The sequence below is a fragment of the Vibrio sp. V10_P2A27P122 genome, assembly GCF_963874335.1.
Classification (GTDB): Bacteria; Pseudomonadota; Gammaproteobacteria; order Enterobacterales; family Vibrionaceae; genus Vibrio; species Vibrio anguillarum.
Window position 1 is genome coordinate 1 of sequence record NZ_CAWNHY010000022.1, and the last position, 46,348, is coordinate 46,348.

Below are 46,348 nucleotides of genomic sequence, written 5' to 3' on the forward strand. Positions count from 1 at the left end.
ACTTTATGCTTATTATTTAGATATACTACTGCTCCTCTGCGGTAGCATACAAACATAACAAATCGCAGATCGATATGCGTCACGCATATAATCCTAGGTGATAAACGGCTTTTTAAGGTGACACAACCCACTTCGTCAATAGAACGGTGGGTGTTGCTAAAACTCATTCATGATTGATGCCATCAGAAGCACAACACGAGTTTGAGCAAGTTGTTTTTGAGTTTATTAACCATTTGGATTAAAGACATGTCATTACCACACGTTATCCTCACTGTTTTGAGCACTCGCGATGCCACAGGGTACGACATCACAAAAGAGTTCTCTTCGAGCATTGGCTATTTTTGGAAAGCCAGCCACCAACAAGTTTACCGCGAACTGAATAAAATGGGTCAACAAGGCCTAGTCACTTGTGTATTAGAACCGCAAGATGGCAAGCCAGATCGTAAAGTTTACTCCATCACCGATGCAGGTCGCAGCGCTTTAGGTGAATGGTTTGACCAACCTACAGCTCACCCAACCGTACGTGATGAATTTAGCGCTAAATTGATCGCTTGCGCGGTACAACCAGCAACACCTTACCGAATTCAACTGGGTGAATTGGTTGAAGAATCGAAAAAACTGGTTGCTCACTACAAAGAGATTGAGTCTGCGTACTATGCAACACCAGCTACCCTCGATAAGCTACAGCGCCTTGAGCGTCTAACACTACGCCGCAACCTACTGGTTCGCCAAGCGTGGGTTGATTGGGCTGAAGAAGTGCTTGCTGAACTCGATGCAATGGCTTAATGCCAACCATAAAAAAGGGTGATGCTCTGTGAGCATCACCCTTTTTGTTTTCCGCGACCAAATCAAATACCATCACCGGCAATGAAACTTTGAGAGCGGCCATTAAATTGTTGGTCCATATCTAACGAAGGCTTATCGGTTTGCGGACGACCGACAATTTTGGCTGGCACTCCAGCGACGGTAGTGTGCGGAGGCACCGCTTGCAATACCACCGAACAAGAACCAATTTTCGCCCCTTCGCCCACTTCAATATTACCGAGAATTTTGGCACCCGCGCCAATCATCACGCCTTCACGAATTTTCGGGTGGCGATCGCCGCACTCTTTACCCGTTCCACCTAGCGTTACATCTTGTAAAATAGAGACATCATTCTCCACCACTGCGGTTTCACCGATCACAATGCCCGTAGCATGGTCAAGCATGATACCGCGGCCAATACGTGCAGCAGGATGGATGTCCACTTGGCAAGCTACCGAAATTTGGTTTTGAAAATAGGTAGCCAACGCCACTCGACCTTGCTTCCATAACCAGTTCGCGACGCGATAGCCTTGTAAGGCATGGTAGCCCTTGAGATAAAGTAGAGGCATTGAAAACATAGATACTGCGGGGTCGCGATTGACAGTCGCGCAGATGTCACACGCCGCCGCTTCCATAATGCTGGGGTCTGCGGCAAATGCCTCTTCGACCACTTCACGCACCGCCATCGCTGGCATTGAGGCCGTATTCAGCTTATTGGCAAGAATGTAGCTCAAGGCCGAGCTTAAACTATCATGCTTAATAATAGTGGCATGATAAAAACTTGCCAGCATCGGTTCTTGTTCTGACTGCTCGCGCGCCTCTTTGACTATGGCTTGCCACACTTTGAGTTTTTCGCAATGTTTCATCGTTGGTTGATCACCCTTCCTCATCCAATCTCTAGAGCGTCAATGTAGATTGCTAATAGGCTTTGTGCCTAATCATGAGCAATGAATTAGCGTTCTGCTTTTTTATCACGAGCCAGCAAATCTTGTGCTGCAACACGCGCATCTTTTCCTTGATACAGCACTTGATAGATTTGATCAACTATTGGCATTTCAACCTCCATGCGCGCCGCTAATAACCACACCTCTTTGGTGTTGCGATAACCTTCAACCACTTGGCCAATTTCTTGCTGCGCCGTATCCACGTCTTTCCCTTGTCCCAACGCCAAACCAAAGCGACGGTTACGTGATTGGTTATCGGTACAAGTGAGCACTAAGTCACCCAATCCGGCCATACCCATAAAAGTTTCTGGCTGAGCACCTAACGCTGCACCCAAACGGCACATTTCGGCCAGACCGCGCGTAATCAATGCAGTACGCGCATTCGCACCAAAGCCAATCCCATCGGACATGCCAGCGCCAATCGCAATCACGTTTTTCACCGCACCACCTAGCTGCATGCCAATAAAATCACTATTGGCGTAAACGCGGAAAGTTTTGCTGCAGTGAATTTTGCCTTGCAGATCTTCGACAAACTGCGCGTCAGGCGAGGCAACAGAAATTGCGGTAGGCATTCCCATCGCCAGCTCTTTAGCAAAAGTCGGCCCAGATAACACCGCCAATGAATAGCGCTCGCCAATGGTGTCATAGGCCACATCCATCAGTAACCGGCCCGTTTCAGGTTCAAGCCCTTTGGTTGCCCAACAAATACGGGAATCATCACGCAAGTGAGGCTTTAAACTCTTCATAACAAGGCCAAATACGTGGCTCGGAACTACAACCAACAAATCGCGGCTCGCTTGTACCGCTTTTTTCAAATCGGTTTCCACAATCAGCGAATCGGGAAAATCAATACCGGGTAAAAATTCTTGGTTAGCACGATCAGCGTCAAGACGAGCCATATGCTTAGCATCGTGTCCCCAAAGGACAACATTAGCACCGTTACGTGCTAAAGAAATCGCCAGAGATGTGCCGTAAGAACCCGCACCAACTACTGTCATGGTGATCGCTTTACCGTAAATACTGTTAGGATCTGTCATTGTTTCGTCCATTGCTATTCGTGTTGTCATGTTATACCTAAATTCCTTCCGATACAGCTTTCAATACGGAGTAGCAAGGAACGGAGGTATTGGCATTCGAAATAAACAAAAAATGCACAACGCACCATCATTATCTGGGATGCTTTGTGCATTTTTTATCATCAAAGTCTGACGTGGAACGCCAACGTTAATGATCTCACGTCATTAACGATTAAGCTTCTGCTTGCTCGCCTTGAGTCGCTTGTTGTTGTAGGTAGTTCATAAACAATGCATCAAAGTTCACTGGTGCAAGGTTAAGTTGTGGGAATGTCCCTTTAACAACTAAGCTAGAAATTGTTTCACGTGCATATGGGAACAGAATGTTTGGGCAGAATGCACCTAAACAATGAGCAAGTTGACCCGCTTCCATTTTTTCAGCAGTAAAAATACCACCTTGTTGCACTTCGCATAAGAACGCGATTTCTTCCGCGTTTTTCACTGTCACCGTTAGGCGTAATACGACTTCATACACACCCTCACCCAGATCACGACTTTGAGTGTCAAGATCCAACTTCACATCTGGATTCCACTCTTTTTGGAACATAACAGGTGAGTTTGGCGCTTCAAAAGAGACATCTTTTAGAAAGATACGTTGAATTGCGAAATTTTGTTGTGCTGTTTGTTGTGCGGCTTCAGCCATGATTAAATCCTTAAATACTTACAAATTCAGTGTTGCTTTTAGACTAACCGAGCTGATTTCGAATGACTAGATGAGCTCACGATTACGTGGAAAACATCACAACTCTTAGCATCAAATGCTGGCTTTTCAGCCAGCACACTCAGTTCAAGATAACCGCGATCAGTGAATTATTTATTGCCACGAACCAATGGCAAGTTCGCTTCATTCCAAGCTACAAGACCATTTTTCAGTAAATTCACATTCTCAAACCCAGCTTTAGCAAGCAGGTTGGCACTCTCTTGCGCGGTTTGACCCGTTTTACATACCACAATGATTGGGTCAGACTTGTGCTTTTCAAGGCTAGCCAAGTTACCGGATTTAATATCTGACGGTAAAATGTGAACCGCATCGGTAATATGGCCTTTTTTAAATTCATCTTTCGTGCGGATATCGACAACAACACCGTTTTCTCGATTCATTAAAAGCGTCGTTTGTGAAGCGGTGATCTCTTTATAGGCTGCCGTGGTTGATTTCACGATGCTCATGATTAAGGCGACGAGAATACCTACCCATGCCAAAGATAGAATCATATTGTGTTGGAAAAATTCGATGTACTCTTGCATATTCTGTGCTCTTGCAATGTGGGCTTAAAATCAGACAAGGAGTATAACGAGGTTGTCAGCCAGACGCGAGGGCTTACATTGCATAATAAGAAACTGTTGCCGTTTTTCAGCGCGCTCATCGCACTACAAGCGCGCAATCCACATCAGCTTAAAAGCTTAAGCTATCGGAAAAGGAAAAGCCGTCACGTTATCAATATGATCTTGGCCTAACGCCAGCATAATCAAGCGATCAATACCAAGCGCTACTCCTGAACATTCAGGTAAGCCAGCCTCTAACGCTGCTATCAAGTGGTAATCAATCGGCTGTTCGACCAGCCCCATCGTTTTACGCTTTTGGTTATCCGCTTCAAAACGAGCCAGTTGCTCTTGTGGGTTGTCCAGCTCATGAAAACCATTCGCAAGTTCAATCCCTTTGAAATAGACCTCAAAGCGATCCGCAACACGATGATCTTGCGGGTTAATCTTAGCTAGTGCCGCTTGTGATGCAGGAAAATCGTAAACAAAAACGGGTACCTGTTGACCAATTTCCGCCTCAACACCGACACTAAATAGCAGTTGCAGTAAGGTATCTCTATCCTCTTCTGGCTCAGCAATGTCACTTAGACCTAATCGGCTCGCAGCCGCTTTTAACTCGTTCATTGAGCCTTCTAACGGACAAACCCCAAGTACCTGTAAAAATGCTTGTTGGTAGCTCATCTTCTGCGCCGCTCCACACTGCAAAATAAGTTGCAGCAATTGAGCCATCTCATCCATTAAATCATGGTGAGTAAAACCAACCCGATACCACTCTAACATCGTAAATTCTGGGTTGTGATAGCGGCCATTTTCCTCGTTGCGAAACGCTTTATTGATCTGATAAATCGAACCACTCCCCGCCGCCAAAAGTCGTTTCATATGAAACTCTGGGCTGGTCATTAAATAAAGTTGACGGCCATCAGCATACCCTGGGCCAACAAATTGGGTTTGGAAGGTTTGCAAATGAATGTCGGTTACCGTGGCATGACTCATGGCTGGTGTATCGACTTCCAATACATCTCGTAGTTCAAAGAAATGGCGGATCTGCTTGAGTAACTGAGCACGCTGTTTGAGTTGTGGTATTGATGCGGTTGGCATCCAGTTTTTTCTATTCATGTTCTGGCACACATAAGTTTGGATGATATGAATTTTACTGACTTAAAGCGCAATTCCAAATTCTAACGTGATTATTATCACACAAAGAAAAATAAGTATGCTCGCGCTTGCACTTCCGAAGCAAAAACCTAACAGAATCAATTTTTTCCTTACACAGCTCTTCTACACTACCCGTACCACTTAAGGCTTACGAACCTTTAACTATAACAAGCGGATTTTCCGCATCACACACCGGAGGATAACTGTGCAAATTATCACCACAGATATCGCAGTCATCGGCGCAGGCGGCGCTGGTCTTCGCACTGCAATTGCAGCCGCTGAAGCAAACCCTGATTTAGAAGTTGCTCTGATTTCTAAAGTTTATCCTATGCGATCTCATACGGTTGCAGCGGAAGGAGGCTCAGCAGCAGTTATCAAGGAAGAAGATAGCCTTGACAACCACTTCAACGATACCGTTGGTGGTGGAGATTGGCTATGTGAACAGGATGTTGTTGAATATTTTGTGGCCAACTCGACCCGCGAGATGGTGCAAATGGAACAGTGGGGTTGCCCATGGAGCCGTAAAGAAAATGGCGAAGTCAACGTACGCCGTTTTGGTGGCATGAAAGTCGAGCGTACTTGGTTTGCGGCTGACAAAACAGGCTTCCACATGCTGCACACCCTCTTCCAAACTTCAATGAAGTACCCACAAATCAATCGATTTGATGAGTATTTCGTGGTGGATCTACTTGTTGAAGATGGCGAAGTTCAAGGGCTTATCGCGATTCATATGTCCGAAGGTGAGCTAGTAACCATCAAAGCAAAATCTGTGGTATTAGCCACTGGTGGCGCGGGCCGTGTGTACCACTGCAACACCAACGGCGGCATTGTAACTGGCGATGGTATGGCGATGGCTTATCGTCATGGCGTCCCTCTACGCGATATGGAGTTCGTTCAATACCACCCAACTGGCCTACCTGGCACGGGTATTTTGATGACGGAAGGCTGCCGCGGTGAAGGTGGTATCATCGTCAATAAAAATGGCTATCGTTATCTGCAAGATTACGGTATGGGCCCAGAAACTCCGGTGGGTCAGCCTAAAAACAAATACATGGAACTCGGTCCTCGCGACAAAGTTTCTCAAGCTTTCTGGCATGAACAACAGAAAGGCAACACCATCAAACATCCGCTTGGTGATGTGGTGCTGCTTGATCTTCGCCACCTCGGTGAAGAGTACTTACAAGAGCGTTTGCCGTTCATCTGTGAACTAGCGAAAGCTTACGTCAACGTTGATCCAGCAAAAGAGCCGATCCCAATTCGTCCAACCGTACACTACACCATGGGTGGTATCGAAACGGATGGACAATGTGAAACGCGCATCAAAGGTCTGTTTGCTGTCGGCGAATGTGCCTCGGTTGGCTTGCATGGTGCAAACCGTTTGGGTTCTAACTCGTTAGCTGAATTTGTGGTCTTTGGCCGCGTTGCGGGTGAAAGTGCAGTGAAACGCGCAGCGGAATTCAAAGGTTGGAACGATGAATCTATCGCCAAACAAGTCAAAGCCGTAGAAGAGCGTATTGCAGCGTTAATGAACCAAGAAGGTGATGAAAACTGGGCCACCATTCGCACTGAGATGGGTCACACCATGGAAGCGGGTTGTGGTATCTACCGCCAAGAAGATTTAATGCAAGCGGCGATTGATAAAATCACCGAGCTAAAAGCACGCTACAAGAACATTAGCATTAAAGATAAAGGCAAAGTGTTCAACACCGACCTTCTGTACGCTATCGAAGTCGGTTATGGCCTTGAAGTGGCTGAAGCTATGGTTCACTCAGCTATCTTGCGTAAAGAATCTCGCGGTGCGCATCAGCGTTTAGACGAAGGTTGTACTGAGCGTGATGATGTGAACTACCTCAAGCACTCTTTAGCTTTCTATCAACCTGATGCCGCTCCAAGTATCGACTACAGCGCGGTTAAGATCACGAAATCTCAGCCGAAAGCTCGTCTCTATGGTGAAGCGGCAGAACAGGCTGCCGCTGCGGAAAAAGCGGCAGAAGAGAAAAGCGCAGAGGAGCAAAAATAATGTCAGCAAATCGCATTCAAAAAGTAGACATTTTGCGCTACGACCCAGAAAAAGATGCTAAGCCACACCTGCAAGCGTTTGAAGTTCCTTTTGATGACACCATGTCAGTGCTCGACGCAATTGGCTACATCAAAGATAACCTCGATAAGGATCTCTCTTATCGCTGGTCTTGCCGTATGGCGATCTGCGGTTCGTGTGGTGTGATGGTTAATGGCGTACCTAAATTGGCTTGTAAAAGCTTCCTGCGCGATTACCCTAATGGCGTGAAAATTGAACCTTTAGCCAACTTTCCAATTGAAAAAGATTTGATCGTGGATATGACTTCGTTTATCGAGCGTCTTGAAGCCATTAAACCCTACATCATTGGCAACGATCGCAAACCTGAAGATGGCACCAACTTACAAACGCCAGAGCAAATGGCCAAATACAAACAATTTGCTGGTTGTATTAACTGCGGTCTTTGCTACGCGGCCTGCCCTCAGTTTGGTTTGAACCCTGAGTTTATTGGCCCCGCAGCATTAACCCTTGCTCACCGCTACAACTTAGATAGCCGTGACCATGGTAAAGCCGAGCGTATGAAGCTTATCAATGGTGATAACGGTGCTTGGGGTTGTACCTTTGTTGGTTACTGCTCTGAAGTGTGTCCAAAACACGTTGACCCAGCGGCAGCCGTCAACCAAGGCAAAGTTGAATCTTCAATGGACTTCGTGATTGCCATGCTAAAACCTGACGGTTCACCAAAGAAAGTGGAGGGATAAGGATGAGTAACCGTAAACCTTACGTTCGTGAAATGACACGCACTTGGTGGAAAGATCACCCATTCTACCGCTTCTACATGTTGCGTGAAGCAACGGTACTGCCACTGATATTCTTTACCTTATTCCTTACCTTTGGCTTGGGCTGCTTGGTTAAAGGCCCTGAAGCATGGGAAGGCTGGCTAAGCTTTATGGCAAACCCAATTGTGGTCGCAATCAATATCGTCGCGTTGGCGGGGAGTTTGCTGCATGCACAAACCTTCTTTAGCATGATGCCGCAAGTGATGCCAATCCGCTTGAAAGGTAAGCTAATCGACAAGAAAATCATCGTATTAACTCAGTGGGCTGCGGTTGCGTTTATCTCACTGATTGTTCTCATCGTGGTGTAGGAGCTTATAGTCATGAACAACAATTATAAGGTAAATCGCACGCCAAAACGTTCTGATGAACCTATCTGGTGGGGGCTGTTTGGTGCCGGTGGAACATGGTTTGCGATGATTACCCCGATCACCATTCTCGTGTTGGGTATTTTAGCACCATTAGGCATTATCGATGCTGAAGCAATGAGTTATGAACGCGTTTCGAGTTTTGCGACTAGCATCATCGGCGCACTGTTTATCATTGGTACATTAGCCTTACCGATGTGGCATGCCATGCACCGTGTTCACCACGGTATGCATGACCTAAAATTCCACACCGGTTTAGTGGGTAAAATCGCTTGTTATGCGTTTGCTGGGCTGATTTCCGCGCTCGCTGTCGTTTTTATCTTTATGATTTAAAAATAGAAAAGTGATGACATCAAAGAGCTGCCTCGGCAGCTCTTTTTTATTACGGCACTCACTCAGCTTTGGAGCAATAAAAAAGGCCGCTTACCGAGCGACCTTCTTACTTACTTTAAGGTGATTATTTGACTCGACCTACGTATTCGCCAGAGCGGGTATCCACTTTGATCACTTCACCGATAGAGATGAACAGTGGCACACGTACCACAGCACCTGTGACCAACGTAGCAGGTTTACCACCCGTACCTTGCGTATCACCTTTCAAGCCTGGATCAGTTTCAGCCACTTCAAGTTCAACAAAGTTTGGTGGCGTTACCGCAATTGGGTTGCCGTTCCAAAGCGTCAACATGCAAGTGTTGTTTTCCACTAGCCATTTTGCGCTTTCACCCACCGCTTTATTATCCGCCGCAATTTGCTCGAATGTTTCATTATTCATAAAGTGGTAGAATTCGCCATCGTTATAGAGATAATCAAGATCGATATCCATTACGTCAGCCGTTTCTACTGAATCACCTGACTTAAATGTTTTTTCCAACACTTTGCCAGAAAGAAGTTTACGGATTTTGACACGGTTGAAGGCTTGGCCTTTACCTGGTTTCACATATTCATTTTCGAGAATGACACAAGGCTCATTATCAAGCATAATTTTGAGACCGCCTTTAAATTCATTCGTGCTAACAGTAGCCATTTTTTCCTCTTACCATTCTTCGAGTTAAATTCAATGCCGCATATAATAACCCGAAAACTTGATTCTGTTGAGCAAAACTGGCTTCAACAATTAACGAATGCGATCTCAAACCCTGCCGAGCTTCTCCAGCAGTTAGAGATTGATCCTGCCCTTTGGCAAAACGGGTTTGCCGCACGCAAACTCTTCGCACTACGAGTGCCACAAAGTTTTGTCGATCGCATGGAAAAAGGAAACCCTTACGATCCCCTGTTGCGTCAAGTTTTACCACTCAATGAAGAGTTTGAATGGCATGATGGGTACTCAAATGATCCGCTTGATGAGCAAAACAATGCCATTCCGGGATTGCTGCATAAATACCGCAACCGAGTGCTAATGATAGTCAAAGGTGGTTGTGCGATTAACTGCCGTTACTGCTTTCGTCGTCATTTCCCCTACCAAGAGAATAAAGGCTCAAAGCAGGTGTGGCAGCAAAGTGTCGACTATATTGCCGCGCATCCTGAACTCAACGAGGTCATTTTATCGGGCGGTGATCCGTTAATGGCGAAAGATGAAGAACTGCGTTGGCTCATCGATGCAATCAGCAGCGTGCCTCATATTAAACGATTGCGTATTCACTCGCGCTTACCCGTGGTGATCCCCGCTCGAATCACCGATGCATTGTGTGATCTGCTGCGTGAAACCCGCTTACAAGTCATTTTGGTGACGCACATTAACCATGCCAATGAAATCAATCTAGAATTCAAACAGCAGATGAGTCGTCTGCGCGCCATCAATGTTACCTTACTCAACCAAAGTGTATTGTTAAAAGGTGTTAATGATAGCGTTGACGCGCAAGTCGCACTCAGCGAAACGTTATTTGATGCAGGAATTTTGCCTTATTACTTGCATGTGCTGGATAAAGTGCAAGGCGCAGCGCACTTTTTTGTTAGTGATCAAAAAGCAAAAGAAATAATGGCAGGTGTCATTGAGCGAGTCTCGGGCTATCTTGTTGCTAAGCTAACTCGAGAAATCGGTGGCAGAGCCAGTAAAACGCCACTCGATCTGCATCTTGAGTAATTACAGAACTTCAAAAGAGCGGTTCGGTGTCAATCAACGAACTCTTACCTTCATACTTTTGGGAAAACCATCATGCAATCTCTCGGACAATTTCTTGATCTTAGTCCATTCAGTTGGTCTGCATTATTGTGCTGTGCTATCAATGGGTTACTGATTGGCGTTGAACGCCAAACCCGTGGTAAACCGGTGGGCATTCGCACATCAATATTAATTATCTCAGGGACTTATCTCTTTCTAGCGATGGCCGTATCACTGTCCCCTAACACCTTAGACCAAGCTCGCGTGCTTGGACAAATTATTACTGGGGTTGGTTTTTTAGGCGCAGGCGTGATGATGACTCAAGATGGGAAAATCCATGGCGTCACCTCAGCCGCTGTTATTTGGGTACTGGCATCACTGGGATTGATGATCGGTCTTGGTTACTTACAGCAATCCATCATTATCACGGTATTAGCATTGTGTGTGTTGTATGGCGTGGATAAGGTAGAAAATAGCTTTCAAAGTTTGCGCCGTGGTGTTCATCAACGCTTTCGTCGTCGTACATAAGGTGAAAAAAGAGCAGCTTGATGCTGCTCTTTCGATTTCAATTCATCGGCTATTTAGCAAAGTTGATGATAGGAAAACACTTAAAGAAACCGTTATCCGCACAGTTAATTAGACCAACCTGAACACCTTCAATTTTTGTGGTTTTGTTGAACAAACCCACTTGCACTTTCGATGTATCAGAGAAGTTTGCTGCACCAACATCAACCATGGTATTACCTTCAGAGTAGTTCACTAGACTGACGTTAGCACCTTGTACATTGTTGGTCAGATTCACTACACCCACGTTAGCACCCACGGTTTGCCCTGTATTCCAGTTTAACAAACCGAGTGAAGCACCAGTCATCTCTTGATTGACTTTCGATGCCCCTAAAAGACCTAAATTTACACCCGTCGTAGAGTCAGTTTCAGATAATCCAACAACGGCGAGATCTAAGCCTTTAACCTCATTCACTTTACCGTAAAGAGCCGCAACACGAACGCCTGATACCGCATTTTCATCCGGCGCATTGAAGTTATTGATGGAAGAAAACATAACTGGAGTGCCAGCCATCGCAACAGAAGAAGATAACGCAGCCACTACGGCTAGTGCTGAAAGTACTTTTTTCATAAAGATCTCCATTGACCAATGAAACCGTTAATATTTGGTTTGTTCACGCTATTTCACTCACATCATCACCAAATTGTGATCAGTGAAGAGACGAAGTCTAGAAGAGTCGGATCACTCAAACGTCAGGATTGAGCTAATTATGCGAAAAAAAAACCGGAGGCAAGCTCCGGTTTCTTATTGAGAGAGGATGATTACATCATCCCTCCCATACCGCCCATGCCGCCCATATCAGGCATTGCCGCTTCTTTCTTCGGTAGCTCAGTCACCATAGCTTCTGTGGTGATCATGAGGCCCGCGACTGAAGCTGCGAACTGTAGCGCACTACGAGTCACTTTGGTTGGATCCAAAATACCCATGTCGATCATATCGCCATATTCACCCGTCGCAGCGTTGTAACCATAGTTACCTTCACCAGCGCGAACATTGTTAGCTACAACAGAATCCTCTTCGCCCGCGTTTTTCACGATTTGACGAATGGGTGCTTCCATCGCACGTAGTGCAACACGAATACCTACGTTTTGCTCTTCGTTGTCACCTTCAAGGCCCGCAACTTTAGCAGCCGCACGGATCAGTGCAACACCACCACCCGCAACCACGCCTTCTTCAACGGCTGCGCGAGTTGCATGCAGTGCATCTTCTACACGATCTTTCTTCTCTTTCATTTCAACTTCAGTGGTTGCACCGACTTTGATCACTGCAACGCCACCTGCCAGTTTGGCCACGCGTTCTTGTAGTTTTTCTTTGTCGTAATCTGAAGTTGCGTCTTCAATTTGTTGACGAATTTGTGCAACGCGACCTTTAATGGCTTGCTCTTCACCTGCACCATCAATGATGGTGGTGTTTTCTTTAGTGATAGAGATGCGCTTCGCTTGGCCTAGATCTTCCAAGGTCACTTTTTCAAGCTCAAGACCGATCTCTTCAGAAATCACAGTACCGCCCGTTAGGGTAGCAATGTCTTGTAGCATCGCTTTACGGCGATCACCAAAACCAGGTGCTTTCACGGCAGCAACTTTTACAATACCACGCATATTGTTCACAACTAGCGTCGCCAATGCTTCACCTTCAACATCTTCCGCCACAATCAGTAGTGGACGAGAAGCTTTTGCTACCGCTTCAAGTGCAGGAAGCAGTTCGCGAATGTTAGAAATTTTCTTATCAACCAATAGGATGAATGGGCTATCTAGATCAACACTGCCCGCTTCTTGGTTATTAATGAAGTAAGGAGATAGGTAACCACGATCAAACTGCATACCTTCCACTACATCGAGTTCATCTTGCAGTGCTTGGCCTTCTTCAACAGTGATAACGCCATCTCGGCCCACTTTTTCCATCGCTTCAGCAATGATGTTACCCACGCTTGAATCCGAGTTTGCAGAAATAGTACCCACTTGCGCAATCGCTTTAGTGTCTGAACAAGGTACTGAAAGCTCTTTCAACGCTTCAACCGCCGCCACGACAGCTTTGTCGATGCCACGCTTAAGATCCATTGGGTTCATACCCGCTGCTACAGCTTTCAAGCCTTCAGTGATGATCGCTTGCGCTAATACCGTTGCGGTTGTCGTTCCGTCACCCGCTGCATCGTTAGCTTGAGAAGCAACTTCTTTCACCATTTGTGCACCCATGTTCTGGAATTTGTCTTCCAGTTCAATTTCACGCGCAACAGTGACACCATCTTTGGTGATAATAGGTGAACCAAACGATTTATCTATCACAACGTTACGGCCTTTAGGGCCAAGGGTGACTTTTACTGCATCGGCTAGAATATTAACGCCTTCTAGCATTTTAATACGTGCATCGTTACCAAATTTAACGTCTTTAGCAGCCATCTTTAATTTCCTTTTCTAAATTCTGTTTTAATCAATCGTTTTTGAATCAGAGCAAAAATTACTCAATGCTTACTCGACAATCGCCATGATGTCGTTTTCAGACATAATGAGCACTTCTTTACCGTCGATCTTTTCCGTTTTAGTACCGTAGCTTTCTGCAAAAATAACCGTATCACCTACTTTGACATCCAGCGGTTGTACCGAACCATTTTCAAGGATTCGGCCTTTGCCTACTGCTAAGATGACGCCACGAGTCGATTTCTCTGCAGCGGAACCTGTTAGAACAATGCCACCAGCAGATTTAGATTCAACTTCTTGGCGTTCAACGATAACTCGGTCGTGTAATGGACGAATGTTCATCGGTCGTCTCTCCTGATTAGATTTTCCGTTAGGTTTATGAAAAGGCTGATTACTCAGCTCGTGAGTGATATGTGGGGGAGCAAGCAAGGGATCCCAAGGGGGGAAAGCGAAAATTTTGTGATCTATTTAACGAATTGATAGCGAATCTTGGTTCTGTGCTGACAAAAGTTACTAGCGGCTCATCCTGTATAGTCAATAATTTGCTTTATTAAGCTGCTTCTTCATAATAGATAAGGCAAACAGAGGAATGCGATGAAAACCATTGACCGAATACTTCAAACCATCAAACGCGATGGAGCGGTAACCGCTAAACGACTGGCCGACGACCTAGGTATTACCACCATGGGGGCTCGCCAGCACCTACAAAGTTTGGAAGATGATGGCATTGTGGCGTTTCATGATGTCAAAGTAAAAGTCGGACGCCCTACTCGACACTGGTCTTTGACACAACAAGGCCACGACCAATTTGCTGATCGGCATGGCGAGTTGATCATCCAAGTGATTGATGCTGTTGAGCACCTTTTTGGTAAAGAAGGACTAGCCAAAGTGGCGGCAGAGCGTGAAGCTCACACATTAGCACAGTATCAACAAGCATTAATTGATTGCCACAGTTTAGAAGAAAAACTAGCTAAGCTAGTGACGCTTCGTGAGCAAGAAGGCTATATGGCAGAGCTCATACCATCAGCGAACGGTTACACTTTAATTGAGAACCATTGCCCTATCTGTAAAGCTGCGGCACGCTGCCCTAATCTGTGCCAATCTGAACTTAATATTTTCCAAACGTTGATCGGTGAGCAATATGTAGTTGAGCGGAGCGAACACATCATTATGGGTGAGCGTCGCTGCCGTTATCAAATCACACCACGCTAAGATCGTCTCATTAGTAAGAAATGGCGATTTCGTTCCAACTCCTACCTTATTGATCGGTTATGCTTTCATTGTGTTGATAAAATAATCAACAGAGAAATAGTGTAAAGGAGAAAGATATGGAGCCCCCTCAAAAACAGGCCTTACCTTCTTTTGATGAGTTGGTTGAACTTGCCAAACATAATCCAGATGCCTTTACGCAACTGAAAAAAGATATCTGTGAAGAGATGATCCTCTCCTCTTCCAACAACATGCAAGACAGGTTATGGGCTCAGCAAAGTCACATTGACTTGGTGGTGAGCCAATGCAAAAACCCTGTCCATGCTAATGTTATGCTGATGCGTGAGCTCGGCGAACAGATGATGAAATTTAGAAATGCCTTAGATAGCGAATCGGCGCGCACTCAACCGAGCGCGACCATCATTCCATTTGTGCCGCGCCACAGCGACTGGCGTTAACCTCGCTATTTGAAGCTTTTTAAAACAACAGGAGGCATTGGCCTCCTGTTGTTTTATCAATTTGTTTTCTATCAAGTTTACTCAGGTTCAGGTCCGTAGCGGTTGCGGCTTTGCGTTCCCTTCATAAAACCACATTCGACTAAAATCCATGAGCCACAAACCAGTGCGACCAGCGATACCAATGACTCTGTCATACTGGCTTGAGTGGCAATCTCGGCACTAGCAAAAGGCATACTCATACGGCCAATCACCAAGGGGACATTAAGCAATAACCACCAAGCAGACTTATCTCTGTCATGCCAACGTTTTACCGTGATGGCCAAATCAGGCAGTAACACCACTAGCAAAAACAGCGGCAAGATCAGGTGCGTATAGGCAGGAAATATTTGGTTTGCAGCGAGTGCGAAGCCCATAATGGACGCGTAATAACAGAGATTCCACATCCAAAATACTTTGCGCCCGATGCGTCCTTGAAATGAAAATAGCAGTTCTTTAATCGACATTTTGTTACCTAAAATGGTTAATTTACAACCTTTTGGAAGCAATCTTTATCCATATCACGCACATTCACGGTCAGACTCCTGACTTGACTAGCTTGCTGTTGCAATACCGCCATTAATTGACGTGACAACTCTCTTTTTTGTTCAGGTGTCCGCCCTGACAGCAAATCAAAGCTGAGGTGAATAAAATCAACACTGTCGCCTTCTTCACCAATACACCAATGGTGGCAGCGTAGCGCCCGTGATTTCACTGAGTCAGCGTCAAATAATCCGCAGCGAAGTGCGACTTGGTGAAGATCTTCCAATAACCCTTGAACATTCACACGTTCATCCACAGAGTTCGAGTATTCCATAACAAGGTTGGGCATACGAATTCCTTTTCTTCATTCATGATCAAATTTCAACACTGGTGAGCCTTATTGGTATCACTAGCTTTTCTTTTAACAGCCACTAATAGCAATTAATCTCGTAAAATCCGAGCCATTATCGGCTATTCTGTCTATCTGATCACTGATAAGGGGTATCACGCATTGCTTAAGATCCCATAAAGTCATGACTCGAATCATGATCTGACCGATTTTATCTGTTATATTCTTTCGCAATCACGTTTATTTTTGACATTCATTCATTTTAACTTTGATAGATAATGGAGATATTCCTATGCGTCATCCTGTAGTTATGGGTAACTGGAAACTAAACGGCAGCAAAGAGATGGTTGTTGAGCTGCTAAATGGTCTGAATGCAGAGCTTGAAGGCGTAACGGGTGTTGACGTAGCCGTTGCTCCACCTGCACTTTTTATTGACCTAGCAGAGCGCACTCTGACCGATGCGGGTAGCGCGATCATTCTGGGTGCCCAAAACAGCGACGTACACAACAGTGGCGCATTCACTGGCGATATGTCTCCAGCAATGCTGAAAGAATTCGGTGCAACACACATCATCATTGGTCACTCTGAGCGTCGTGAATACCACAACGAATCCGATGAATTTGTGGCGCAAAAATTTGCATTCCTAAAAGAAAATGGCCTAACACCAGTACTTTGTATCGGTGAATCTGAAGCACAAAACGAAGCTGGCGAAACAGTAGCCGTATGTGCACGTCAACTTGACGCTGTGATCAGCACTCAAGGTGTTGAAGCGCTAGAAGGCGCGATCATCGCTTACGAACCAATCTGGGCGATCGGCACAGGTAAAGCAGCAACAGCAGATGATGCTCAACGTATTCACGCTGCCATTCGCGCGCACATTGCTGCAAAATCAGAAGCAGTAGCGAAGAATGTCGTTATCCAATACGGCGGTTCTGTAAAACCTGAAAATGCAGCAGCTTACTTCGCACAACCAGACATTGATGGTGCTCTAGTTGGCGGCGCAGCACTTGATGCGAAAAGCTTTGCAGCTATCGCAAAAGCAGCAGCTGAAGCGAAAAAAGCGTAATTATTCACACTAATTATCGTTAAGAAGGTCAGCATTTGCTGGCCTTTTTTGTTTCTTCACTCGCGTCACACTTCCCATCCCAGCAGCTATAGTCGCGATCGCCAGAATCAAGTATCCTAACGTTTTGCTTAACCTACGTTGCCAGTAATGCACGATAAACACGGCCTATTAACCGCCCCAATTCCAAATGTGCTCACTCAAATGACGATCCCAATGATTTTTGGTTTGATCGCGATTTTGATGTTTAACTTGGTCGACACCTTTTTTATCTCACTGTTGGGCACCGAATCTCTTGCCGCCATCAGTTTTACCTTTCCCGTCACCTTTGCGGTCAACTGCATCACCATGGGAATTGGTATTGGACTTTCGACGAGTATTGGCCGCTTACTCGGTCAAGGTGACGCTAAAAATGCGGCGCGTTTTTCTAGTCACGGCGTGTTGCTGGCTGTGGTGCTGGTGACATTCGCTTCAATTCTGAGTTTACTGACCATTAAGCCACTCTTCCTACTGCTTGGTGCCACTGACGATTTAATCCCTTTGATTGAGCAATACATGCAGGTTTGGTATTTGACCATTCCTTTGCTCGTTATTCCCATGGCTGGTAACAGCGCAATTCGAGCAACGGGTGATACTAAAACGCCGGCTAAAATTATGATGCTCGCAGGTTGTATTAACGGTCTGCTCGATCCGCTGCTGATTTTTGGTTATGGCCCTTTCCCTGAATTAGGAATCCAAGGTGCTGCTATTGCCAGTGCATTCAGTTGGTTAGGCGCACTGTGCGGATCGCTATATGTATTAATCAAAAGAGAAAAATTATTGGCATGGCCGTATTTTCCTACTTTATGGCATGATTGGCAGCAGATCTTAAAAGTGGGCACACCAGCGGCACTCTCCAATGCAATGAATCCACTCTCTGGCGCGCTATTAATGATAATGCTGGCAAGCCATGGCACGGCTGCCGTGGCCGCTTACGGCGCCGCGCAGCGTATTGAGTCGATACTCATTTTGGTCTTGATGTCACTAACCTCAGCACTGACTCCCTTTATGGCACAAAACATCGGCGCAAAAAATATTGAGCGTAGCTTTGCTGGCTTGTTCCTCAGCATGCGTTTTTCTATCGTATTTCAATTGATGATTTTTGCGATGATGGTACCGCTGAGCATCCCTTTGTCAGCCCTATTTTCTCAAGAGCCCTCGGTGCGCGATCTATTGTGGCACTATTTGCTGGTGGTGCCACTGAGCTATGGCTTTCAAGGCATTGTGATGATGCTTGTCTCTGGATTGAATGCATTGCATCAACCCATGCGCGCCTTTCAGTGGAGCGTGATGCGGCTATTTGTGTTCACTCTTCCTGCCGCGTGGTTAGGTTCGTATCTCTATGATGTCGAAGGGCTGTTTATCGGGATTGCCGCAGGCAATACCTTAGGTGGGCTGCTGGGTTATTACTACGCCCTGCGTCTAAAACGAACTTACCTGTTTCGCTAATGCTACCATTTATCTGGTTGAGTACGTCGTGGTGAACTAAATATAAAAAAGCCAGCATTCATGCTGGCTTTATCACTTAGAAACATCGCCTTTCAGCGCGAGAAACTACTCTTCAATCTCGTCAAGGTCATCATCTAAGTCCATATCCACATTTAAAGGCTCAGGAGATAAAATAATACCCGTATTATCAGCGTACAAATAATCTTCAGGTAGGAAAGTGACGCCACCAAAATTGACAGGCACATCCACTTCACCGATACCTTGATTGGATGCTCCAACAGGAATAGAGGCGAGCGCTTGAATGCCGATGCTCATCTCTTCGAGTTCATCCACTTCACGGACACAACCGTAAACAACGATGCCTTCCCACTCATTTTCTTCAGCAAGAGCGGCCAATTCTGCATCAATCAGCGCACGGCGCAGTGAACCACCACCATCAATTAACAGCACCCGTCCTAGCCCATCTTGCTCTAATACTTCACGGATTAAGCCATTATCTTCAAAACATTTAATCGTCGTAAGCTGGCCAGCAAAGGATGCGCTTCCACCAAAGTTACTAAACATTGGCTCCACCACATCGACTTGGTCGAGATAAATATCACATAACGCAGAGGTGTTGTATTCCATAATGGTTCTTCTCTTGCCGAAAATTATCTTCACCGAGTATATAGGGTCATTAAGTCATTGCAATGACAAGCGACAATTAACTCGTCAGAGTTTGAGCTATAACAATTCCAACAAACAACAAGTTGGTGATCAGTGAACATTTGACGATAGCGGGCATCATAGGTGCTATCTGCGCAGGTTGATCACTCACCCACACCGCTTTACTGTGTTTTACCACTACCACAATGCTCAACAAAAAGGGCAAACTTATCCACGTTGGGCTGCTTTGCATCACTAAATACCAAGCAAAAGCGACCACCGCACCCGCCAATAGCATAAAGTGATATTGCTTGGCGCGCGTTTGCCCAAGACGTACGGCAACGGTTTTTTTTCCGCAAACTGCATCATTTTCAATATCACGCATATTGTTGACATTGAGCACAGCGACCGCCAATAAGCCACAGCCTAACGCGGGTAAGAACAGGCTCGGTTCCACATGGCCGGTATGCAAGAAATAGGTTCCAGACACCCCAAGTAAACCAAAGAAAATGAATACGGATAAATCACCTAAGCCGACATAGCCGTAGGGTTTGTTACCGACCGTGTAAGCAATCGCGGCCACAATAGCGAGCACGCCCAGCCCGACAAAAGCCAGAATACTTTGCACACTATCCAGTGCATAAAAAATCAACACCAAACCCGAGATAATCGTCAATGTGATGTTAATCAGCATCGCTTGCTTCATATCATCGAGCGTCACCGCACCGGACTGAATCGCTCTGATTGGCCCTAAGCGAGCCTCATTATCCGTGCCCTTGACCGCATCACCATAATCATTTGCAAGGTTAGATAAAATTTGTAATAAAGTTGCGGTAAGCAGAGCAAGCAGCGCTACTGGCAACGAAAAATGGCCCGATGAGAAAGCTAACGCGCTGCCCGTTAAAATAGAAACTAGCGCGAGAGGGAGCGTTTTAGGCCTGGCCGCATCAAGCCAGATATGGAGCGAATTCTTCATGCAAGGTCACTGCCGTTCAAAAAAGGGGTCAGTATATACTGTTCTGCTGGCGAGTATAACACGGCAATAAAAAGCCCGTCACTTTGGACGGGCTACAAACAGTGTACTGACCATTCGACCCGCTAAAGAATAAAGCGGCTCAAATCTTCATTCTCGACTAACTCACCTAGGCGCTGCTTGACATAGGCGGCATCGATAATCATTGAGGAGCCAGGCTTTTCTGTTGCATCAAATGAGATTTCATCCATCAAACGCTCCATCACGGTATGCAGGCGACGTGCGCCGATATTTTCCGTGGTTTCATTCACTTTCCACGCGGCTTCCGCAATTTGAGTGATGCCATCTTCAGTGAATTCAATGTGCACCTCTTCTGTCTTCATCAGCGCAATATACTGCTCGGTCAGAGAGGCTTTCGGCTCAGTCAAAATACGTTTAAAGTCATGGCTCGATAATGCTTCAAGTTCGACGCGAATCGGCAAGCGGCCTTGCAACTCGGGGATTAAATCAGAGGGCTTCGCCACTTGGAATGCACCCGACGTAATAAAAAGGATATGATCAGTTTTAACCATGCCGTGCTTAGTCGAGACGGTACTGCCCTCAATCAAAGGTAGCAAATCACGTTGCACCCCTTCACGCGATACATCTGGACCTGAGCTTTCGCCGCGTTTACAGATTTTGTCAATCTCATCGATGAAGACAATACCGTTATTTTCAACATTAAAAATAGCTTGATCTTTCAGCTCTTCCTGATTGACCAATTTTGCCGCTTCTTCCTCAGTCAAAGCTTTGAAGGCCTCTTTGATTTTGAGTTTGCGTTTTTTCTTGGTATCCCCTGCAAGGTTCTGAAACAAACCTTGCAGCTGATTGGTCATCTCTTCCATGCCTGGAGGTGCCATAATTTCAACCCCCATTTGAGGGACAGCGACATTGATTTCAATCTCTTTGTCGTCGAGCTTTCCTTCACGCAACTTTTTACGGAAGATTTGGCGAGTGTTCGAGCTCTCTTCGCCCTTTTCATTCTCTCCCCAAGCATCACGAGCTGGCGGCAATAAAGCATCTAAAATACGCTCTTCTGCTTGCTCTTGCGCGCGAAATTGCACTTTTTCCATCGCTTGCTGGTGAGTCATTTTTACCGCGACATCGGTTAAATCGCGAATAATGGTTTCCACTTCTTTACCAACATAACCCACTTCGGTAAATTTGGTCGCTTCCACTTTAATAAATGGTGCGTTGGCAAGCTTGGCGAGACGACGAGCAATTTCCGTTTTTCCCACCCCAGTTGGACCAATCATCAAAATGTTTTTCGGCGTTACTTCGGCGCGCAAGCTCTCTTCGAGCTGCATGCGACGCCAGCGGTTACGCAGCGCAATCGCCACCGAACGTTTGGCTTTATCTTGACCAATAATATGGCGATTTAATTCGTGAACAATTTCACGTGGAGTCATTTCAGACATCAGATTTTCCTTAATTCTTTACCCTAACACTGTCTTTATTTTTCGGTGGTCACTGTTTGTTGCAGTAGCAATTCCGCCGGTATTTCTAGTTCTTCGATAGTGTGGAAATGGTTGGTAAACACGCAAATGTCGCCCGCAATTTTTAGTGCTTTTTCAGCGATTTCACGTGCATCTAAATCGGTATTTTCTAATAATGCGGTCGCCGCAGCTTGGGCAAAATTACCACCCGAACCGATAGCAATCAGGTCGTTTTCTGGTTGAACGACGTCACCATTACCCGTAATAATGAGCGATGCAGTTTCATCAGCCACCGCTAAAATCGCTTCTAGCTTACGCAGTGCTCGGTCACTACGCCAATCTTTTGCCAGCTCAACCGCGGCCTTAGTAAGATGACCTTGATGCATTTGCAGCTTACTTTCAAAGCGCTCAAACAAGGTAAACGCATCGGCTGTGCCACCTGCAAACCCTGCCAAGACTTGATTATTGTACAGACGGCGAACCTTGCGCGCGTTGCCTTTCATTACTGTATTACCGAGCGATACTTGTCCGTCACCGGCGATGACAACTTTATTATTACGACGTACAGAGACGATGGTAGTCACGACAGGACCTCTTATTTGTTTTCACGATGGAGTTAGCAAATATATGAGGATGGTTGGGGAAGATTTCAAGTCACAAAAAACACTCACCGCGAATCGATTGGATGCGGTGAGTGATCGCTCTTATTGTGGTTCAGTCCAAATGGCGCACGGCTCAATTTTAGCGCGTTGTAATTTATGCTCGTCACGCTGCGCATCACGCTTATATTTGTATGGCCCTAATACCACGCGATACCAACTGCTGCCTTCCGTTTTTCGGATTTCACTTTTTAAACCCTGAAACGCGATATCAAGTTTACGGCTTTCAGCTTGTGCCGAAGTTTTGTACGCCCCACACTGCATAATGTAAGGGATTTCAGACACTTTCTGTTCTTTGGCTACCACTTCTACTTCACGTTTCGGCAAGCTATCCACGTAATCCCATTTTTCCTCTGGGGGCGGTGGGATCACTTTCTCTGGCTTAGGCTTTGCGACTGGTTTTGTAGGAACCACAACCGCTTGAGGCGGCTCAGGATCACGGCTGAGTAAGAACAGCCCATAACCAAAACCGGAAACGAGCAACAGTGCCAATAAGCCACTACGCCAAGGTTTACGACGTGGAGCTGTTTTTTTCGGGGTCGGCTTTTTCGGACTACGACCGCGCCTTACATAATCTTTATTAGCCACAGAGAATTCAAAAGTTGATGGTTTGTGCCAATGTTAATGCAGTTTCCAACGACTTAATAGTGCTGAAAGAGTTGCAGCGCATCAAAAATGCGCTGCATGTGGTTAGCTCAAGCGAGGAGGCGCTGCGCTTTCTCGAATCACTAACTTGGTTTCTAATAGTCGAGAACCTGCGCCAACCTCTTGACCGCGAAGAAGATCGAGCATCATGAGCATCGCTTGACGCCCTATCTCATAGCGCGGCTGTGAGATGGTCGTTAACGGTGGATCGCAGTAGAGCGCAAATTGAATATCATCAAATCCCACCACTGAAATATCTTGTGGAACGCGCAAACCCAATTTTTTGGCTTCCTTAATGACACCGATAGCCATACTGTCATTATGACTAAAAATGGCTGTGGGTGGCTCAGATAACGCCAATAATTGGCGCAGTGCTTTAGCCCCAGCTTCAAAAGTAAAATCACCATAAGTGCAATAATTAGGGTTCATGGTAATTCCTGCGCGGCGTAAAGCTTGTTGATAACCTTGATGGCGGAACTTACACAGCGTGGCCTCTGCTGGCCCCGATATTTGCGCGATGCGTTTGTGCCCGAGCTGCGTCAAATAGTTCACCGCTTCAAACGCTGAAGTAAGGTTATCAATATGTACCGTCGGCAACTCAAGTTCTGGCGCAAATTCACATGCCATAACCATAGGTGGCAGGTTTTTTTGCTCCGGCTTACTAACATCAAACGGCAAATCAGTTCCCAGCAACAACATGCCATCGGCCTGCTTAGTAAATACGAGGTTAACTAACGAACTTTCTCGCTTTTTCTGCTGACCACTATCACCCAACAGTACTAAATAACCATGTTCCATCGCCGCATCTTCGATACCACGAATGATCTCTGTGAAGTAAGGGTCACAAATATCAGGCACGATAGCGACAATGGTTTTAGATTCATTACGGCGTAAGTTGCGAGCGAGAGAATTTGGTGAGTAACCAGCTTCCAAAACAGCATCTTCGACACGCTTTCGCGTTGAAGATGATACTTTTTCAGGGTTCATCAACGCCCTAGATACCGTGGCGGTTGATACACCTGCAAGCTGGGCAACATCCTTCATTGTCGCCATAGAAATTAACCTCTTTAAAAGTTGTTACTGGGCTGAAATCACCCGTTGTTATGTTTATAAAATCCGGTTGTAAAATCTGGTTATCCATTTTGAACGCTGAGCTGTTATTCACAGCGGATATATGAGTGATAGTCTATTCATTTCCACCCAGAAAGTTACGGTCAGATTAACAAATTTTACATAATAAGCGTGAAGCCACTCACATTAGAGAGGATTAAATAGGCTGACAAAAATAACAGTAACCTTTTTAGCACTCGATTGCTTCAATATGTTACATCTCATTTCATCGAAAACGCTACTGAGGTTTAACTGAGATCTTGCGGTTCAATATCTAACGACCAGCGAATTTTCTTGGCTAATGGTAACAGTCCAATCGCAGGCTTAGCACTCATCAATAGTTTTTGCATTTTTGAGCGATGCTGAGTTTGCAGTAATAACTGCCAGCGATATTTGCCCGCTCTTTTCGCCAATGGTGCTGGGGTTGGCCCTAATACTAAGCACGAATCATCAAATAACGGATGCGCTTCTAACGTATGCCTAATTTGGCGTAAAAACTCTTCCACCATCGAAGCTTGATTGGATTCCGCTTTAAACAGTGTGAGATAGGTGTAAGGCGGCAACATCGCTATTTTCCGCTCTTCTAACGCGGTTTCTGCAAAATGACGATAATCCTTTTGCAACAGTGCTTGCAGCAAACTGTGTTCCGGGTGATGCGTTTGTAAAATCACTTCGCCGGGTTTACTAGCGCGTCCTGCTCGACCTGCCACTTGAGTAAATAGCTGCGCCAAGCGTTCGGCGGCGCGAAAATCACTGCTGTATAGCGAACCATCCACATCCAATAACGCCACTAAAGTCACATCGGGGAAATGGTGCCCTTTAGCGAGCATCTGCGTGCCAATTAAAATCTGATACTCACCTTGGCGAATCGATGATAACGCACTTTCTAAACTGCCTTTACGACGCGTACTATCGCGATCAATACGCACCGTTTTATATTCGGGGAAAAGCTGCGCCAGTTGCGCTTCAAGTTGCTCGGTACCTACCCCAACCGTGACCAACTGAGTGGAACCACAACCTTGGCACTGATGAACCACCGGACGTTGCGAGCCACAATGGTGACAACGCATGTCACTGCTGTATTGGTGAAAGGTATAGTACGCATCGCAACGTTTGCATTCTGCAATCCAACCGCATTCATGGCACATCAGCGCAGGCGAGAAGCCGCGCCGATTGAGAAACAGCATCACTTGGTTACCAGCGCTGAGGTGTTTTCTCATCTCAGCAATCAGCGGCGCTGATAAACCACTCTCTAAAAACAGGCCTTTCACATCCAACACTTTGTTTTTAGTGGGAACCGCTACGCCCGCACGCTGAGTTAAGCTTAAGTGATGATATTTGCCACTCAATGCATTATGCAACGTTTCTAATGCTGGAGTGGCAGAACCGAGCACAATCGGGATCTGCTCAAGATTTGCACGCATTACCGCGACATCTCTTGCATGGTAGCGTAGGCTATCTTGCTGTTTATACGAAGCGTCGTGCTCTTCATCAACAATGATGATACCTAGGTCTGCAAAAGGCGTTAGCAGCGCTGAGCGAGTACCAATAATAATGCCCGCGATATTATCACGCGCCGCTAACCACGCGTTGAGGCGCTCGGTTTCATTGAGCCCCGAGTGGACCACGGCAACTGGCACATTAAATCGCTTACGAAAGCGGTTAATGGTTTGTGGTGTTAGACCAATCTCAGGCACCAGTACCAATGCCTGACGTCCTTTTTCTAAAACGGGCTTGATTAAGTTTAGATAAACTTCGGTTTTCCCTGAACCGGTGACCCCTTCAAGTAAATAGCATGCAAAATGATGATGGCTATTAATTGAAGCAATCGCGATCGCTTGTTCTTGGTTGAGCTTGGGCTTTTCCACATCCGCTTCAACATTTTGCGGCCAAGCCGTCAGTGTCGGCCGTTTTTCCAGTGATTCTATCCAGCCTTTCTCTTGTAAGGTTTTGAGTACGCTGCTACCTACCTCTTCATCAATAAACAGTTGATGGGGCACAGCGCCAGACTCCAGCATCGTCATCACTTTGGCTTGCTTTACCGCTCGCCCGAATCCTTGCATGAGTTGATCGCGCCCACTGGGCGTCAGTTGCCACTCCACTAAGGTCGAAAAATCGGCCGCTTTCCCTTTGCGTAATGCGCCAGGCAAGGCATTAAATAGCGTGTCTCCTAATGGGTATTGATAAAATTGGCTACACCACAACAGCAATTGATAGAGTTTCTCTGGCCAGACTGGCTGGCTATCGAGCACCGCTTTTAGCGGCTTTAATTGATCGACTGAAAACTCAGATTCACTGACTATAGCGGTGACGATACCCACCAGAGTTTGCCGACCAAATGGCACCGACACTCGTCCACCAACAATCGGAAACAGATGACTTGGGATCTGATAATCAAACTGCTTATCCAATGGGACAGGTAAGGCAACGCGTGCAATGGTGGGGCGCATAATCGACCGTTCGTTCTACAAAAAATGTGAAAAGACAGTCTACTGGATGCGTCACCGAAATTCGAGCTTCGTCATTGGACAAAAATGTGGCGAAAATAGCGGCGAAATGGCTTGATCCACTGAAGAGGATTCATTAATATATCGCGCCTTGATGATATGGCTTCTTGCTTGATGTTAAGCAGTCAGCGGTATCAACATTTTTTTATTAACTACGTGTGGTGTCCGGCATAGATTCGGATAGCGACGCGGCCCAATTTGAGGTTATCCCATGAAAGCTGGTATCCATCCAGAGTACAAAGCAGTTAGCGCGACTTGTTCTTGCGGCAACTCTTTCGAGTTCAGCTCAACGCTAGGCAAAGATTCTATCCACCTAGACGTGTGTGACAAATGTCACCCATTCTACACTGGTAAGCAACGTATCGTTGATACTGGCGGCCGTGTAGATCGCTTCAACAAGCGTTTCGGTGCTCTTTCTAGCAAATAATCTCTTTTTTGCTAGAAAATTAAAAAAGGATGCTTCGGCATCCTTTTTTGTTGGCATTTTTTGTATAGTTGTCAGTACGCACTGGTCTTATCTGCGACATTTTCTCCATTTTTTGATGAAGCACGTCAGGTTCCCGCCTAGGAAGTTTGAGCGACATCCATTAGAATTATGGACCTTTTCCAATCCAACACGAGCACTTATACCTATGTCTGATGACACTCACCAAGAATTAACGGCAGAAGAACAATTTCGCCAACGCGCACTCGATTACCATGCTTACCCAACCGCGGGTAAAATTGCCATTTCACTAACTAAGCCTGCCGACTCGGCTGAAGACCTTGCTTTAGCTTACAGCCCGGGCGTCGCTGAACCGGTTCGTGAAATCGCACAGAACATCGACAACGTTTATAAATACACTGCGAAAGGCAACACCGTCGCTGTGATCTCAAACGGCACGGCTATTCTTGGTTTAGGTAACTTAGGTCCGATGGCTTCCAAGCCCGTCATGGAAGGAAAAGCGCTACTGTTTAAACGCTTTGCTGGGCTTGATTCAATTGATATTGAAGTAAAACACCGCACAATCGATGAATTTGTCGATACGGTTGCCAACATCGCCGACACCTTTGGCGGCATCAACTTAGAAGATATCAAAGCACCAGATTGCTTTGAGATTGAACGCCGTTTGATCGAACGCTGTAATGTGCCTGTTTTCCATGACGATCAACACGGCACTGCGATTGTTACCGCAGCTGGCATGCTCAATGCGATTGAACTGCAAGGCAAGAAACTCAACGAATGCACTATCGTCTGTCTTGGCGCTGGCGCAGCAGCCACCGCTTGCATGGAACTATTGATTAAGTGCGGCGCAATGCGTGAAAAAATCTACATGCTTGATCGCAAAGGTGTGATTCATACTCGTCGCGATGACATTAATGAATATAAGCAGTTGTTTGCTAATAACACCGACAAACGCACACTGGAAGATGTGATTGAAGGCGCTGACTTATTCCTAGGTGTGTCAGGCCCCAACCTGCTGCCTGCCGAAGCGCTAAAATTAATGGCCGATAAACCGATCGTATTTGCTTGCTCAAACCCGGATCCAGAAATTAAACCGGAACTCGCACGCGCGGTACGTGACGATTTAATTCTCGGCACAGGCCGTAGCGATTATCCAAACCAAGTCAACAATGTGTTGTGCTTCCCATTTATTTTCCGTGGCGCTTTGGATGTCCGTGCTAGTGAAATTAATGACCAAATGAAGCTAGCCGCAGTTGAGGCGATACGTGAACTGGCTAAAGAAGAAGTGCCGGCTGAAGTGTTGAAAGCTGCAGGCGTAAAAGCGTTAAGTTTCGGCCCTGAATACATCATTCCAAAACCGATGGACCCACGCCTACTGCCTCGTGTTGCTAAAGCGGTTGCTCAAGCAGCGGTTGACTCTGGCGTCGCTCGAATCGAGATGCCTGTCAATTACATGCAAGAATAATCACAAGCTTGAGCGGCTAAATGCCTCGCTCGAAAAAAAACCGCTGACTTTCAGCGGTTTTTTTATATTCTGAGACACAGAGCCAAAGTCACAATGGCAACTTACCCAGTATCCTCTCGATTTTATCTCGTTGTACCGCAATTACGCGCTACACTTCTTCATCATCATACGCTTCAAATTCAATGCCCATGGCGGTCATTAATGCTTTTGCTTCCGTCGGAATATCGTCTGGACGATCTTTTCTCAAATCTTCGTCGGTCGGTAAAGGTTGACCGGTATAAGCATGCAAGAAGGCTTCACACAGCAGCTCACTGTTCGTTGCGTGGCGTAAGTTATTGATTTGACGGCGAGTGCGCTCATCAGTTAATACTTTCAACACTTTCAATGGGATTGAAACGGTGATTTTTTTGACTTGCTCACTCTTCTTCCCATGTTCAGCATATGGGCTAATGTATTCCCCATTCCAGTCTGCCATTGCGCACCTTCGTTATCGTAATTGGTCGTTAAAAATTTGAAAGTTGGATTTTAGCGGGATTTACCGCCACAAGCAAAGACATATAGACGTCTAGATATATTGACGTCTTCTTTTTAGTTCAGTAAAGTGTGCCATTATCGACAAAGAGATACCCGAAATACTTGAAATTTCAGCAGAGCGACAAGTCAAGGCAGCCAGACTATGTGATTGAAGTAGGTGAATCTAGCCAACATCGCAGCAACTTCAAGTTAGAAAGGGGATAGCAATCTCACGCACTATCGGATATAGCTAATACTCGAGACAATGGACGTTGCCCTTTCGTTGTCCCCAGATAAAGCAGGAACCCCTCAATAAAAGTCAGTTTATTGAGTTTAATTAAGTAAGGAAACCGTCATGACCACTCGCAAGCCAGCCACCATCGCCGTTAGAACCGGTATTGAATCCGACTCTCAATATCATGCTGTTGTGCCTCCAATTTATCTTTCGACAAATTATAGCTTTCCTGCGTTTGGTGAAGTACCTAAATACGATTACACACGCTCTGGCAACCCGAATCGAGGTCTGCTCGAAAAAGCGTTGTTTGAACTCGAATCGGGTCAAGGCGCGGTGGTGACTAACTGTGGCACTTCGGCGCTGAATCTATGGGTTTCCGCCTTTTTAAGTCCTGACGATCTGATCGTGGCCCCGCATGACTGTTACGGTGGCACATATCGCCTGTTTAATACACGCGCCAAAAAAGGCGATTTTAAGACACTCTTTATTGATCAATCCGATCCAAACGCTTTGCAGGCCGCTTTGGCGAAAAAACCTAAATTGGTACTCATTGAAACCCCATCCAACCCATTAGTTCGCGTGGTAGATATTGCTGATATTTGCCAACAAGCACACGCCGTCGGTGCATTAGTGGCGGTTGACAACACCTTCTTAACGCCAGTTTTCCAAAAACCATTAGAGTTGGGCGCAGATTTTGTCATCCACTCCACCACCAAATTCATCAATGGCCACTCCGATGTGATTGGCGGAGTTGTTATCACCAAAACAGAGCGGCACGCTGAAGAGCTAGCATGGTGGGGCAACTGCCTTGGCTCAACGGGAACCCCTTTTGATAGCTATATGACGCTGCGTGGCATTCGTACCTTAGGCGCAAGAATGCGCGTCCATGAGGAAAGCTCACGTGCCATTTTGGACTATCTGCAAAGCGAAGCCTTAGTAAAGGTCATTTATCACCCGAGTTTGCCAGAGCATCCTGGCCATGAGATAGCGAAAAAGCAGCAATCTGGCTTTGGATCTATGCTAAGTTTTGAGTTTGCGGGCAGCTTTGAACAGCTCAAATATTTTGTCTCTCAGTTAACATTATTCTCACTGGCAGAATCATTAGGAGGCGTGGAGAGCTTAATCTGCCACCCCGCTTCGATGACTCACCGAGCGATGGGCGAAGAAGCGTTGGCCGAAGCCGGTGTTTCACAGCAGCTATTACGCCTATCGGTCGGCTTAGAAGATGCCCAAGATTTGATTGACGATCTCGCTCAAGCCTTTGCTAAAGCGAAGGAGGCCTATTAATGACTGCCCTACGTCAATTGCACAAGTTTGGCGGTAGCAGCCTTGCCGATCCTGAATGCTACAAACGGGTCGTTAATATCTTAAAAGAGTATTCTCAAGCTGATGATTTGGTGGTGGTTTCTGCCGCAGGAAAAACCACCAATCGTTTAATCGAATTTCTCGACGCTCTCAATAAAGATGGCCGAGTAGCTCATGAGAACTTGCAATCGGTCCGTCAGTACCAAATCGATTTAATCAACGCGCTGCTCGATGAAGATGCAGCGCAACCGCTCATCACTTTACTCACCAACGAAATTCGCACCTTGGGTCAGCTTTGCGCGCCCCTATCGCTAGCTCAACAAGCGGCGGTACTTGGCCATGGTGAAGTGTGGTCATCACGCTTATTGGCGGCGTTACTCAATCAACATAATCTTGCGGCTGTGGCACAAGACGCCCGCGAATTTCTTCGCGCGCAAGCAGGCACACAACCGGAAGTAGATCGCGCTTGCTCCTACCCTTTGCTGAAAGAAATTTTGGCACAACACGCGCATCACCGAGTGATCATCACAGGCTTTATGGCTCGCAGTGAACAAGGTGATACTGTGCTACTTGGGCGCAATGGTTCCGATTACTCCGCCACTATGATCGGCGCACTTGCGGAAGTAAACCGAGTAACGATTTGGAGTGATGTGGCCGGTGTTTATAGCGCCGACCCGCGCATTGTTAGTGATGCCTGTTTACTGCCGCTACTGCGTTTGGACGAAACCAACGAGTTAGCGCGCCTTGCCGCCCCAGTATTACACAGCCGAACTTTGCAGCCCGTGGCGCAAAGCACCATGGATTTGCACTTGCGCTGCAGTTATCAACCCGAAGCAGGATCGACTCGTATTGAGCGTGTATTGGCATCGGGACGCGGTGCCAAAATCATTACTTCACTTGATGATGTGCTGTTGATTGAGCTTAATTTTGCTCACGGGCATGACTTCCAGCGCCTACAAAATGATGTACTACGCAGCTTGCGTCGTGCTCAACTCGAACCGCTAGCTTTCGATACTCAAGCCGATCAACACCAACTGCGCCTTGCCTATACTGCTGAGATTTCAGGTGGAGCCCTAGCCCATCTGCAAGATGCCGCTTTTGAAGCAGAAATTAAACTCAAAGAAGGCTTTTCATTAGTCGGTGCCGTGGGTGCGGGAGTGACGAAAAACCCCAATCACTGCTACGGCTTTTATCAACAGCTACGTTCATCACCGATCGAGTTTATCTGTGAAGCCGAATCTGGGCTGAGTTTAGTCGCAGTACTGCGTAAAACGCCGATCACCCCCTTAGTGGTGGGTATGCATAACCAACTATTTCAGGCGCAAAAACGAGTCGCACTGGCACTGTGTGGCAAAGGCAACATTGGTTCGAGTTGGTTAAAACTTTTTGCTGAACAAAAATCAGAGTTAGAAAAACGCCATGGCATGAACTTCGAGTTGGTCGCGGTGGTCGATAGCCAAACCTATTGGTTTGATGAACAAGGTATTGATGCGGCATCGGTTTTAAAGCATTTTGACGATGAAGCGATTGCCAGTGAAGGAATGACTTGGCTACAACGATTAAGCAATATTCAAGGATATGACGAAGCGGTTGTGCTCGATGTAACCGCAAGCAAAGAATTGGCTGATCACTACCTCAACATTGCTGAAAATGGGATGCACCTCATCTCAGCGAATAAAGTCGCGGGCTCTTCCTCTAGCGTCGATTACCACCAAATAAAAGAAGCGTTCGCGAAAATTAGCCGCCATTGGCTCTACAACGCGACGGTTGGCGCAGGCTTACCCATTAACCACACGGTACGTGATTTGCGTGAAAGCGGTGATGAAATCGTCGCCCTCTCTGGTATTTTCTCTGGCACTTTATCTTGGTTATTTCAGCAATTCGACGGCTCAATACCGTTTAGCGAACTGGTCGATTTAGCATGGCAACAAGGACTTACCGAGCCTGATCCGCGCAGCGATCTGGATGGTTCAGACGTAATGCGCAAACTGGTGATCCTAGCCCGTGAAGCGGGATTACATATCGAACCGGAAAATGTCAAAGTTGAATCACTGGTTCCTGATGAGCTCAAGCACCTCTCACTGGATGACTTTTTAGACAAAGGCCAACTGCTGAGTGAAAAATTAGCCGAGAGACTAACCAAAGCACAACGTGAAGATAAAGTGCTACGCTATGTCGCAAGGCTTGAGAAAAATGGCAAAGCAACGGTGGGGGTTGAAGCTTTAGAGCGTGAACACGCTTTGGCTAACCTTTTACCTTGTGACAACATTTTTGCTATCGAGAGTAAATGGTATCGCGATAACCCGTTAGTGATTCGTGGCCCGGGCGCTGGTAGAGAAGTGACAGCAGGAGCTATCCAATCGGACCTCAACTTGCTGTCAAGCTTGCTGTAACACTCCAGCTTATTCCAGATTAAGGGGCCACTAGGCTCCTTAATTTAACTGCGAAAGGATGATATTAGGTCATGCATACCGAGGTTGAGCATGACTTGAAGGTCACTCACAATCAACATGAATAATATTCATAATTACAGTGTTGACATTAAATGCTATTCAATACATTCTGTGGACATATAGACGTCTAAACGTCAACTTAAGGAATGATAGATTGGCGGAAGAACGCCACAGGGAGAAATAAAATGGGATACACGCACGCCGGTCATATTGATGCACTCAACCAGAACGTGGCTGAGCTATCAGATAATATCAATGTCTCATTTGAGTTTTTTCCACCCAGCTCAGCGCAAATGGAAGAGACATTGTGGAATTCCGTTCACCGTTTAAAAACCCTGCAACCTAAATTTGTTTCTGTGACTTACGGAGCAAACTCTGGCGAGCGCGACCGCACCCATTCGATCATTAAAGAGATTAAAGATCAAACTGGCCTTATTGCAGCACCGCACCTCACTTGCATTGATGCCTCTCGCGATGAGCTGATTCAGATTGCCGATGACTACTGGCACAACGGCATCCAGAACATAGTTGCGCTGCGTGGCGACATCCCCGCTGGTGGCGGCAAACCAGAAATGTATGCTTCCGACTTAGTGACTCTACTCAAATCTCGCCATGATTTTGATATTTCAGTTGCGGCATTTCCAGAAGTCCACCCTGAAGCGAAAAGCGCGCAATCCGATCTGGTCAATCTAAAACGCAAAATTGATGCAGGTGCAAACCGCGCAATTACTCAATTCTTTTTTGATGTTGAAAGCTACTTACGATTTCGCGACCGCTGCGTAGCTGCTGGTATTGATGCTGAAATTGTACCGGGCATTCTACCGGTATCAAACTTTAAACAAGCTTCTCGCTTTGCCGCGCAAAACAACGTTAAAGTCCCCGGATGGATGGCGAAACAATTTAACGGATTAGATGATGACCCAACCACACGCCAGCTCGTGGGTGCAAGCCAAGCAATTGACATGGTTCGCATTTTAAGCCGTGAAGGCGTCAAAGACTTCCATTTCTATACGCTCAATCGCGCTGAAATGACCTACGCATTGTGCCATACGTTGGGCGTAAGACCGAAAGCATAAACTTTCTCTGCACTCATAACGCTATTATTGGTAAATGTTGCTCGTGATAAAACGCGATGATTGATTAAAAGTAACGCCGACTTGATGTCGGCGTTGTGGTATCACTTAAGCGAGCAGATTATTCCACGTCGTCCATTTTACCAAGTAAGCTACGAATACGATCTTGCCATGCACTCTGCTCTTGCTCCATTTGTTGCGCTTTTTGCTCAAGCTCTTCACGCGCTACTTTTAGCTCATTCGCTTCATTCACGAGCTGCTGTTTCTCTTCTTTAAGCTCTTCCACTTCCATTTGTAGAAGTGCGATAGTGTCAACTGCGGTTTGAATTTTTGCTTCTAGTAGTTCTAATACTTCAAAAGACATGGTGCATACCCTTAGTTATTCGGTTGAGGTGAACAAAATTTCACTTATTGGTTCATTCTACTCAGCACAGCGCTCAGAAACACTCACTATATGCAAATTTTCTCGCTATTTGGCTAAAAAATCGGCTCAACTTAACCGTCAACTCACTTAAGCGCCAAGCCTAGGCCGAAAAACACTTTATCTGGCCATGGATTTGCTCAATTTGAGGCTTAGCTTTGATCAAGTGCAATCCTTGTGAACTAAAAAAGCAAACGTTTACTATTTGATATGCTAAAATTCCCGCCGAAATTTCCTATTCCCTTTTCTTTGGAGCTAGCATGAAACGCGATTTAGCAATGGCATTCTCTCGAGTCACTGAAGGTGCCGCACTGGCAGGTTACAAATGGCTTGGCCGAGGCGATAAAAATGCGGCCGATGGCGCAGCGGTAGAAGTCATGCGCAACCTACTCAATAAAACCGACATCCAAGGTGAAATTGTAATCGGTGAAGGCGAAATTGACGATGCTCCAATGCTCTACATTGGCGAGCTTGTTGGCCTTGGTGGCGATGCGGTTGATATCGCAGTGGATCCTATTGAAGGTACGCGCATGACGGCAATGGGCCAGTCAAACGCATTGGCTGTTTTGGCGGCTGGCGAAAAAGGCAGCTTCCTTAAAGCACCTGATATGTACATGGAAAAGTTGGTGGTTGGCCCCGGCGCTAAAGGGTGCATTGACCTCAATAAGCCTTTAAAAGAGAATTTAGAAAATATCGCCGCCGCGCTGAATAAACCATTAGATACTCTAGTTGTGATCACCTTAGCGAAACCTCGCCATGATGCCACCATAGCGCAGATGCAAGAGATGGGTGTTCGCGTGTTTGCTGTGCCAGATGGCGATGTCGCCGCCTCGATCCTAACTTGCATGCCTGATAGTGAAGTCGACGTGATGTACTGCATCGGCGGTGCACCTGAAGGAGTGGTTTCAGCCGCGGTCATCCGAGCTCTAGATGGTGACATGCATGGCCGTCTACTACCACGTCATGAAGTCAAAGGCGATACGGAAGAAAACCGCATTTACGGTGCAAAAGAGTTAGCTCGCTGCGCGGAAATGGGTGTCGAAGCTGGCGTAGTGCTGAAAATGGAAGAGATGGCCCGCAGTGATAACGTCATTTTCTCAGCTACTGGTATCACCAAAGGGGATCTGCTGGAAGGTATTACCCGCAAAGGCAACATCGCCACCACAGAAACGCTATTAATTCGTGGCCGCTGTCGTACCATTCGCCGTATTAAATCAATTCACTACTTAGAGCGCAAAGACCCAGAAGTGCGCGCGATCATTTTGTAATCCGCCAGTGCTTTGCTCTGTTTTATTTTAACGACAAAGCATAGAGAGACAAAAAAGACCGCAATGCGGTCTTTTTTATTTACTCACTTTATACCGAGATGGAAGAAGCGATTAAAACAGCTCTTCAGCCACTTTATACAAATCAGTGCGAACTGGACGCTTCATATTTTCAATTGCGTCGATAATATCGTGGTGAACCAACTGCTCTTTCTGAATACCAACACAACGACCACCGTGGCCATCAAGCAGTAAATGTACCGCAAAATTACCCATGCGTGACGCAAGAACACGGTCAAACGCCGTCGGGCGACCACCGCGTTGAATATGACCCAGCACGGTAGCGCGAGTTTCACGTCCCGTTGCTTTTTCAATTTCTTTCGCCAGTTGGTTAGCATCCATCATCAACTCAGTCAGTGCAATAATGGCGTGTTTCTTACCTTTCTTAATACCGTCTTGAACATTTGCAATCAGTTGCTCCATATTCAGGCCAGTTTCAGGGGTGATGATGTATTCACAACCGCCTGCAATCGCCGACATCAGAGTCAAATCACCGCAATGACGACCCATAATTTCAACAATAGAAATACGTTGATGAGAAGAGGAAGTATCACGTAAGCGGTCAATCGCATCGATAACCGTATTCAATGCCGTTAAGTAGCCAATGGTGTAATCGGTACCAGCAATGTCGTTATCAATCGTGCCTGGTAAACCAACGCATGGAAAACCCATTTCGGTCAGCTTTTTCGCACCCATGTAAGAACCGTCACCGCCGATGACAACTAAAGCATCAATACCATGTTTTCTTAGGTTTTCGATCGCTTTTTCACGTACTGCGACTTCACGAAATTCAGGGAAACGCGCAGAACCTAGGAAAGTACCACCTTTATTGATAACGTCAGAAACGCTTGAACGATCCAATTTTTTAATGCGATCTTCATAAAGACCAAGGTAGCCATCGTAAATACCAAATACTTCCAAATCAGCACCGAGTGCCGTACGAACAACACCACGGATTGCTGCGTTCATGCCAGGTGCGTCACCGCCACTAGTCAAAACACCGATCTTCTTAATCATGCTCACCCTCGATTTTTTGGGAACTTAATACTAATTTTTTACGCTGTCCGTTAGCGATAAAACCGACAGCAAAATCTTTCTAATCTGTGCATAATGTTACCTTTCCTAAAGAGGAATACTACTGTTATTTGCACGAAATTATGTAAGTTTGCTACTTATGTAAGAGTATTACAGTTTTGAGTTAATGCTTTGTTGATTCATATCAGAATCAGGCTTATTTATTGTTCTTAAAAAGATAGTTAATAAGCGCGTTTTTGTCGCTACCACCCTTGTGATTTTTGCTTTTTTTCTGGTCCAAACACCACAGAATAAGGATCTTGGTGGATTAATACATCAGCTCCCGGGAAAGCCTCGAGTAGCTTATCTTCCACCTCATCGGAAATGCGATGCGCCTCAATCAAGCGGATATTGTCATCTAGTTCCAGATGTAACTGAATGAATCTTACAGGTCCAGACATGCGAGTTCTTAATTGATGCACACCCAACACACCAGCCACAGAAAGACATTCTGTGCGGATTTGCTTCAATTCCTCATCAGGTAACTTACGATCCAATAAGGTCTGAATGGCCTCTTGCACCATACGAAAAGCGCTGTAAAGAATATAAACGCCAATGCCGATCGCAAAGATGGCATCGGCCTGTTTAAAGCCAAACCAGCTCAATATGAGCGCGATCATAATCGCCGCATTCATGAACAGATCAGTTTGGTAATGCAATGAATCCGCGGCAATGGCTTGGCTGCCCGTTTTTTTCACGACATGCTTTTGGAACAACACTAAGCCAAAAGTCACTAGCATTGCAAACAGGCTGACATAAACGCCATATTCAGGAGAAGTTAATTCGTGTGGGCGGAAAAAACGGTCAACCCCATTGAGGATAAGAAAACAGGCCGAGCCTGAAATGAACATCGCTTGGGCAAGAGCCGCAAGCGATTCCGCCTTACCATGACCAAAGGCGTGCTCTTTATCTGCGGGCTGCAGTGCGTAACGCACCACGATTAAATTGACCACGGAAGCGGCAATATCAAGTAAGGAATCAATCAAGGATGCGAGTAGGCTGACCGAGCCAGTAACCCACCAAGCGATCACTTTTACTATCAGCAACAATGAGGCTACAAGGGTTGCTGTCCAGGCAGCAAGCGTAACAAGGCGTGCGTATTCTTGTTTCATATCACTAAAATCAGCTTGAGAATGAGCAGGTAGTATACCTTCTCAAATTAAGAATGAATATGACACAAAAATGAACAGGCCTCACCCGAGGCCTATTATCAATGATTAGCGGTTATCAATGACTAGCTATTTTTTTTCATGTGCTTAGGACCATTTTCCATGCACTTCTGCATGCGATCTTGTTGTAGCGTTTGCAGTTTTGCTTTTTGTTCCGGAGTTAGCACACTCATCATGTCATGACGTTTTTCTAGCATCTTGACACGGTGAGCGACCTGTTGATCGACCATCTCTTTGGCTAGTTCATTTGCCGCTGCCGCATCAAAGTTCTCAGCGAGCACGAGAGCCTGTACTTTGTCATGGTGCGCTTTCATTTTCGCTTGGCGTTGACCTTTGTGCTCACCCTTCATCGCTTCGCGATTCGCCTCACGCATTCCTTTCAACTTTGCTTGTTGATCAGACGTCAAATCAAGCTGCTGCATCATGCCGCGATCAAAACCGCCACACTCATCATTTGGACCTTTATGCTGCTCTTTACCACCAAATGCAAAGACGCTTGCTGTGCTAAGAGTCAGAGGAAGTATCACCGCCGCAAGTACTAATTTTTTTGCCATTTTCATCATCTATTCCTTCACTAAGTGGATTCTAACAAGCTGTATTCACAGCGCTTGAGTGTAGAATAGGGCCTGTACGGTAAAGCAACGTATAGTGAGCGTAAAGAATCGTAAAGAGCTTACCGCTCACTGAATATCTTGCCTATTTCGCAGTAAACTGTACCCATAACTTCCCCAACGACGAGGCGACACATGGCGCATATTCTTCTGATTGATGATGATACTGAGCTCACCAGCTTACTAAAAGAAGTCTTGAGCTATGAAGGCTTCGATGTCTCTGAAGCGAATGATGGAGAGAGCGGGCTCGCGGCCATTCATGATCGCATTGATCTTGTCTTACTCGATGTAATGATGCCTAAGCTTAATGGGATGGAAACGCTGAAAAAGTTACGTGAAAACTGGCATACCCCGGTATTAATGCTCACCGCCAAAGGAGAGGAGATCGATCGCGTCATCGGTCTAGAACTCGGCGCGGATGACTATTTACCGAAGCCTTTCAGTGACCGAGAGCTGCTGGCACGCATTCGCGCGATTTTGCGCCGAACCCAAACCAGCAATGGCACCAAACATAATGAAGTCATTGAGTGCCAAGATATTCAAGTATACCCCAGCAAGCAGGAAGCCTATTGCCAAGGGCAATTGCTGGACCTTACCACCACGGAATTTGCCTTGCTGACTCATTTTGTGCAAAACCCAGGCGAAACCTTAACTAAAGAAGCGCTCAGCCTTGATGTTCTAGGAAAACGGTTGGCGGCCTTTGACCGCGCGATTGATATGCACGTCTCGAATTTACGCAAAAAATTACCTGAGCGTGTCGATGGTAAATCACGGATTAAAACGCTGCGTGGTCGTGGCTACCTCATGATTCTGGAGGATTAATGCGCCTACCTAAAATCAACAGCCTTTATGGCAGAATTTTTGCCATTTTTTGGTTTACGATGCTGCTGGTGCTGATCGCAGTATTAGCACTGCCGCACCTTGATCCTCGTAAAACCCGTGATATACCTAGCGATGAATACCAACGTCTTACACACTTAAAACAGAAAATAGAGAGTATGTTTAAAGATGAGCATGAACTCACACGCATCCTCTTTCGTTTAGAAAGTAGCAGCAACAAGCGTAGTGAAGGGCACATGCGCGAGAAGAACGGCACTCCACAATTCTTTATCACAACGCCAGATGGCACAATCCTCACCACCAAAACTCAAGCCGACTTTAAGTTTAAAGCACTCCAAAATTTCGTGACCAGCATTGAATCCATTGATAAGCCACAACAGAAGCTCTATGGCCGTTATATGATTTCAGGTCCATTGCCAATTACCCTTGCTAAGCAAGATCTACTCATGTTTGTCGGTATTCGCTGGAATGAGCCCCCTCCGTTCTTATTGCAACTATTCGACCGTCCGTTCGGCCTACTGCTTGCCGTGATGCTCGTCAGTACACCACTACTCTTATGGCTCGCATGGGCATTGAGTCAACCCGCCAGCCGCCTCGAGCAAGCCGCCAAACGGGTCGCTCGCGGCGAATTTGTGGTCGACCCAAGCTTAGAAAAAGGCACCAGTGAATTTCGCCAAGCAGGAAAAAGCTTTAACCAAATGGTAGAAGCCGTCAATCAGATGATTTCTGGCCAGCAGCGATTGCTGTCGGATATTTCACACGAACTGCGCTCCCCTTTAACTCGACTGAGAATGGCCAATGCACTTGCCACTCGAAAACAAGGTAGCAGCTCAGAATTGGAGCGGATCGACACCGAAGCACAGCGTTTAGAGCAGATGATCGGTGAACTTCTGACGCTTTCGCGTATGCAAACCAATAGCCATCTCAGCCGAGAAACTCAACCGCTATCCAGTTTATGGGAGGAATTATTGAGTGATGCCCAATTTGAGGCGGAGCAGATGGAAAAAAGACTCACCTATAATGCGATTCCACCGCACACGATTTCCGGTACACCAAAACTGCTGATGAGCGCATTGGAAAACATTGTGCGTAACGCCATTTACTATGGCAAAGATGAAATCAATATTACCTTTTCGGTCGAAAAAGGCAGACTATCGGTTTGCGTGGAAGACAATGGTGAAGGCGTTCCCGAAAACGAGTTAGACGATATTTTCCGCCCCTTTTATCGTGTTTCCACTGCGCGTGATAGGCACAGTGGTGGTACAGGGTTAGGTTTAGCCATCACCGAAAGTGCCATTCGTCAACACAGCGGTACTATTCACGCAAGCCGCAGCCAATTAGGTGGGTTAAAAGTACAATTCACGCTCCCATTGGATAGTTAAATTCCACTTATGCCTATATCGCCAAATAACGGGTGACTTGTACTCAATAGGCTCGTCACCTTATACTTCCGGCCCACACTCCTTAAGAGCAGCTATACCATGTTTGATATCGCACTTTACGAACCTGAAATCGCCCCTAATACCGGAAATATTATTCGCTTGTGTGCCAATTGCGGCGCTAATTTGCATCTTATTGAACCGCTGGGTTTTGATCTAGAAGAGAAGAAAGTGCGCCGTGCAGGGCTTGATTACCACGATTTAGCGCGCGTAACGCGTCATGCCAACTTGGATGCCTTTATGGACTACCTCAATGCAGAGCGCGAAACGTACCGGATTTTTGCTTGTACCACTAAAACCACGGGGCACCACGTCGATGCGCAGTTTCAAAAAGGAGATGTGTTGATGTTTGGCCCAGAAACTCGTGGATTACCAGCGCAAGTCATCGAAAGCCTACCGATGACACAACGTATTCGTATTCCGATGATGGCAGAAGCTCGCAGTTTAAATCTCTCTAATGCGGTAGCTATTATTGCGTTTGAAGCGTGGCGTCAAATGGGCTTTGAAGGTGCGCAATAACAGCGCTAGTGCTCTAAAACGGTAGGAAGATAAATCACCAAATAGCAAAAAGGCCGCCTAGGCGACCTTTTTATTAATTCTAGATATTAGGCTAGATTACAGAACAGTTACTTGAGCTGCTTGTAGGCCTTTTTGACCGTTTTCTACATTGAAAGACACTTTTTGGCCTTCAATTAGAGTTTTGAAACCGTCAGAAGCGATTGCATTGAAGTGTACGAACACGTCAGCGCCGCCGTTATCTTGAGTAAGGAAGCCGAAACCTTTAGTTTCGTTAAACCATTTTACAGAACCAGTTGTTTTGTTAGACATAATGTGTCCCTTTTATTTAAATTCATAAAGTTATCGCGCTTATGCGCAATGCACTGATAGATTGAATTATTTAATGTTACTAATAAGGTAAGGGAAACACTGAGGACATCAACTTTTACGATGGGATTCTGAGAATTTACTTTTACTTTTATTTTTTGTTTCATTAATAACCCCTGAACAACAGAGCGAGGTAACTATATTCGCTAACGTTGCACTAAGCAATCTATTTCGGCATTTAATTTTTACAACTCAAAACAATAGAGTAAGAAACACCATAAAAAGTCTTTTATTTCAACCTATTATGCTCATCATCTTTACGTTCAAATTCACCTTCGAAGGTTTTTCCCGTTTCAGATGGTTCAAAGTCACGATCAAATGGGGCTTTGTTATGACGGCTATCATCAAACTGCGCCTGAAAACGGCCTGATACACCATTCACCACCACTTTATTCATCAAATAGTTGGCAAGCAAAGCCCGAGGCGCAGGCAATAACACCACCATACCAAGTGCATCGGTCAAAAAACCCGGTACTAAAAGTAGCACACCCGCCACCGCCAGCATCACGCCCTCAATAATTTGCTGCGCAGGTAGCTCACCTTGGTGCAAACGGTGTTGAACGCTAAGTAAAGTTTGTATCCCTTGACTACGAACCAATGATGCACCAACAAATGCCGTAATCAGCACCAAGGCGATAGTTGGCCACATACCTAGCAAGCTGCCTACTTGGATAAAGAGACCAATTTCAATGATTGGCACAAAAATAAAAGCCAGAAGTAAGATTGGAAACACACGCCCTCCTTTGTTTATTGCTCTCACCTTACCGTCAACCACAGGCGACTACAACACTCAACGCTCAATCAAAGAGCACCACCTCGCAGCCTAAATGACTAAATAGAGCCAGTATCTATCTTAAAATAGACCGAATATTGGCTCTATCTGAAATCCATTCATTCGCTCATTTTGCTAACAAAACCTGAACAAATCTCATACCACACAGACAAATCCAACCGCCGGCATCACAACTATTTATCAACGCGATAACTGTTTTTAAAACCTAAAAATAACGCATGTGAGTGCGTATCAAATTTTCATAAAATATTGACCTAAAAGGTGATCCACTTACTATTTTTTAAATCTAGGTTGAGTATGATGTGCCACAGAAGTCAGGACGGATTTTCCAGCCTAAAATTCTGACGAATGGATTCTTAAACTGCAGAAATGGCTAATAATTTCACTAATTATCAGAATAATTCTCTAAGGATCCTGTTATGGCTACCCTATCAGAAACGACAGCTGCTACAGCTAACTCAGCCACTCGTATCGAAGAAGATCTATTAGGTCAACGTCACGTTCCTGCTGACGCGTATTACGGCATTCATACACTGCGCGCTATCGAAAACTTTAATATTTCAAAATCAACCATTTCTGATGTGCCTGAATTTGTACGCGGTATGGTGATGACCAAAAAAGCCGCCACGCTAGCCAACAAAGAGCTCGGCGTCATTCCAAGCCAAGTGGCTAATTACATCCTCCAAGCGTGTGACTTGATCCTAGAAACAGGTAAGTGCATGGATCAATTTCCGTCAGACGTATACCAAGGCGGCGCCGGTACTTCTGTCAATATGAACACCAACGAAGTGATCGCAAACCTTGCTCTGGAATTGATGGGTAAAGAAAAGGGTCAATACGAGTTCATCAACCCCAATGACCACGTTAATAAAAGCCAATCAACCAACTGTGCTTACCCTACTGGTTTCCGCATTGCGGTATACAATAGCATCCTGAAACTGATTGATTCTATTGCCTATCTAAAAGGTGCGTTTGAGCTAAAAAGCCAAGAGTTCTCTGGCATTTTGAAAATGGGTCGTACTCAATTGCAAGACGCCGTACCGATGACCGTAGGTCAAGAGTTCCGCGCTTGGGCGGTCACCATTAATGAAGAGATCCGCAACCTAGAGTACACCTCTAAACTGCTGCTTGAGATCAACCTTGGCGCAACAGCGATCGGTACTGGCCTGAATGCGGCGCCGGGATATCAAGCGGCGGCGGTGAAACACCTTGCTGCGGTGACTGGCTTAGCTGTGGTACCAGCGGAAGATTTAATTGAAGCAACCTCTGACTGCGGAGCTTATGTTATGGCGCATGGCGCGCTAAAACGCCTTGCTGTGAAACTCTCTAAAATCTGTAATGACTTGCGTCTTCTTTCATCTGGCCCTCGAGCGGGTCTAAACGAGTTGAACCTACCTGAACTGCAAGCTGGGTCTTCCATCATGCCTGCAAAAGTAAACCCTGTGGTGCCTGAAGTGGTCAACCAAGTGTGCTTTAAAGTACTTGGTAACGACAACACTATTTCCTTTGCCGCAGAAGGTGGCCAATTACAGCTAAACGTGATGGAACCTGTGATTGCACAAAGCATGTTTGAGTCAATTGAAATTCTTTCAAACGCCTGCATAAACCTTCGTGACAAGTGTGTTGACGGCATCACTGTCAATAAAGAAGTGTGTGAAGCTTACGTATTCAACTCTATCGGTATCGTGACTTACCTTAACCCATATATTGGCCACCATGAAGGTGACATCGTGGGTAAAATTTGTGCGGAAACGGGTAAGAGCGTACGTGAAGTGGTGCTTGAGCGAGGCTTACTCACCGCCGAAGAGCTCGATGACATCTTGTCCGTCGAAAACTTTATGCGCCCTCAGTACAAAGCGAAACGCTACGAATAATCAAAAAAGGCTCTGATTCAGAGCCTTTTTACTTTCTACAAGTTATTAAGTGAGAAAAAATTGCGTTACATCATGGCGCAAAGCATACCGTTCAATATCGCTGAACCTGTAGAATGACCCTATTTTTCATTATCTTTAGGAGTATAAGATGTTCTTAATTGAGTTCCTTATCGTATTAGGATGTATCCTAATTGGTGCAAGGATTGGTGGTATTGGGCTTGGTGTGATGGGCGGTATTGGCCTTGCTGTACTGAGCTTTGGATTTGGCATGCAACCAACCAGCCCACCGATTGATGTGATGTTAATGATCATGGCCGTGGTTGCAGCAGCAGCCTCAATGCAAGCGGCTGGCGGTTTAGATTATTTGATCAAAATTGCCACTAACATTTTGCATAAAAACCCTCGCCACATCACTTTCATCGCCCCTTTGGTAACTTACTTTTTTACAATGATGGCTGGTACAGGTCACGTGGCCTATTCAGTACTGCCCGTTATTGCTGAAGTGAGCCGTCGCAGTGGTATTCGTCCAGAACGTCCTTTAGGTATGGCGGTGATCGCGTCACAATTTGCGATTGTAGCTAGCCCAATTGCGGCCGCCGTCGTGGCGTTAGTCGCCTTCTTAGAACCACAAGGCATCACGCTAACGGATGTGTTGATGATCACCATCCCAAGTACCATTCTTGGTTTGGCTTGTGCGTGCTTATTCGTCAATAAAATCGGTGTTGAACTGAAAGACGACCCAGAATATCAACGTCGCTTGCAAGACCCAGAATTTCGCGCAGAGATGGAACAAGAAGTATCAATTGCTGATATTCAAATCACGCCACAAGCGAAAAAATCGGTCGGGCTATTTTTGTTCGGTGCCATTGTGGTGGTGGTGATGGGTGCATTGCCTAGCTTGCGCCCACAATTTAACGGCTCAGCCATGGGGATGGCGCACACGATTGAAATCGTGATGCTGTCTATCGCGGCGCTGATCATTTTACTGTGCAAACCTGACGGCAACGCCATCAGCCAAGGTTCCGTATTCCATGCAGGTATGCGTGCCATCGTGGCGATCTTCGGTATCGCTTGGTTAGGTGACACCTTCATTGCCGGCCATGGTGCCATGGTCAAAGAAGCGGTCTCTGGCTTAGTGGAAGTCGCACCATGGACATTCGCGTTCGCGTTATTTGCTCTGTCGGTGATGGTCAATAGCCAAGGCGCAACAACAGCCGTGTTAGTCCCTGTTGCAATAACCTTGGGTTTGCCACCAGCCATTATTATTGCGGTTTTCGTTGCCGTTAACGGTTACTTCTTCATTCCAAACTACGGCCCTATCATCGCATCTATCGACTTTGACCGGACTGGTACCACTCGTATTGGTAAGTATATTTTCAACCACAGCTTTATGCTCCCAGGCTTGTTAAGCATGGTGTTTAGTATTGGTTTTGGTTTGTTGTTCTCCAATATTTTGATGTAATCTCTACTATTGTTATAAGGGAGCTTTGGCTCCCTTTTTATTTCTCACGTATCAAATTTTGATACATATCAATATATCACTCATTAATTACTTCTCTTCACTCATTCAGCTTAATGAATAAAATTTCAATATATTTACCCTACAACGATTATCCGCCTATCTCCATGTCTTCGAATAAAAAGCGTAAGAATATAATTCCATTATTTACACTCAATTACCCTAAATTAAATTCCCTAAAAAAATGGTGTATAACTCGGTACTATTTTTTTGTGAAGCAAGACAAAGTTACGCTTTAAAACTCACCTTAGAATTTATACAGATATCTGAGCAAG

At 45.9% G+C, this 46,348-nt stretch carries 47 protein-coding genes; 22 read left to right on the forward strand and 25 right to left on the reverse strand.

All coding sequences use genetic code 11. The features are described from left to right. Positions 1–246 precede the first annotated feature (246 nt). The gene (locus AACQ17_RS01420; RefSeq protein WP_010317655.1) at positions 247–786 is read left to right on the forward strand and encodes a PadR family transcriptional regulator; all 540 of its coding nucleotides are present in this window, start codon (positions 247–249) and stop codon (positions 784–786) included. A gap of 62 nt (positions 787–848) precedes the next feature. Here the strand turns inward: AACQ17_RS01420 and cysE are convergent, their stop codons facing one another. The 5 genes from cysE to epmA form a co-directional block, all read right to left on the reverse strand. Next, positions 849–1,670, reverse strand: coding sequence for a serine O-acetyltransferase (gene cysE / locus AACQ17_RS01425; protein WP_010317654.1), 822 nt, complete (start codon positions 1,668–1,670; stop codon positions 849–851). Between the two features lie 86 nt (positions 1,671–1,756). Beyond that, on the reverse strand, positions 1,757–2,815 hold the full coding sequence (gpsA, locus tag AACQ17_RS01430; protein WP_013855871.1) for an NAD(P)H-dependent glycerol-3-phosphate dehydrogenase: 1,059 nt from the start codon (positions 2,813–2,815) through the stop codon (positions 1,757–1,759). A 181-nt stretch (positions 2,816–2,996) separates the two neighbouring features. After that, positions 2,997–3,464, reverse strand: coding sequence for a protein-export chaperone SecB (gene secB, locus AACQ17_RS01435; RefSeq protein ID WP_013855870.1), 468 nt, complete (start codon positions 3,462–3,464; stop codon positions 2,997–2,999). 167 nt (positions 3,465–3,631) lie between these two features. Next, complete coding sequence (locus AACQ17_RS01440; protein ID WP_010317649.1) at positions 3,632–4,066, reverse strand: rhodanese-like domain-containing protein; 435 nt, start codon at positions 4,064–4,066, stop codon at positions 3,632–3,634. A 156-nt stretch (positions 4,067–4,222) separates the two neighbouring features. Further along, on the reverse strand, positions 4,223–5,197 hold the full coding sequence (gene epmA, locus AACQ17_RS01445) for an elongation factor P--(R)-beta-lysine ligase (RefSeq protein ID WP_094147417.1): 975 nt from the start codon (positions 5,195–5,197) through the stop codon (positions 4,223–4,225). A gap of 244 nt (positions 5,198–5,441) precedes the next feature. Between epmA and frdA the strand changes: the two genes are divergently transcribed. Genes frdA through frdD form a run of 4 tightly spaced genes read left to right on the forward strand, consistent with a single transcriptional unit; the run spans position 5,442 to position 8,790 of the window. Beyond that, positions 5,442–7,256 (forward strand): fumarate reductase (quinol) flavoprotein subunit, encoded by a 1,815-nt coding sequence (gene frdA / locus AACQ17_RS01450; RefSeq protein WP_094147418.1) that lies wholly within the window; start codon positions 5,442–5,444, stop codon positions 7,254–7,256. Beyond that, the gene (locus tag AACQ17_RS01455) at positions 7,256–8,014 is read left to right on the forward strand and encodes a succinate dehydrogenase/fumarate reductase iron-sulfur subunit (protein WP_013855867.1); all 759 of its coding nucleotides are present in this window, start codon (positions 7,256–7,258) and stop codon (positions 8,012–8,014) included. Before frdA ends, AACQ17_RS01455 begins: the two co-directional genes overlap by 1 nt. Before the next feature lie 2 nt (positions 8,015–8,016). Further along, the gene (gene frdC, locus AACQ17_RS01460) at positions 8,017–8,400 is read left to right on the forward strand and encodes a fumarate reductase subunit FrdC (RefSeq protein WP_017043204.1); all 384 of its coding nucleotides are present in this window, start codon (positions 8,017–8,019) and stop codon (positions 8,398–8,400) included. A 12-nt stretch (positions 8,401–8,412) separates the two neighbouring features. Next, the gene (gene frdD, locus AACQ17_RS01465; RefSeq protein WP_010317640.1) at positions 8,413–8,790 is read left to right on the forward strand and encodes a fumarate reductase subunit FrdD; all 378 of its coding nucleotides are present in this window, start codon (positions 8,413–8,415) and stop codon (positions 8,788–8,790) included. A gap of 124 nt (positions 8,791–8,914) precedes the next feature. Here frdD and efp read toward each other — a convergent pair whose 3' ends face one another. Further along, positions 8,915–9,481, reverse strand: coding sequence for an elongation factor P (gene efp / locus AACQ17_RS01470; RefSeq protein WP_017043203.1), 567 nt, complete (start codon positions 9,479–9,481; stop codon positions 8,915–8,917). A gap of 33 nt (positions 9,482–9,514) precedes the next feature. Between efp and epmB the strand changes: the two genes are divergently transcribed. Both epmB and AACQ17_RS01480 read left to right on the forward strand, forming a co-directional pair. Next, entirely contained in the window at positions 9,515–10,537 is a 1,023-nt protein-coding gene (epmB, locus tag AACQ17_RS01475) for an EF-P beta-lysylation protein EpmB (protein ID WP_094147181.1), read from the forward strand. Positions 10,538–10,609: 72 nt separating this feature from the next. Next, positions 10,610–11,083: an MgtC/SapB family protein gene (locus AACQ17_RS01480; protein ID WP_013855863.1), complete on the forward strand. Its 474-nt coding sequence runs from the start codon at positions 10,610–10,612 to the stop codon at positions 11,081–11,083. A 49-nt stretch (positions 11,084–11,132) separates the two neighbouring features. Here the strand turns inward: AACQ17_RS01480 and AACQ17_RS01485 are convergent, their stop codons facing one another. The 3 genes from AACQ17_RS01485 to AACQ17_RS01495 form a co-directional block, all read right to left on the reverse strand. Continuing rightward, the gene (locus tag AACQ17_RS01485; protein WP_026027420.1) at positions 11,133–11,690 is read right to left on the reverse strand and encodes a VC2662 family protein; all 558 of its coding nucleotides are present in this window, start codon (positions 11,688–11,690) and stop codon (positions 11,133–11,135) included. Between the two features lie 191 nt (positions 11,691–11,881). Further along, the gene (gene groL / locus AACQ17_RS01490) at positions 11,882–13,516 is read right to left on the reverse strand and encodes a chaperonin GroEL (RefSeq protein WP_013855861.1); all 1,635 of its coding nucleotides are present in this window, start codon (positions 13,514–13,516) and stop codon (positions 11,882–11,884) included. 69 nt (positions 13,517–13,585) lie between these two features. Continuing rightward, complete coding sequence (locus AACQ17_RS01495) at positions 13,586–13,876, reverse strand: co-chaperone GroES (RefSeq protein WP_010317634.1); 291 nt, start codon at positions 13,874–13,876, stop codon at positions 13,586–13,588. 252 nt (positions 13,877–14,128) lie between these two features. On the opposite strand from AACQ17_RS01495, the gene AACQ17_RS01500 reads away from it, so the two are divergent. Beyond that, positions 14,129–14,746: a helix-turn-helix transcriptional regulator gene (locus AACQ17_RS01500; RefSeq protein ID WP_094147182.1), complete on the forward strand. Its 618-nt coding sequence runs from the start codon at positions 14,129–14,131 to the stop codon at positions 14,744–14,746. 116 nt (positions 14,747–14,862) lie between these two features. Next, the gene (locus AACQ17_RS01505; protein WP_094147183.1) at positions 14,863–15,201 is read left to right on the forward strand and encodes a DUF3135 domain-containing protein; all 339 of its coding nucleotides are present in this window, start codon (positions 14,863–14,865) and stop codon (positions 15,199–15,201) included. A 77-nt stretch (positions 15,202–15,278) separates the two neighbouring features. Here the strand turns inward: AACQ17_RS01505 and AACQ17_RS01510 are convergent, their stop codons facing one another. Both AACQ17_RS01510 and AACQ17_RS01515 read right to left on the reverse strand, forming a co-directional pair. Then, positions 15,279–15,704, reverse strand: coding sequence for a DUF805 domain-containing protein (locus AACQ17_RS01510; RefSeq protein WP_026027889.1), 426 nt, complete (start codon positions 15,702–15,704; stop codon positions 15,279–15,281). A gap of 17 nt (positions 15,705–15,721) precedes the next feature. Further along, positions 15,722–16,069: a 5-carboxymethyl-2-hydroxymuconate Delta-isomerase gene (locus AACQ17_RS01515; protein ID WP_017043199.1), complete on the reverse strand. Its 348-nt coding sequence runs from the start codon at positions 16,067–16,069 to the stop codon at positions 15,722–15,724. A 292-nt stretch (positions 16,070–16,361) separates the two neighbouring features. Here AACQ17_RS01515 and tpiA point away from each other — a divergent pair, with 292 nt between their 5' ends. Beyond that, the gene (tpiA, locus tag AACQ17_RS01520; RefSeq protein WP_094147184.1) at positions 16,362–17,135 is read left to right on the forward strand and encodes a triose-phosphate isomerase; all 774 of its coding nucleotides are present in this window, start codon (positions 16,362–16,364) and stop codon (positions 17,133–17,135) included. A gap of 147 nt (positions 17,136–17,282) precedes the next feature. Next, the gene (locus AACQ17_RS01525; RefSeq protein WP_094147185.1) at positions 17,283–18,620 is read left to right on the forward strand and encodes an MATE family efflux transporter; all 1,338 of its coding nucleotides are present in this window, start codon (positions 17,283–17,285) and stop codon (positions 18,618–18,620) included. Between the two features lie 105 nt (positions 18,621–18,725). Here the strand turns inward: AACQ17_RS01525 and rraA are convergent, their stop codons facing one another. The 7 genes from rraA to priA form a co-directional block, all read right to left on the reverse strand. After that, positions 18,726–19,247: a ribonuclease E activity regulator RraA gene (rraA, locus tag AACQ17_RS01530; protein WP_026027418.1), complete on the reverse strand. Its 522-nt coding sequence runs from the start codon at positions 19,245–19,247 to the stop codon at positions 18,726–18,728. 76 nt (positions 19,248–19,323) lie between these two features. Then, positions 19,324–20,241, reverse strand: a complete 918-nt coding sequence (locus tag AACQ17_RS01535; RefSeq protein ID WP_094147186.1) for a 1,4-dihydroxy-2-naphthoate polyprenyltransferase — start codon at positions 20,239–20,241, stop codon at positions 19,324–19,326. A gap of 122 nt (positions 20,242–20,363) precedes the next feature. After that, entirely contained in the window at positions 20,364–21,695 is a 1,332-nt protein-coding gene (hslU, locus tag AACQ17_RS01540) for an HslU--HslV peptidase ATPase subunit (protein ID WP_013855851.1), read from the reverse strand. 35 nt (positions 21,696–21,730) lie between these two features. Beyond that, positions 21,731–22,297: an ATP-dependent protease subunit HslV gene (gene hslV / locus AACQ17_RS01545; protein ID WP_010317615.1), complete on the reverse strand. Its 567-nt coding sequence runs from the start codon at positions 22,295–22,297 to the stop codon at positions 21,731–21,733. Positions 22,298–22,417: 120 nt separating this feature from the next. Next, positions 22,418–22,960 carry an SPOR domain-containing protein gene (locus tag AACQ17_RS01550; protein ID WP_013855850.1) on the reverse strand — a complete coding sequence of 181 codons (543 nt, stop codon included), beginning with the start codon at positions 22,958–22,960 and terminating at the stop codon, positions 22,418–22,420. 102 nt (positions 22,961–23,062) lie between these two features. Then, a complete protein-coding gene (gene cytR, locus AACQ17_RS01555) occupies positions 23,063–24,070 on the reverse strand; it encodes a DNA-binding transcriptional regulator CytR (RefSeq protein ID WP_017043195.1) in 1,008 nt (335 codons plus the stop codon). 305 nt (positions 24,071–24,375) lie between these two features. Beyond that, positions 24,376–26,577: a primosomal protein N' gene (gene priA, locus AACQ17_RS01560; protein WP_013855848.1), complete on the reverse strand. Its 2,202-nt coding sequence runs from the start codon at positions 26,575–26,577 to the stop codon at positions 24,376–24,378. Between the two features lie 268 nt (positions 26,578–26,845). Here priA and rpmE point away from each other — a divergent pair, with 268 nt between their 5' ends. Then, positions 26,846–27,061, forward strand: coding sequence for a 50S ribosomal protein L31 (gene rpmE / locus AACQ17_RS01565; RefSeq protein WP_010318344.1), 216 nt, complete (start codon positions 26,846–26,848; stop codon positions 27,059–27,061). Between the two features lie 205 nt (positions 27,062–27,266). Continuing rightward, complete coding sequence (locus tag AACQ17_RS01570; RefSeq protein ID WP_026027888.1) at positions 27,267–28,544, forward strand: malic enzyme-like NAD(P)-binding protein; 1,278 nt, start codon at positions 27,267–27,269, stop codon at positions 28,542–28,544. Between the two features lie 148 nt (positions 28,545–28,692). Here AACQ17_RS01570 and metJ read toward each other — a convergent pair whose 3' ends face one another. Beyond that, positions 28,693–29,019: a met regulon transcriptional regulator MetJ gene (gene metJ, locus AACQ17_RS01575; RefSeq protein ID WP_010318342.1), complete on the reverse strand. Its 327-nt coding sequence runs from the start codon at positions 29,017–29,019 to the stop codon at positions 28,693–28,695. Between the two features lie 393 nt (positions 29,020–29,412). Here metJ and AACQ17_RS01580 point away from each other — a divergent pair, with 393 nt between their 5' ends. The 3 genes from AACQ17_RS01580 (at position 29,413) to metF (ending at position 34,126) form a co-directional block, all read left to right on the forward strand. Then, on the forward strand, positions 29,413–30,579 hold the full coding sequence (locus AACQ17_RS01580) for an O-succinylhomoserine (thiol)-lyase (RefSeq protein ID WP_094147187.1): 1,167 nt from the start codon (positions 29,413–29,415) through the stop codon (positions 30,577–30,579). After that, on the forward strand, positions 30,579–32,990 hold the full coding sequence (locus tag AACQ17_RS01585) for a bifunctional aspartate kinase/homoserine dehydrogenase II (protein WP_094147188.1): 2,412 nt from the start codon (positions 30,579–30,581) through the stop codon (positions 32,988–32,990). The genes AACQ17_RS01580 and AACQ17_RS01585 overlap by 1 nt, the downstream gene beginning before the upstream one ends. Before the next feature lie 245 nt (positions 32,991–33,235). After that, on the forward strand, positions 33,236–34,126 hold the full coding sequence (metF, locus tag AACQ17_RS01590; RefSeq protein WP_017043191.1) for a methylenetetrahydrofolate reductase: 891 nt from the start codon (positions 33,236–33,238) through the stop codon (positions 34,124–34,126). Between the two features lie 118 nt (positions 34,127–34,244). On the opposite strand, the gene zapB is transcribed toward metF, so the two are convergent. Then, on the reverse strand, positions 34,245–34,487 hold the full coding sequence (zapB, locus tag AACQ17_RS01595; RefSeq protein WP_013855843.1) for a cell division protein ZapB: 243 nt from the start codon (positions 34,485–34,487) through the stop codon (positions 34,245–34,247). A gap of 317 nt (positions 34,488–34,804) precedes the next feature. On the opposite strand from zapB, the gene glpX reads away from it, so the two are divergent. Continuing rightward, entirely contained in the window at positions 34,805–35,812 is a 1,008-nt protein-coding gene (gene glpX / locus AACQ17_RS01600) for a class II fructose-bisphosphatase (RefSeq protein WP_013855841.1), read from the forward strand. A gap of 111 nt (positions 35,813–35,923) precedes the next feature. On the opposite strand, the gene pfkA is transcribed toward glpX, so the two are convergent. From pfkA to AACQ17_RS01615, 3 genes are all read right to left on the reverse strand, one after another. Continuing rightward, positions 35,924–36,886 (reverse strand): 6-phosphofructokinase, encoded by a 963-nt coding sequence (gene pfkA, locus AACQ17_RS01605; protein WP_026027886.1) that lies wholly within the window; start codon positions 36,884–36,886, stop codon positions 35,924–35,926. 260 nt (positions 36,887–37,146) lie between these two features. Then, positions 37,147–38,055 (reverse strand): CDF family cation-efflux transporter FieF, encoded by a 909-nt coding sequence (fieF, locus tag AACQ17_RS01610; protein ID WP_010318335.1) that lies wholly within the window; start codon positions 38,053–38,055, stop codon positions 37,147–37,149. A gap of 122 nt (positions 38,056–38,177) precedes the next feature. Then, on the reverse strand, positions 38,178–38,675 hold the full coding sequence (locus AACQ17_RS01615) for a CpxP family protein (protein ID WP_017049227.1): 498 nt from the start codon (positions 38,673–38,675) through the stop codon (positions 38,178–38,180). Between the two features lie 183 nt (positions 38,676–38,858). Here AACQ17_RS01615 and AACQ17_RS01620 point away from each other — a divergent pair, with 183 nt between their 5' ends. The 3 genes from AACQ17_RS01620 to trmL all read left to right on the forward strand — a co-directional run bounded on the left by AACQ17_RS01620 (position 38,859) and on the right by trmL (position 41,521). Further along, the gene (locus AACQ17_RS01620; protein WP_013855837.1) at positions 38,859–39,545 is read left to right on the forward strand and encodes a response regulator; all 687 of its coding nucleotides are present in this window, start codon (positions 38,859–38,861) and stop codon (positions 39,543–39,545) included. Further along, positions 39,545–40,945, forward strand: coding sequence for an envelope stress sensor histidine kinase CpxA (gene cpxA, locus AACQ17_RS01625; RefSeq protein ID WP_094147189.1), 1,401 nt, complete (start codon positions 39,545–39,547; stop codon positions 40,943–40,945). The genes AACQ17_RS01620 and cpxA overlap by 1 nt, the downstream gene beginning before the upstream one ends. A gap of 99 nt (positions 40,946–41,044) precedes the next feature. Continuing rightward, positions 41,045–41,521, forward strand: a complete 477-nt coding sequence (gene trmL / locus AACQ17_RS01630) for a tRNA (uridine(34)/cytosine(34)/5-carboxymethylaminomethyluridine(34)-2'-O)-methyltransferase TrmL (protein ID WP_013855835.1) — start codon at positions 41,045–41,047, stop codon at positions 41,519–41,521. Between the two features lie 96 nt (positions 41,522–41,617). On the opposite strand, the gene cspE is transcribed toward trmL, so the two are convergent. Further along, entirely contained in the window at positions 41,618–41,830 is a 213-nt protein-coding gene (gene cspE / locus AACQ17_RS01635) for a transcription antiterminator/RNA stability regulator CspE (protein WP_013855834.1), read from the reverse strand. A 286-nt stretch (positions 41,831–42,116) separates the two neighbouring features. Next, a complete protein-coding gene (locus AACQ17_RS01640; protein ID WP_038149154.1) occupies positions 42,117–42,620 on the reverse strand; it encodes an FxsA family protein in 504 nt (167 codons plus the stop codon). 479 nt (positions 42,621–43,099) lie between these two features. Between AACQ17_RS01640 and aspA the strand changes: the two genes are divergently transcribed. Both aspA and AACQ17_RS01650 read left to right on the forward strand, forming a co-directional pair. Next, on the forward strand, positions 43,100–44,554 hold the full coding sequence (gene aspA / locus AACQ17_RS01645) for an aspartate ammonia-lyase (protein ID WP_017042195.1): 1,455 nt from the start codon (positions 43,100–43,102) through the stop codon (positions 44,552–44,554). 148 nt (positions 44,555–44,702) lie between these two features. Then, entirely contained in the window at positions 44,703–46,016 is a 1,314-nt protein-coding gene (locus AACQ17_RS01650) for an anaerobic C4-dicarboxylate transporter family protein (protein WP_017042196.1), read from the forward strand. Positions 46,017–46,348: the final 332 nt, after the last annotated feature.

Excerpts from the sequence above, each read along its gene's own strand:
- glpX (WP_013855841.1), top strand. The coding sequence starts at position 34,805 with ATGAAACGCGATTTAGCAATGGCATTCTCTCGAGTCACTGAAGGTGCC.
- efp (WP_017043203.1), bottom strand. The coding sequence starts at position 9,481 with ATGGCTACTGTTAGCACGAATGAATTTAAAGGCGGTCTCAAAATTATG.
- AACQ17_RS01440 (WP_010317649.1), bottom strand. The coding sequence starts at position 4,066 with ATGCAAGAGTACATCGAATTTTTCCAACACAATATGATTCTATCTTTG.
- trmL (WP_013855835.1), top strand. The coding sequence starts at position 41,045 with ATGTTTGATATCGCACTTTACGAACCTGAAATCGCCCCTAATACCGGA.
- rraA (WP_026027418.1), bottom strand. The coding sequence starts at position 19,247 with ATGGAATACAACACCTCTGCGTTATGTGATATTTATCTCGACCAAGTC.
- AACQ17_RS01615 (WP_017049227.1), bottom strand. The coding sequence starts at position 38,675 with ATGATGAAAATGGCAAAAAAATTAGTACTTGCGGCGGTGATACTTCCT.
- zapB (WP_013855843.1), bottom strand. The coding sequence starts at position 34,487 with ATGTCTTTTGAAGTATTAGAACTACTAGAAGCAAAAATTCAAACCGCA.
- AACQ17_RS01525 (WP_094147185.1), top strand. The coding sequence starts at position 17,283 with ATGCACGATAAACACGGCCTATTAACCGCCCCAATTCCAAATGTGCTC.
- fieF (WP_010318335.1), bottom strand. The coding sequence starts at position 38,055 with ATGAAACAAGAATACGCACGCCTTGTTACGCTTGCTGCCTGGACAGCA.
- secB (WP_013855870.1), bottom strand. The coding sequence starts at position 3,464 with ATGGCTGAAGCCGCACAACAAACAGCACAACAAAATTTCGCAATTCAA.
- AACQ17_RS01620 (WP_013855837.1), top strand. The coding sequence starts at position 38,859 with ATGGCGCATATTCTTCTGATTGATGATGATACTGAGCTCACCAGCTTA.
- AACQ17_RS01505 (WP_094147183.1), top strand. The coding sequence starts at position 14,863 with ATGGAGCCCCCTCAAAAACAGGCCTTACCTTCTTTTGATGAGTTGGTT.
- AACQ17_RS01500 (WP_094147182.1), top strand. The coding sequence starts at position 14,129 with ATGAAAACCATTGACCGAATACTTCAAACCATCAAACGCGATGGAGCG.
- cytR (WP_017043195.1), bottom strand. The coding sequence starts at position 24,070 with ATGGCGACAATGAAGGATGTTGCCCAGCTTGCAGGTGTATCAACCGCC.
- AACQ17_RS01515 (WP_017043199.1), bottom strand. The coding sequence starts at position 16,069 with ATGCCCAACCTTGTTATGGAATACTCGAACTCTGTGGATGAACGTGTG.
- frdC (WP_017043204.1), top strand. The coding sequence starts at position 8,017 with ATGAGTAACCGTAAACCTTACGTTCGTGAAATGACACGCACTTGGTGG.
- frdD (WP_010317640.1), top strand. The coding sequence starts at position 8,413 with ATGAACAACAATTATAAGGTAAATCGCACGCCAAAACGTTCTGATGAA.
- metJ (WP_010318342.1), bottom strand. The coding sequence starts at position 29,019 with ATGGCAGACTGGAATGGGGAATACATTAGCCCATATGCTGAACATGGG.
- cspE (WP_013855834.1), bottom strand. The coding sequence starts at position 41,830 with ATGTCTAACAAAACAACTGGTTCTGTAAAATGGTTTAACGAAACTAAA.
- AACQ17_RS01420 (WP_010317655.1), top strand. The coding sequence starts at position 247 with ATGTCATTACCACACGTTATCCTCACTGTTTTGAGCACTCGCGATGCC.
- tpiA (WP_094147184.1), top strand. The coding sequence starts at position 16,362 with ATGCGTCATCCTGTAGTTATGGGTAACTGGAAACTAAACGGCAGCAAA.
- epmA (WP_094147417.1), bottom strand. The coding sequence starts at position 5,197 with ATGAATAGAAAAAACTGGATGCCAACCGCATCAATACCACAACTCAAA.
- AACQ17_RS01585 (WP_094147188.1), top strand. The coding sequence starts at position 30,579 with ATGACTGCCCTACGTCAATTGCACAAGTTTGGCGGTAGCAGCCTTGCC.
- hslU (WP_013855851.1), bottom strand. The coding sequence starts at position 21,695 with ATGTCTGAAATGACTCCACGTGAAATTGTTCACGAATTAAATCGCCAT.
- pfkA (WP_026027886.1), bottom strand. The coding sequence starts at position 36,886 with ATGATTAAGAAGATCGGTGTTTTGACTAGTGGCGGTGACGCACCTGGC.
- gpsA (WP_013855871.1), bottom strand. The coding sequence starts at position 2,815 with ATGACAACACGAATAGCAATGGACGAAACAATGACAGATCCTAACAGT.
- AACQ17_RS01580 (WP_094147187.1), top strand. The coding sequence starts at position 29,413 with ATGACCACTCGCAAGCCAGCCACCATCGCCGTTAGAACCGGTATTGAA.
- metF (WP_017043191.1), top strand. The coding sequence starts at position 33,236 with ATGGGATACACGCACGCCGGTCATATTGATGCACTCAACCAGAACGTG.
- epmB (WP_094147181.1), top strand. The coding sequence starts at position 9,515 with ATGCCGCATATAATAACCCGAAAACTTGATTCTGTTGAGCAAAACTGG.
- AACQ17_RS01535 (WP_094147186.1), bottom strand. The coding sequence starts at position 20,241 with ATGAAGAATTCGCTCCATATCTGGCTTGATGCGGCCAGGCCTAAAACG.
- priA (WP_013855848.1), bottom strand. The coding sequence starts at position 26,577 with ATGCGCCCCACCATTGCACGCGTTGCCTTACCTGTCCCATTGGATAAG.
- cysE (WP_010317654.1), bottom strand. The coding sequence starts at position 1,670 with ATGAAACATTGCGAAAAACTCAAAGTGTGGCAAGCCATAGTCAAAGAG.
- AACQ17_RS01510 (WP_026027889.1), bottom strand. The coding sequence starts at position 15,704 with ATGTCGATTAAAGAACTGCTATTTTCATTTCAAGGACGCATCGGGCGC.
- cpxA (WP_094147189.1), top strand. The coding sequence starts at position 39,545 with ATGCGCCTACCTAAAATCAACAGCCTTTATGGCAGAATTTTTGCCATT.
- AACQ17_RS01485 (WP_026027420.1), bottom strand. The coding sequence starts at position 11,690 with ATGAAAAAAGTACTTTCAGCACTAGCCGTAGTGGCTGCGTTATCTTCT.
- AACQ17_RS01650 (WP_017042196.1), top strand. The coding sequence starts at position 44,703 with ATGTTCTTAATTGAGTTCCTTATCGTATTAGGATGTATCCTAATTGGT.
- rpmE (WP_010318344.1), top strand. The coding sequence starts at position 26,846 with ATGAAAGCTGGTATCCATCCAGAGTACAAAGCAGTTAGCGCGACTTGT.
- groL (WP_013855861.1), bottom strand. The coding sequence starts at position 13,516 with ATGGCTGCTAAAGACGTTAAATTTGGTAACGATGCACGTATTAAAATG.
- AACQ17_RS01455 (WP_013855867.1), top strand. The coding sequence starts at position 7,256 with ATGTCAGCAAATCGCATTCAAAAAGTAGACATTTTGCGCTACGACCCA.
- AACQ17_RS01480 (WP_013855863.1), top strand. The coding sequence starts at position 10,610 with ATGCAATCTCTCGGACAATTTCTTGATCTTAGTCCATTCAGTTGGTCT.
- aspA (WP_017042195.1), top strand. The coding sequence starts at position 43,100 with ATGGCTACCCTATCAGAAACGACAGCTGCTACAGCTAACTCAGCCACT.
- AACQ17_RS01495 (WP_010317634.1), bottom strand. The coding sequence starts at position 13,876 with ATGAACATTCGTCCATTACACGACCGAGTTATCGTTGAACGCCAAGAA.
- AACQ17_RS01570 (WP_026027888.1), top strand. The coding sequence starts at position 27,267 with ATGTCTGATGACACTCACCAAGAATTAACGGCAGAAGAACAATTTCGC.